Below are 57,029 nucleotides of genomic sequence, written 5' to 3'. Positions count from 1 at the left end.
TGCTCCGAGGTGCCGAGGGTGGTGGCGGGCATGTGCGGTTCCGTGCGCTGCTGTGCCGGCGTTGTGGCAAAGCGGCCGGGGCTTGTCGACGTGCGCGCGGCGGGGGATTTCCCCCATCGCCGCCCGGGGCAGTCGGTTTTCGCCCCTGCCGGATTTGCTGTATTGCGGTGCACCATGCGAAGCCGGGGAGCCTGGATGTGGCGGAACTGAAGCGGGTCTGCGTGTTCTGCGGCTCCATGGTGGGGGCGCGGCCCGAATACGCCGAGGCGGCGGTGGCGCTCGGCCAGGCGGTGGCGCGGCGCGGCATCGGCCTGGTCTATGGCGGCGGCGCCGTCGGGCTGATGGGCATCGCCGCCGATGCGGCGCTGGGCGCGGGGGCGGAGGTGATCGGCGTGATCCCGCACGGCCTGTTGAAGCGCGAGGTCGGCCATGGCGGCGGCGTGGCCATGCACGTGGTCGATACGATGCATGAGCGCAAGGCCAAGATGGCGGCGCTGGCCGATGGCTTCATCGTGCTGCCCGGCGGCTACGGCACGCTGGAGGAAGCGGTGGAGGCGCTGACCTGGGTGCAGCTTGGCATCCAGCCCAAGGGCGTGGTGTTCCTCGACGTCGCCGGCTTCTGGCAACCCTTCCTGAAGACGCTGGATTTCATGCTGGCGGAAGGCTTCGTGCGCGAAACCCAACGCCCGCTCGCGATGTGTGCCGCCACGGTGGAGGAGGCGCTGGACCTGCTGGCCGGCTTCGCGCCCCCGGCCGGCACCCTGCCCTGGCTGCGGCCCGAACAGGCATGACGCCCTTCCGCATCGAGGATCTGGCCGGCGTGCCGGCGGCGCTGCGCGGTGCCACCGTGGCGCTGGGCAATTTCGACGGCGTGCATCTGGGCCATGCCGCGGTGCTGCGCGCCGCTCATGCCGCCCGGCCGGACCTGCCGCTGGCCGCCCTGACCTTCGAGCCGCACCCGCGGGAGCATTTCCGCCCCGAGGACCCGCCCTTCCGCCTGACCCTTTTCCCCGCCAAGGCGGCGGCGCTCGGCGCGCTGGGCGCGAAGACCGTCTTCGCCCTGCCCTTCGACGCAAACCTGGCCGCCATGCCGGCCGAGGCGTTCGTGGAGCGGGTGCTGCACCATACCATCGGCGCCCGGCACCTGGCCTGCGGCGCGGATTTCGCCTTCGGCCATCGCCGCGGCGGCAATGTGGAATTCCTGGCGGCGGCGGCGGAAGCCCGCGGCATCGGGCTGACCGTGGTGCCGGCGGTGGCCGATGCCGGCGGCCCGATTTCCTCCACCCGCATCCGCCGCGCCCTGCAGGACGGCTATCCGGAACGCGCCGCCGCCTGCCTCGGCCAGCCCTGGGAAGTGCGGGGGGAGGTGTTCCACGGCGACAAGCTGGGGCGGGTGTTGGGCTGGCCCACCGCCAACATCCTGCTCGGCCGGCACCTCGAACCGGCGCGCGGTGTCTATGCCGTGCGCGTGGCGCTGGCCGATGGCAGGCTGGTGGACGGCGTGGCGAATGTCGGCCGCCGCCCGACGCTGGGTGGCGACCCGGTGACGCGGCTGGAAGTGCATCTGTTCGACTTCAGCGGCGACCTCTATGGCCAGGAGATCGGCGTGCGCCTGCTGCATTTCCAGCGCCCGGATGCCAGCTTCGCGGGGTTGGAGGCGCTGAAGGCGGCGATCGCGGCGGATGCGGCGGAGGCACGGCGGCGTCTGGCCGCAGGCTGAACCCGCCGCGGCTGGCGGATTGCCGGGCAGCCCCCCAGCGCACGCTGCCTTCGCCTGGACCCAGCGCGTGCTGTAGAAGTCTTTGATTCTAGGGCAAGAAATGCGTTCAGATGATTCCATCCGAACGCATATTGCTCTAGGCTGCGCCGCATGGCCCATCTGCTCCTCATCGTCTCCGGCAGCGTCGCCGCCTACAAGGCGCTGGAACTGGTCCGCCTGGCGCGCCGCGCCGGGCATCAGGTGACGCCCATCCTCACCGCCGGCGGCGCCCGCTTCGTGACAAAGGAGGCGCTGGCCGGCATCGCCGGGGCCCGGGTGCATGACGATCTCTGGGCGGCGGAAGCCGAGATCGGCCATATCCGCCTGGCCCGCGCGCCCGACCTCGTGGTGGTGGCGCCGGCCTCGGCCGATCTGCTGGCGAAGATGGCGGCCGGGCTGGCGGACGACCTCGCCTCCACCGTGCTGCTGGCGACGCGGGCGAAGCTGCTGGTGGCGCCGGCGATGAACCCGGCGATGTGGGGGCATCCGGCCACGCGCGCCAACATGCAGGCCCTGGCCGCGCGCGGCGTCGCGGTGGTGGGGCCGGAGGAAGGGCCGATGGCGGAGCCGGAAAGCGGGCCGGGGCGGCTGGCGGAACCGCCGGCCATCCTCGCCGCCATCCAGGCGCTGCTGTCCACCGGCCCCCTGGCCGGGCGGCATGTGGTGGTGACCAGCGGGCCGACGCAGGAAGCCATCGACCCGGTGCGCTTCATCGCCAACCGCAGCAGCGGCCGCCAGGGCCATGCGATCGCCGCGGCCTTGGCGGCACTCGGCGCGCGCGTCACGCTGGTCTGCGGCCCCGTGGCGGTGCCGGACCCGGCCGGCGTGACGGTGGTCCGGATCGAGAGCGCGCGGGACATGCTGGCGGCGGTGGAAGCCGCCCTGCCGGCGGACGCCGCCGTCTTCGCCGCCGCCGTGGCGGATTTCCGCCCGGCCGATGTCGGCACCCAGAAGATCAAGAAGGTACCCGGCGCGCCGCCCCCCGGCATCACCCTGGTGCTGAACCCGGACATCCTGGCCACCATCGCCCGGCACGCCACGCAGCGCCCGCGCCTGGTGGTGGGCTTCGCGGCGGAGACCGAGACCGTGGTGCCGCATGCGCAGGCCAAGCGGCTGCGCAAGGGCTGCGACTGGATCGTCGCCAACGATGTCTCCGGCGACGTGATGGGCGGGGCGGAGAACGCCGTGCATCTGGTGACGGCGGAGGGCGTGGAGGATTGGCCCCGCCTGCCGAAGGAAGAGGTCGCGCGCCGGCTGGCCGCGCGCATCGCGGAGGTTTTTGCCTGACATGGTCGAGATCCTGGTGAAGCGCCTGCCGCATGCGGCAGGCCTGCCGCTGCCCGCCTATGCCACGGCGGGGGCGGCGGGGATGGACCTGCTGGCAGCGGTGAATCAGCCGCTGGTGATCGCCCCGGGCGCGCGGGTGCTGGTGCCGACCGGCCTCTGCATCGCGCTGCCGGCGGGGCATGAATTGCAGGTGCGGCCGCGGTCCGGTCTCGCGCTCAAGCACGGCATCACCCTGCCCAACAGCCCCGGCACGGTGGACGAGGATTACCGGGGGGAATTGCAGGTGATCGTGATGAATGCCGGTGCCGAGCCCTTCACCGTGGAACGCGGCATGCGCATCGCCCAGGCGGTGGTGGCCCCGGTGGTGCGGGCAACCCTGGCGGAGGTGGCGGTGCTGCCGGACACGGCCCGCGGCGCCGGCGGCTTCGGCTCGACGGGGACACGCTGAGCGTTTGTGGATTGATGCCCGAAGCACCAAGAGCGCAGGAACAAGACAATGATATCAATGGGCGTTAAGTCACAAACGCGATCCTTTCAGGCACCGTGAGCATGGTCCACGACCTGCCCGCCCGCACCGAGCTCCACCCGATCCCCAGCCTGACGCTGACCGACGCGCAATTCCTGCGGGGCGAGGCGGACGGGCCGCCGGTGACGCTGGCGGGCGCGCTGTACCTGGCGCAGGGCGAGGGCCGGCGGCCTGCCGTGCTGCTGGTGCATGGCTCGGGCGGCATCGGGGCGTCCATGCCGCTCTGGGTGCGCGGGCTGCTGGCGATCGGCATCTCCGCCTTCGTGCTGGATGGCTTCTCCGGCCGCGGGCTGGTCTCCACCAGCCAGGACCAGGCGGCGCTGGGGCGGCTGGCCTTCATCCTGGACAGCTACCGGGCGCTGGAGGTGCTGGCCCGGCACCCGGCGGTGGACCCCGACCGGGTGGCGGTGATGGGCTTCTCCCGCGGCGGGCAGGCGGCGCTGTATGCCGCCATGGCGCGCTTCCATCGCCTGTGGAACCGCTCCGGCCTGATCCCCGCCGCGACCATCGCCTTCTACCCGGATGCCGCGACGCGCTACCTGGAGGATACGGCGATGGTGCCGAAGCCCATCCGCATCCACCACGGCACGGCGGACGACATGAACCCGCTGGCGCCGGTGCAGGCGCATGTGGCGCGGCTGCGCGCCGCCGGGGTGGATGTGCAGGTCACGGAATATCCCGGCGCGCATCACGGCTTCGACAACCCGCTGAGCCCGCGCGCCGTGGAAGGCCCGGCGCAATCGGTGCGGGACTGCCGGATCAGCGAGACGGCGCCGGGGGTGCTGACCAACCTGGCCACCGGGGCGCCCTTCACCTACCAGGATGCCTGCGTGGCGCGCCGCGCGCATCTCGGCGGCGATGCGGCCGCGGCACGGCTGGCACGGCAGCAGGTCGCGGACCAGCTGGCGGGGCTGCTGGGGCGCTGACGCGCAAAAGGCGCCGCGGGGGCCCCGCGGCGCCTTCGGGCCAGGCTTCAGGCCCGCGCGGTCGTCGTGCCCCGGCCGAGCAGCCGGTTCACATCCAGCGCATGGGCGCCGGCGCCCAGGCCCGCCTGCACCAGCATCAGCAGCGTCCACATGGCCGGGAATTCCCAGCCGCCGCCCGGCGCGTTGAACAGCCAGCCATTGCCGGCATGCTGCAGCGTCGCGCCGATCATGATCGGCACCACCAGCAGGCTGACCGGCCGCACCCAGAGGCCGAGGATCAGCGCCAGGCCGGCCAGCGCCTCCGCGATCGCCACCACGGCGCCGAGCACCGGCGGGTAGCCGAGGGAGCCAAAGAAGCCCATCGTGCCGGCCAGGCCGAAGGTCATGATCTTCAGCAGCAGCCCATGCGCCAGCAGGGCGACGCCCAGCGTCACGCGCAGCAGCAGGGCGGCATAGGGGGTGGTGGTGCGCTCATCGAGGTTCATCGTCGTGTCTCCGTGCGGGGCGCAGGGTGCGCCGCCTGTGGCCGGCGATATGCGCCGGGTGGGGCTGGTGCTTCCAACACGGGGATGGAACACCCATCATCACGGTGCGAAATGATGCGGCCGCCAGTCGCGGCTGCCGGGTCGCGGATGATGGGAAATTCTCGCCTTGGCCGATCTCCAGACGCTGGACCTGAACCTGCTGCGCGTCTTCGACGCGGTGGCCCGCGAACGCCACGTGACCCATGCGGCGGAGAAGCTGAACCTCTCGCAGCCCGCCGTCTCCAACGCCCTGGCACGGCTGCGCGCGGCGCTGAATGACGAGCTGTTCCTCCGGCGCCCCGGCGGGGTGGAGCCCACCGCCCTGGCGCTTTCCCTCGCCGGGCCCGTGGCGGAGGTGCTGGACCGGCTGCGCACCACCCTGGCCGACCACGCGCCCTTCGAACCGGCGACGACGGACCGCGTCTTCACCGTGGCGCTGTCCGAATATGCCGAGAGCGTGCTGGCCCCGCCGCTGCTGGAATTGATGCACCAGGAAGCGCCGCGCGCCCTGCTGGCGGTGCGCCATGCGGACCGCACCAATGCCCAGGACCTGCTGGCGAAGGGGGAGGCGGAGCTGGCCGTCGCTGTGCTGCCGGACCCGCCGGCGCTCTACACCCGGGTGCGCCTGCTGCCGGAGAATTTCCTGACCCTGGTGCGCAAGGGCCATCCGCTGGCGGAAGGGCCGCTGACGCTGGATCGCTTTACCGCCTTCCCGCACCTGCTGCACTCGCCCAACGGGTCCCGCGACGGCGCGCTGGACGAGCCGCTGCGGGAAGCCGGCTTCCCGCGCCGGCTGGGCGCCGTGGTGGCGCATCTGGGTGCGGTGCCGGAGATCCTGGCCCGCACCGACATGGTGATGACGCTCTCCGCCCGCCTGGCGCAGCGCATGGCGGAGACCTACGACCTGGCGCTGCGCCCCTGCCCCGTGGAATTCCGCCACACCCGCCTCTCCCTGGTGTTCCACCGGCGCTTCGAGGCCGATCCCGGCCATGCCTGGCTGCGGCGTTCCCTGCTGGCCGTGGCGCGGGAGGTCGGGCCGGTGCCCGGCGTCGGCGCGTGAGCGATGCGGCCTTCGACTTCGTCATCATCGGCGCCGGCAGCGCCGGCTGCCTGCTGGCGGACCGGCTTTCCGCCGGCGGCGCCAGCGTGGCGGTGGTGGAAGCCGGCGGTCCGGACCGCCACCCCTGGCTGCACATCCCGGCCGGCTATGCCCGCATCCTGGGCCACAAGGCGCTGACCTGGGGCTTCGCCACCGCGCCGGATCCGGCCACCGGCCGCCGCGCGCTGGACTATCCGCGCGGCCGGGTGCTGGGCGGGTCCTCCTCCATCAACGGGCTCGGCCATGTCTGGGGCGATCCCTCGGATTACGATCTCTGGGCGCAGAAGGGCTGCACGGGCTGGTCCTGGGCCGATCTCGCGCCGCATTTCGCGGCCTATGAGCGGGCGGAGGAGGATGGCCCGCATCGCGGCCGGGACGGCGCGCTGCATGTGCAGCACCTGGCGGAGCTGCCGCCCGTGGTGGCGCGGATGCGGGACGCCGCGGCCGCCATCGGCCTGCCCACGCCGCGCGACATGAACGGCCCGGCGCGGGACGGGTTTTCCACCTTCCAGCAGACCCGCAACGGCCGCCGCCGCCATTCCGCCGCCAGCGCCTTCCTGCGCCCGGCGCTGAAGCGCGGCGTGGCGCTGTTCGACAATGCCCTGGCCCTGTCCATCGAGATGGCGGAAGGCCGCGCCACCGGCGTGCGCCTCCGCCGCGGCGGGGCTGGACAGGTGGTGGCGGCGCGGCGGGAGGTGATCCTGGCCGCCGGCGCCATCGGCAGCCCGCATCTGCTGATGCTGTCCGGCCTCGGCCCGGCGCAGCACCTGCAGGACCATGGCATCGCGGTGCGCCGCGACATCCCCGGCATCGGCGCCAACCTGCAGGACCACTACATCGCCCGCCTGACCTATCGCCTGTCGGAGCATCGCTGGTCCGCCAACCGCCGCATCGCCTGGCCACGCCTGGCGCTGGAGGTGGCGCGCTGGGTCACCCGCGGCGATGGCGTGCTGACCTGGTCGCCCGGCATGGTCGGCGTCTTCGCGAAGACCGAGCCGGGGCTGGAGGCGCCGGACATCCAGCTCAATGGCGGCCCGGTTTCCTGGGCCGAGGGCCGCATCGGCGTGCCGGAGGAGGCGCCGGGCCTGACGCTGGGCGTCTGGCAATGCCGGCCGCAGTCGCGCGGCAGTGTCACCCTGGCCGGGCCGGACCCGGCGCGCCCGCCGGTGATCGCGCCGCGCTTCCTGACGGCGGCGGCGGACCGCGCCGCCATCGCCCGCGGCATCCGCCTGGCGCGACGCTGGATGGCGGCGCCGCCGCTGCAGGGCATCGTGGTGGGGGAGGTGCGGCCCGGCCCGGCGGTGCAGGCGGAGGCCGAGCTGGTGCGCTTCGCCGCGGAGACCGGCGGCACCGTCTACCACCCCTGCGGCACGGTGCGGATGGGCGGGGCGGATGGCGGCGCGCCGCTGGATGCCACGCTGCGGCTGCGCGGCGTGGCCGGGCTGCGGGTGGTGGATGCCTCAGTCTTCCCGGACATCCCGGTCTGCAACATCAACGCGACGGTGCTGGCGGTGGCGCACAAGGCGGCGGGGCTGATCCTGGCCGCTTAACCCGGCCTCAACCGGCAGGCCCTAGGCTGGGCGCCTCGCATCGCCGGGGTCGCCGCATGTCACGCTTCGCCAACCTGTCCATCAAGGTGCTGCTTGGCGGCGTGCTTGGCCTCAGCCTGTTGATGCTGGCGGGCTTCAGCACCGACCTTGTCTGGCGCGCCTGGACCCGCCACGCCGATGCGGCGCGGGTGGTGCAGCTGGCAGAGGCCAGCCGGATGCTGTTCGGCACCGCCGCCACCCTGCGGCTGGAACGCGGCGAGGTGCTGACCGCGCTCGCCGCCGCGGCACCGGACCCGGACAGCGCCCGGGTGATGGGGCCGCGGGCGCAGGCGGAACGCTATTTCGCGCAGGTCCCCGCTTCCCTGCGCGCCCTGGGCCATGCGGGGGAGGCGCAGGCGCTGGAGACGGAACGGGAAGCGATCCAGGCGCTGCGCGGCCAGGTGGATGCGGCGATGCGGCTGCCGCGGGACCGCCGCGACCAGGGCCTGGCGGCCAATTGGGCGCGCGTCACCGCCGGGCATGTGGACGCGCTGCTGCGGGTGACGGAGCTGGTGGAGGATGGCGCGCTGCTGTCCAACCCGCTGGTCGACCAGCTGGTGGCGCTGCGGCGCGCCGGCTGGACGCTGCGCAGCGGCCTGGGCGATGTGATGCTGAATTCGCTGGTGGCGGTGAATGCCGGCCGCCCCTGGAGCCCGGCCGAAGTGGCGGCGACGCTGCGCCAGCAGGGCCGCGCGACCACCGCCTGGGCGACGCTGGAGGCCGGCGCGGCGCGGCCCGGCATCCCCGCCACCTTGCGCGCGGCGCTGGGCGCGGCGCAGCCCGGCGTCACCGGCCCGGCCGGCCAGGCGCGCGACGCCGTGGTGGCGTCCCTGGCCGAGGGCCGCCCGCCGGCGATCGACGCCACCGCCTTCCGCGACCAGCAGGTGCCCTTCGTGCCGCTGCTGAGCGCCATCCCCCTGGCGGCGCTGGATGGCATGGTGGAGGTGGCGCTGGCGGAACAGGCGGCGGCACGCCGCGGCCTGGCGCTCGGTGCCGGGCTGATCGGCCTGGCCCTGCTGCTGAGCCTGGGCGGCTGGGTGGCGGCGCAGCGCCTGGTGGTGCGGCCGATCGGCCAGATGACGGCGGCGATGCGCCGGCTGGCGGCGCGGGAACTTGACATCGCGGTGCCGATGCTGGGCCGCCGCAACGAGATCGGCGCCATGGCCGGCGCCGTGCAGGTGTTCAAGGACGGGCTGATCGAGGCCGACCGCCTGGGCGCCCTGCAGCGCGAGGAACAGGGTGCCCGCATCCGCCGGGCGGAGGCGCTGGACCAGCTGACCCGGGCCTTCGAGACCCGGATCGGCGAGCTGACGACGCAGCTCACCCGCTCCGCCACCACGCTGGAATCCAGCGCCAGCACCATGTCCGGCACCGCGGAGCGCGGCACCGCCCAGGCCGCCGCGATGGCGCGCGCGGCGGAAGGCGCCAATGGCGGCGTGCAATCCGTGGCGGCGGCGGCGGAACAGCTCACCGCGTCGATCCGCGAGATCAGCCGGCAGATCAGCCAGTCCCAATCCGTCGTCCAATCCGCCGTGGTGGATGCCGAGCGCACGGACCGCGTGGTGCGCGACCTGTCGGAGGGCGCCGGGCGGATCAGCGAGGTGGTGGTGCTGATCCGCCGCATCGCCGCCCAGACCAACCTGCTGGCGCTGAACGCGACGATCGAGGCGGCACGCGCCGGCGACGCCGGCAAGGGCTTCGCCGTGGTGGCGGGGGAGGTGAAGGCGCTGGCGGCGCAGACCGCCCAGGCCACCGAGGATATCGGCCGGCAGATCGGCCAGATCCAGGCGGCGACGGAACAGGCGGTGACGGCCATTGCCGGCATCGCCGGCACGGTCGGCCAGGTCAGCGAGATCACCACCGCCATCGCCGCCGCGGTGGAGCAGCAATCCGCCGCGACGCAAGGCATCAGCAGCCATGTGCAGGACGTGGCGCAGGGCACCGGCCAGGTGACGGACAGCCTGGGCGCTGTCAGCACCCTGGCCGAGGAAACCGGCCGCACGGCGCAGGAGGTTCTGGCCGCCTCCGCCACCCTGGCGCGCCAGGCCCAGGCGGCGGATGCGGAGGTGGCGCAGTTCCTGGCCCGGGTGAAGGCCGCCTGACACCAATGGCCGGGTTGCGCCGACCTGCCCCGGCGGCGCGCAGCCGGGCGCCCGGGGCGCGCGCCGGCGATCGGCGCGCGACGCTTCGCTCAGGCGGCCGGCAGCCGCACGATGAAGCGGGCGCCAAGGATGGCGCCATCGGCGTCGCGCCGGTTCTCGGCGGCGATGCGGCCGCGCAGGCCCTCGACGATCTGCTTGGAGATGGACAGGCCCAGGCCGGAATGCTGGCCGAAGCGCTCGCCGGTGGGGCGTTCGCTGTAGAAGCGGTCGAAGATGCTCTCCAGCTTCGCGTCGGGGATGCCGGGGCCGTCATCCTCGATGATGAACTCCACCATCTGCCCGGTCGGCCGCGCCCGCACCACCACATGGCCGTCGCGCGGGCTGAAGGAGATGGCATTGCCGATCAGGTTGCGGAACACCTGCACCAGACGCCCTTCCACCCCGCGCACGCTGAGGCCCTCCGCCGGCGCCTCGATCTCCAGCGTCGGGTCGCCCTCCGCCCGCGTCGCCGCGTGCAGCTCCCCCAGCGCGCCCAGGATGGGGGCGACATCGACCGGCGTCGCGATGGTGCGCGATAGCTCGGCATCGACGCGCGAGCTGTCGGCGATGTCGTTGATCAGGCGGTCCATGCGCACCGCGTCGTCGGCGATGATGGCCAGCAGCCGGCGCTGCTTCACCGGATCCTCGATCCGCCGCAGCGTCTCGATGGCGCTGCGCACGCTGGTCAGCGGGTTGCGCAGTTCATGCGCCACATCGGCGGCGAAGCGTTCATTGGCGTCGATCCGCGCCCACAGCGCGCGCGCCGCGGTCTGCAAATCGCGCGCCAGCACGCCGATCTCATCCTCCCGCGTCAGCAGCGGGCGCGGCACGCTGCCGCCGCGGCCCTCGCCCTCGCGCATCGCCGCGGCGGCGCGCGCCAGTTCCAGGATCGGCGTCGCCAGGGTGCGCGACAGGTACATGGACAGCAGCACCGTCAGCACCAGCGCCAGGGCGAACAGCGCCAGGACGGAAACCCGGATGTCGAGCAGCCGGGCATCGACCTCCCGCGCCTCCCGCGTCAGCAGCACGATGCCGACCGGCGCCGCGCCGCGCCGCGCCGGCTCCGCCACGGACACCAGCAGGCGGCCATCGGCGGTGCGGCGGATATAGGGGCGCACGCCGCCTTCCAGCGCCAGGCGCAGCTCCTCCCGCCGGTCGGTGCCGCTGGTGCCGCCGAATTCCGGCTGCCAATCGAAGGACGGCGCGTTGGGGTTCACATCCACCGTCACCTCGTCCTGCGCCCCGCGCGGCAGCACGGCGAGCACCCGTTCGTAGATGCCCGCCACCGTGCCGGCGAAGGCGCCGCGCGGCTCGGGCGGCGGCAGCGGTTCGGTCACGATGGCGCCGCCGGGGCCTTCCCGCACGCGGCTGTCGGCCACCAGCAGGCCGGTATTGTCGAACAGCCTTGCCTGGGTGTTGGGGGATGGCTCCACCAGCCGGCGCAGCAGCGGGCGCGCGGCCTCCGGCACCAGGATGGTGCGGTCGTCCCGCGGCCTGGTCGCGGCTTCGCCGATGGCGGCGGCGTAGATGCGCGCCTGGGTGCGCAGCGCCTCCACCTCCGCTGCCAGCAGGCCGTTCTGGTACTGGTCCAGATACAGCAGGGCGGCGGCCAGAAGCGCCGGCGGCAGGGCGTTCATCAGCAGGATGCGGCGCAGCAGCGGCGAGAGCCAGCGCGGCCGCCGGCTGCCGCTGCGGGTCTCGGTCCTGGCCGGGGTGGGGGTGCCGCCCGCGTCGGGCATCATGCGTCCTGTGCTGGTTAGGGCGAGGGTAACGCGGCAGCGGGGTGGCTGGCCATGCCGGTTGCGCGATGCCGCGGAAGGGCCAAGACTTCGAGCCAACAAGACTTCGGACAAGCCAGGGGGGATGCCGATGCTCGGGCTGATGCAGGACTGGCCGCTCAGGATCCACCGGCTGATCGACCACGCCGCCCGCCACCATGGCGGCCGGACCGTTGCCAGCCGCAGCGTGGAGGGGCCGATCCACCGCACCGACTATGCCACGCTGCGCCGCCGGTCGCTGGCCCTGGCGCAGCGGCTGGCGCGGGAGGGGGTGCGGCCGGGCGACCGGGTGGCGACGCTGGCCTGGAACACCTGGCGCCACATCGAGGCCTGGTACGGCATCACCGGCGCCGGCGCCGTCTATCACACGCTGAACCCGCGCCTGTTCCCGGACCAGATCGCCTGGATCCTGAACCACGCCGAAAGCCGGCTGATGCTGTTGGACCTTTCCTTCATCGCCCTGGCGGAGGGGATCGCGACCAAGCTGCCGCACATCACGCGCTACGTGGTGCTGACGGATGCGGCGCATATGCCGGAAACCAGCCTGCCCGGCGCGGTGGACTATGAATCCTGGCTGGCGGAGGCGGATGGCGACTTCGCCTGGCTGCCGGGCGAGGAGAACGCCGCCGCCGGGCTCTGCTACACCTCCGGCACCACGGGCGAGCCGAAGGGCGTGCTGTATTCCCACCGCTCCAACGTGCTGCATGCGCTGGCGGTCGCGGCGCCGGACATGATGGGGCTTTCGGCCATGGACCGGGTGATGCCGGTGGTGCCGATGTTCCACGCCAATGGCTGGTGCCTGCCCTTCGTCGCGCCGCTGACCGGCGCCGGGCTGGTGCTGCCGGGCCCGAAGCTGGATGGCGCCTCCCTGCAATCGCTGATGGAGGCGGAGGGCGTCAGCTTCACCGCCGCCGTGCCCACCGTCTGGCTCGGCCTGCTGCAGCATCTCGAAGCGACGGGGGGCGAGCTTTCCACGCTGAAGCGGGTGGTGATCGGCGGTTCCGCCTGCCCGCGCGCGCTGACCGCGGCCTTCGAGCGACGGGGCATCCATGTGGTGCATGCCTGGGGCATGACGGAAACCAGCCCCATCGGCACCATCTGCGGCGTGAAGCCGGAGGTGGCGGGGCGCGACGCGGAAGGCGTGCTGGATTTGCAGGAGACCCAGGGCTTTCCTCCGTTCACGGTCGATATGCGGATCGTCGGCGACGACGGCGTGGAGAAGCCGTGGGACGGCGCGACCTTCGGCAACCTCCAGGTACGCGGCCCCACCGTGACGCGCGGCTACTTCAGGGCGGGGCGGGAGGCGCTGACGCCGGATGGCTGGTTCGAGACCGGGGACGTCGCGACCATCGACGCCGCCGGCTACATGCACGTCACCGACCGCACCAAGGATGTCATCAAGTCCGGCGGCGAGTGGATTTCCTCCATCGAGCTGGAGAATCTGGCCATGGGCCACCCGGATGTGGCGGAAGCCGCCGTGGTGGCGGCACGGCACCCGAAATGGGACGAAAGGCCGCTGCTGGTGCTGGTGCCCAAGGCCGGGCGGGAGATCGCGAAGCAGGCAGTGCTGGACCATATCGCGCCGCATGTCGCGAAATGGTGGCTGCCGGACGATGTCGTCGTGGTGGCGGAAATCCCGCACACCGCCACCGGCAAGATCCTCAAGACCAGGCTGCGGGAGCAGTTCGCCGGATATTTCGGGGTGCCGTGATACCCGGCGCAGGAAGGTTTCACCGTAGTACCCCTCGAACGCCCGGCGGGCCGCGCCCGCGGCCCTGGCTTCGCGGCACGGGCCGCGGTGCGCGCTCGGCGCTTCGCGCCGCGGGTCGGATCCCAGAGCGCCACCTGTGAGGGGCCGGCGCGCCGTGCGCGCCGCGCCCCCGCCCGGGCCTCGGTCATTTCCCTCGCAACGCCTTCTCCTGTAGAACATTTTCAAGCCTTGCGGCTTCGCAAGGCGAGCCGGAAAATGCGTCGAAACAATGAGCTGCTGGCGCCGTTTCACCGTCTTCCCTTGCGGTGAAACGGCGCTAGCCTGGGCGCGGGACAGCGGGGGATCGGAGGCCATGCGGCCTGGAATCGGCGCGGCCGCCAGCGCCAGGGGCTGAGCGGGTGGCGCCACCCCGCATCGGCCTGGCGCTTGGCAGCGGCGCGGCGCGCGGCTGGGCGCATATCGGCGTGGCGGAGGCGCTGGCGGAAGCCGGCATCGTGCCGGAGGTGGTCTGCGGCACCTCGATCGGCGCGGTGGTCGGTGCCGCCCAGGCCGCCGGCCGGCTGGCTGCGCTGCACGACTGGGTGCAGGCCGCCGGGTGGCGGGAGATCGTCGGCCTGCTGGATGTGCGGCTGACCCGGGGCGGCCTGATCGAGGGGCGGGAACTGCTGGCCTTCCTGCGCGGGCTTGGCCTGGATGTGCCGATCGAGGGCCTGGCCACGCGCTACGCCGCCGTGGCCACGGACCTGGCGACCGGGCGGGAAGTGTGGCTGCAGACCGGACCGTTGCATCAGGCGGTGCGCGCCTCCGCCGCCCTGCCCGGCCTGTTCAGCCCGGCGCTGCGCGAGGGACGATGGCTGGTGGATGGCGGGCTGTGCAACCCGGTGCCGGTTTCCGTCTGCCGGGCGCTGGGGGCCGAGATCATCATCGCGGTGAACCTGAATGGCGACCTGCTGGGCCGTCGCTTCGAGGTGCCTTCGGAGCCACCGCCGCCGGCCCCCCGCCCGCCGCCGGAGGGTCTGGCCGAAGCGGTGCGCCAGCTTCCCCTGGCGCTGCGCGATCAGGCGGCGCTGCTCGGCGCGCGGCTGTTCCCGCCCGGCGCGGCAACGCCCGGCTATTTCGACGTGCTGGCCAATTCCATCAACATCATGCAGGACCAGATCACCCGCACCCGCCTGGCGGGCGACCCGCCGCATGTGCTGCTGCTGCCGCGGCTGCGCGAGATCGGGCTGATGGAATTCCACCGCGGCCCGGAAGCCATCGCCGAGGGCCGCGCCTGCGTCGAGCAGGCGCTGCCCCTGCTGCGCCGGTATCTGTGAAACCCCACCCCGTTGCCCGATCCGATTGCCGGGAACCTGGGCCCGCCGCCGGCGGGTGAGCGGCCTGCCGGCCGCCGCGCCGCAGCCGGGCCGGCGGATCCCGGCGCCGGCGATTGCGGCGGCGTTCCGTCGCGATCACCGGGATTCGGCAGGGCCTACGCTTCCTTGTACCGGTACCCCAGCCCGTACAGCGTCTCGATCTGCGCGAAATCGTCATCCACCTGGCGGAACTTCTTGCGCACGCGCTTCACATGGCTGTCGATGGTGCGGTCATCGACATAGATGTTCTCGCCATAGGCGCCGTCGATCAGCTGGTCGCGGTTCTTCACCATGCCGGGGCGCACGGCCAGCGCCTTCACCAGCAGGAATTCCGTCACGGTCAGCTGCACCTGCTTCCCCTTCCACATGCAGGTGTGCTTGGTCTCGTCCAGCATCAGGTCGCCGCGGGCGATGATGCCGCCGGCGGGGGTGCCGCTGCCCTCGGCCCGGCCGGCCTCGTTGCGGCGCAGCAAGGCGCGGATACGCTCCAGCAGCAGGCGCTGGCTGAACGGCTTGGTGATGTAGTCATCCGCCCCCAGGCGCAGGCCCATCAGCTCATCGAGCTCGTCATCCTTGCTGGTCAGGAAGATCACCGGCATGGCGCTGCGCTGGCGCAGCCGCTGCAACAGCTCCATCCCGTCCATGCGCGGCATCTTGATGTCCAGCACCGCGAGGTCCGCCGGCCGGGCCATCAGGCCCTGCAGGGCGCTTTCGCCATCGGTGTAGGTGCGCACGGTGAAGCCCTCCTGCTCCAGGGTCATGGAGACGCTGGTCAGGATGTTGCGGTCGTCATCCACCAGGGCGATGGTGTGCGGCACAGGCAGACTCCTCGGGGTGCGCGGGTCGCGCGGTAGGGGAAGGCGTAGCCGTAGATTGTGGCAAAGCCGGGTCAGGCAAAGGGCGGGCGTGCATGACAGGGGAAGATCACGGGTTCGCCGCCCGCCGGCTGCTGCGCGCCGCCGCTGCCGCCACGCTGGCGACCAGCCAGCAGGGCCAGCCCTTCGCCAGCCTGGTGACGCCGGCGCTGCTGCCGGACCTGACCGTGCTGCTGCTGCTGTCGGACCTCTCGGAACACACCCGCCACCTGAAGGCGGAGCCGCGCTGCGCCATCCTGGTGCAGGGGGCGCCGGAACAGGTGAACCCGCAGACCGCCCCGCGGGTGACGCTCACCGGCCTGGCGGAGCCCGCCGAGCCCGGGCTGAAGCCGCGCTTCCTGGCCCGCCACCCCTATGCTGCGCTCTATGCGGATTTCGGCGATTTCCACCTGTGGCGCATCCGACCGGCGGCGGCGCTGCTGGTGCAGGGCTTCGCCCGCGCCACCAGGCTGCGCCAGGCGGATCTGTTGCCGGACCCGGACGCCGTGGCCGCCCTGGCGGCAGCGGAGGAGGGCATCATCGGGCATGTGAACGCCGACCATGCGGAGGCGCTGAAGGCCATCGCGGAGGGGCTGCTGCGGCAATCACCGGGCGATTGGCGGATGGTGGCGGTGGACCCGGATGGCTGCGACCTGGCGGCCGGCGAGCGGGTGTGCCGCCTGCCCTGGCCCGCCCCGGTGGCCGATGCGCATGGCGTGCGCAAGGCACTGGTCCTGGCTGCCCGCGCCGGGCGGGATCTCCCGCAGGGTGAAAAGTAACCAGCCGGTTCGCGTTGATTGTGACAGCTTACCCGCCCTAATTTCGCCGCGCAGAGCGGACTATGAAGGTCCGGCGACATGCCAGGCGGGGAACAGGGCCGGGCGTGTCCTTTTGGAGGGTTGCAATGACATCCGACGTATCCGCCCTGTCCGGGACCGGCGTGACCGGCTCGGCGACGATCCATGCCAACCTGACGGCGCCGGGGCTCTACGCCCATGCGCTGCGCCGGGGGGAGGGGCGGCTTTCGGCGGATGGCGCCTTCATGGCCGTGACCGGCCAGCACACCGGCCGCTCCGTGCAGGACAAGTTCGTGGTGGACGACCCGGAATCGCGTGACGCGGTGTGGTGGGGCAAGGTGAACCGCCCCCTGCCGGTGGAGAATTTCCGCGCCTTCACCACCAAGGTCCGCAATTGGCTGGGCGAGAAGCCGGAGCTGTTCACCCAGGACCTCTACGCCGGCGCCGACCCGGCGCACCGCATCCGCGTGCGGCTGGTGACCACCAATGCCTGGCACGCCCTGTTCGCGCGCAACATGTTCATCCGCCCGCCGGTCGAGGAACTGGCGGGCTTCAAGCCGGACTACACCATCCTGCACGCGCCGGAATACGAGGCCGACCCGGCCGTCGATGGCTGCCGCACCGGCACGCTGATCGCGCTGTCCTTCGCCGCGCGCACCATCTGCATCGCCGGCACCAGCTATGCGGGCGAGATCAAGAAGTCGATCTTCACCGTGATGAACTGGATCCTGCCGGATCGCGGCGTGCTGCCGATGCACTGCTCCGCCAATCTCGGCCGGGATGGCGACACGGCGCTGTTCTTCGGCCTGTCCGGCACCGGCAAGACCACGCTCTCCTCCGACCCGGAGCGCCAGCTGATCGGCGATGACGAGCATGGCTGGTCCGATGACGGCGTCTTCAACTTCGAGGGCGGCTGCTACGCCAAGGTCATCAAGCTGAGCCGCGAGGCCGAGCCGCAGATCTGGGACGCCTCCCACCGCTTCGGCGCGGTGCTGGAGAATGTGGTCGGCGACGATTACGGCAGCCTCGACCTCGATGACGGCACGCTGACCGAGAACACCCGCGCCTGCTACCCGATCGAGTTCATCCCGAACACGGTGCCGGGCGGCGTCGCGGGGAAACCGCGCACCGTGGTGATGCTCACGGCGGACGCTTTCGGCGTGCTGCCGCCGATCGCCAAGCTGACGGCGGCGCAGGCCATGTACCACTTCCTGTCCGGCTACACCGCGCGCGTCGCCGGCACGGAAAAGGGCCTGGGCAAGGAGCCGCAGGCCACCTTCTCCACCTGCTTCGGCGCCCCCTTCCTGCCGCGCCACCCGGAAGTCTACGGCAGGATGCTGGCCGAGCGGATCGCCAAGGACGGGGCCGAGGTCTGGCTGGTGAACACCGGCTGGACCGGCGGCGCCTATGGCACCGGCAAGCGCATGTCCATCCAGCACACCCGCGCCCTGCTGCGCGCCGCGCTGGACGGCAGCCTGGCCAAGGTGGAGTTCGAGACCGATCCCTTCTTCGGCCTGTCGATCCCGAAGGCTGTCCCGGGCGTGCCCACGGATGTGCTGAACCCGCGCAACAGCTGGGCCGACAAGGCCGCCTACGACAAGCAGGCGAAGCACCTGGTCTCCCTGTTCGAGCAGAACTTCGAGACTTTTGCCGGCGCCGTCAGCGATGACGTGAAGGCGGCGGCGATCCGCGCCGCGGCCTAACCGCTTGATCAAGACCCTCTCGCCGGAAGGCGAGGGGGTCTTCGCGGAACAGGCACCCCGGCATGATTTCGCGTCTCATCTTTTCCGCCATGATGGCCATCAGTCTGGCGGCCGAGGCCCAGCCTTCGGCTGGCCCTGCAATCCCTTCGGCCAATGTCGCGCGTGAGGCGCAGGCGTGTTACGACCTGCATGTCGGATTGGCGCGCTGGGCCGAAGCCCAGTACCGGGCGTGCCGTATCGATCGAGAGCCACCTCAGCTCGGGATCATGCGGCGCCACGCCGATGTCGCTGAACAGCGCTTCCAGGACCTGTTCGGTGCTGCCGCATTGGCCGCGGCACGAGAACAGCTGAGCGCTCGGCTAAGGCGCTCGGTGGCGGTCGATCCGGCCTCCTGCCGCCAACTCGCGCAGGCAGCACCGATGACAGTGGAGCAACAAGGCGCCGTGGAAGCGGAACTGGCGCGGCAGGTCCCGGATTGGCAGCGCTTCGCATTCCGGCCCAGCCCGCGTACCATGACGTGTGAGTGACGCGCGACGGCGCCCGCCGAGATCCGCCGATCTCCGGCCTTGCCAGGCGCGGCCCCATCCGCGCCCCACTGGGACCCGATAGTCCATGCCCCTCGACAGCACGACGCCACACCAGCAGCCGCGGCGGCCCGAAGCCGCCCGCAACGTGCTCGGCGGCGTTTTGCTGCCCTGCTCCGTGGCGCCCGTCACCGGGTTCTTCCGCGACGGATGCTGCAACACCGGCCCCGAGGATCGCGGGCTGCATGTGGTCTGCGCCGAGGTGACGGCGGCCTTCCTCGCCTTCAGCAAGGCCAGCGGCAACGACCTCTCCACCCCCCGCCCCGAATACGGCTTCGCTGGCCTGGTACCCGGCGACCGCTGGTGCCTCTGCGCCGCGCGGTGGGAGGAGGCGCGACTGGCGGGCCACGCGCCGCCGGTGCTGCTGGAGGCGACGCATGTGGCCGCGCTGGCGGTGGTGAGCCTGGCGGATTTGCGCGCCCACGCCCTGGACCCGGACTGACGCCCCGCGGCAGATTGCCCCCTGGAGTCAAAGGGGGAAACAGCATGAACCAGGCGCATCTGCGGAAATTCGACCTGACCGGGCGCGTGGCGCTGGTCACCGGCGCCTCCCGCGGCCTCGGCGCCGCCATGTCCCGCGGCCTGGCGCAGGCGGGGGCGGAGGTGATCCTGAATGGGCGCGACGCCGCGACCCTGGAAGCCCAGGCCGAGAAGCTGCGGGCCGAGGGCCTCGCCTGCCGCGTCAGCGCCTTCGACGTGACGGATGGCAAGGCGGTGGAGGCGGCGGTGGCCGGCCTCGGCCCGATCGACATCCTGCTGCACAATGCCGGCAACCAGCACCGCGCGCCGATCGAGGAGACGACGGAGGCAGGCTGGCACAGCGTGATCGACACCCATCTGACGGCGCTGTGGCGGCTTTCGCGCCTGGTGGTGCCGGGGATGAAGCAGCGGCGGCGCGGCAAGGTGATCGCCACCGGCAGCCTGGCCAGCGACCTCGGCCGCGCCACCATCACGCCCTATGCCTCGGCCAAGGGCGGGCTGAAGATGTTCATCCGGGCGCTGGCCGTGGAACTCGGGCCGTGGAACATCCAGTGCAATGCCATCGGGCCGGGCTGGTTCGACACGGAGATGAACAAGCCGCTGCTGGATAATCCCGAGTGGCTGGCGATGGTGCAGCGGCGGTGCCCCGCCGGCCGCTACGCGCAGCCGGAGGAGATTGCCGGGACGGCGGTGTTCCTGGCGTCGGGGGCCTCGGATTTCGTCTCCGGCCAGATGCTGTTTGTCGATGGGGGCGTGACGGCCAGCATGAGCTGAGACCTGGTCCCGGGGATCGTCACCGGGCGGCCCGGCGGAGGCGGTCGAAACCGCCCGCTGGCGCAGCAGCCCGATGAACCGGGGCCACGCCCCAGGCCATCGGTCAGCGCCGCATCGCCTGCACCAGGGCCATGGTGGCGGTGCCGAGCATGAAGCAGCCGCCCAGCACGAACACGGCCTCCGGCCGGCCGCTATCCACCAGCCAGCCGAACATCGGCGGGGCGATCATGCCGCCGATGTTGAAGCCGGTGGAGACCACGCCGAACACCGCGCCGGATTGCCCGGGCGGGGCCGCGGCGCGCACCATCATGTCGCGGGACGGCATGCAGAGCCCGCTCATGATCCCGGCCAGCCCCAGCACGCAGGCGACCAGCCAGCCCGGCATCGCCAGCAGCCCGACGGCCAGTGTCAGCACGCCCGCAATCCCGAAGCCCGTCATCGCCACCAGCCCATGCCGCGCCACGCGGTCGGCCAGCGCGCCGCCAAGCAGCACCCCGGCGGCGGAGCCGGCCAGCGTCGCCGTCAGCGCCGTGCTGGCCATGGCCAGGCTCATCCCGCCGCCGGCCACCAGGGCGGCGACGGTGAAGGCATTCATGCCGCCGAGCGACAGCGCGATGAGCACGAAGAAGCCGGTCAGCGACAGCACCGCGCGGTTCAGCACCCGGGTCTGCTGCCCCGCCGCGGGCTTTGGCCGGGCGCCGGGCGCATCGGCGGGGCAGGTCAGCCACACCCAGGCGGCAGCGACCCAGGCGATGCCGCCGGCCACCACCAGCGCGCCGGACAGGCCCAGCCCCGCGGCCAGGGCCAGCATCAGGAAGGGCGCCACCGCGCCGCCGGCGAAGCCCGCGAAGGTGTGCAGGGAAAACGCCCGCCCCATCCGCGGCGCCTTCATGGCGCTGTTGAGGATGGCGTAGTCCGCCGGGTGGTAGACGGCATTCGCCAGCCCGGCCATGGCGCCGGCCAGCAGCACCGCCGGGTAGGTGACGTTCAGCCCCAGCAGCGCGAAGGCGGCGCCGCCCAGCACCAGCCCCGCCGCCAGCACCCGCTTCGGCCCGATCCGGTCCACCAGGAAGCCCATCGGCGCCTGGGTCAGGGCGGAGACGATGCTGAACAGCGTGATCGCCAGGCCGAGTTCCACGAAGCCGACGCCGAGCCGCGCCTGCAGCAGCGGGAACAGCGGCGGCAGCACCAGGATGTGCAGGTGGCTGACCGCATGCGCCGCGCCGATGGCGCCCAGCGTGCGGCGTTCCTGGACGCTGAATCCCGCCCCGGCCTGGACCAGGCCGGCCTCCGCCGTCGTGCTCACTGCGATCCACCCGGGATTTTGCTGCCCGATAGCCCCCGGCCCGGCGCCCGGCAAGGCGCCGCCCGCTGCCTCAATGCGCCTCGGCCCAGGAGGCTCCGTGGCCGATCTCGACGGAAAGCGGCACGGAAAGCCGCGCCACGCCTTCCATGATGCGCTTCACCAGGGCGGCGGTGGCCTCCACCTCCGCCTCCGGCACCTCGAACACCAGCTCGTCATGCACCTGCAGCAGCATCCGCGCACCGAGCCCGGCCTCGCGCAGCGCAAGCGGCAGGCGCACCATGGCGCGCTTGATCACCTCCGCCGCGCCGCCCTGGAAGGGGGCATTGATCGCCGCGCGCTCCGCCCCGCCGCGGCGCACAGGGTCCTTGGACGCGATATCGGCGATCCACAGCTTGCGGCCGAAGGGGGTCTGCACGTAGCCGGTGGCGCGGGCATCCTCCTTCAGCTTCTCCATGCTGTCGCGGATGCCCGGATACTGCGCGAAATAGGCGTCGATGATCGCCTTCGCCTCGCCGGGGGAGATGCCCAGCCGGGCCGCCAGGCCGAAGGCGGACATGCCGTAGATGATGCCGAAATTGATCGTCTTGGCGCGCCGCCGCGCTTCCTTGTCCACCGCCTCCGGCGCCAGGTGGAAGATATCCGCGGCGGTGCGCGAATGGATGTCCTGGCCGCTCGCGAAAGCCTCTTTCAGCGCCGGCACATCGGCCAGGTGGGCCAGGATCCGCAGTTCGATCTGGCTGTAGTCGGCCGCCAGCAGCACATGGCCGGCTTCCGCCACGAAGGCGCGGCGGATGCGTGCCCCTTCCTCGGTGCGGACGGGGATGTTCTGCAGGTTCGGATCGGTGGAGGAGAGCCGCCCGGTGGAGGTCACCGCCATGGCGAAATCCGTGTGCACCCGGCCATGGGCATCCGCCGCCTGGGCCAGCGCGTCCACATAGGTGGATTTCAGCTTGGCGATCTGCCGCCAGTCCAGCACCCGGCGTGGCAGCGCATGGCCCTGGCCGGCCAGATCCTCCAGCACGCTGGCATCGGTGCCCCAGGCGCCGGTCAGCTTGCTGCGCCTGCCACCCGGCAGTTTCTGGTCGTCGAACAGGATCTCACCCAGCTGCTTGGGCGAGCCGACATTGAACGGCTTGCCCGCCAGCTCGTGGATCTCCCGCTCGTAGCGCGCCAGCTTCTCCGTGAAGTCGGCGCCAATGCGGGACAGTTCGGCGGCGTCGATCTTGATGCCGGCGAGTTCCATGTCGCGCAGGACGGGCACCATGCGGCGCTCCACCTGCTCATACAGCGCCAGCGCCCGGGCCGGGCGCAATTCGGGCCGCAGCGCGTGCCACAGCCGCAGCGTCACATCCGCATCCTCCGCCGCATAGGCGGTGGCCTTGTCCAGCGCGACGCGGCTGAAGGGGATGCGGTTGCGCCCGGTGCCGGTGCAGCTGTCATAGGTGATGCAGGTGTGGCCCAGATGCTGGGCCGCCAGCTCGTCCATGCCATGGCCATGCTTGCCGGCGCGCAGCGCGTAGGACATCAGCATGGTATCATCCACCGGCGCCACGGCGATGCCGCCATTTGCGGCCCGGCAGAGCACTTCCAGGTCGTACTTCGCGTTGTGCAGCACCTTGAGGATGGCGGGGTTTTCCAGCAGCCCCCTCAGCGCCGCCAGCGCCGCATCCGGGTCGATCTGCGCCGGCGTGCCGCTGCCCATCAGGTCGCCGCTGCCCTCGTGCCGCAGCGGCACGTAGCAGGCCCGGCCCGGCCTGGTGGCCAGCGAGAAGCCGACCAGCTGGGCCTTCATGGCGTCCAGGTTGTCGGTTTCCGTGTCGAAGCCGATGACCCCCGCCGCCTCGGCCTCCGCCACCCAGGCATGGAGGTCTTCCAGCGTGGTGACGGTGGCGTAGCCGGCGAAGGGCGGCGCCTCGGTGGGAGCCGCGGGCGGAGCCTCCGCCTGGGCGGCAGGCCGGAATCCGTTGCCGCGGGTGACCGCGCTGGCATCCCCCAGGCCGAGGCGTGCCAGCAGACTGCGAAAACCGTTCTCCCGCAGGAATTTCTCCAGCGTCGGCGGATGCGGGGCGCGGGCCAGCATGGCCTCGATCGGGCAGGGCAGCGGCGCGTTGTTGTCCAGCAGCACCAGGCGGCGGCTGATGCGCGCCTTCTCGGCGTTCTGTTCCAGCGATTCGCGGCGCTTCGGCTGCTTGATCTTCGCCGTGTTCGCCAGCAGGCCTTCCAGGTCGCCATATTCGTTGATCAGCTGCGCCGCGGTCTTGATGCCGATGCCCGGCACGCCCGGCACATTGTCCGTGCTGTCGCCGGCCAGGGCCTGCACCTCCACCACCTTGTCCGGCGTCACGCCGAACTTCTCCAGCACCTCCGCCTCCCGGATCGGGCGCTGCTTGATCGGGTCCAGCATCTGCACGCCGGGGCCGATGAGCTGCATCAGGTCCTTGTCGGAGGAGACGATGGAGACGCTGCCGCCTTCCGCCACGAACAGGCGGGCATAGGTCGCGATCAGGTCGTCGGCCTCGAAGCCCGGCTGTTCCGCCTGGCAGACGCCGAGTGCCTCCGTCGCTTCCCGGATCAGGGCGAATTGCGGAACCAGCTCGGGCGGCGGCTCCGGGCGATGCGCCTTGTAGGCGGGGTAGATGTCGTTGCGGAAGGTGACGCGCGCGCTGTCGAACACCACGGCGATGTGGCTGGCGGCGTGGCGGGAGAGGAATTGCGACAGCATCTGGGTGAAGCCGAAGACGGCATTCACATGCACCCCGTCCGGCCGCGTCATCGGCGGCAGGGCGTGGAAGGCGCGGAAGATGTAGCCGGAGCCATCGACCAGGATCAGCCGCCTTTCCCCCGGCGCAACGGGGGGCACGGCTTCCGCGACGGCGTCCGGCACGGGCAGCGGCGCGATCGCCGCCGCGCCCTCAGTGCCCGTGGTCGTCACCGGCACCCTCGGCCAGGACGTAGGTGCGGGAGCAATAGGGGCAGGTGACCTGCGCCTTCTCGATCCGCAGATAGACCAGCGGATGGCCCAGCGCGCCGCCGCCGCCATCGCAGCCGACGGTGCGGGTCTGGGCCGGGATGGTGTCCTCCGGCGTCACGCCGGGCAGGGCAACCGGCGTGTAGCCGGTCTGACGCGCATCGCGCATGGAAATCCTCGACAGTGCTGCGGGCCGCATGGGCACTCTGGCCCAGGCTGAGGTCATGCGGCCCAGCATAGAGCATTTCCGCCGCCCGCGGAAACGCCGGCCGGCGGCGATCAGGATCGCGTCAGCGGGCACGCTTCCGGTTGCCTCGCCGGGGCAGCGCGTCGATGGTCCGGCGCCTGATGAGCGTCCTGTCCCTCGGCCCGGCCGCCGCCCCCCCGAAGACGCCCGGGGCGGCCTCCCGCTTCGTCTGCCCGATCGACCGCGCGGCCCTGCACCCGGTGCCGGAGGGGGCGGCCCCGGGCCTGGCCTGCACGCAATGCGGCACCGTCTTTCCCGTGGTGCAGGGCGTGCCAGTGCTGCTGAACGAGGCCAACAGCGTCTTCCGGATCGACAGCTACCGCCAGGCGGCGGGGTATGAGGGCGCCAGCGGCTATGGCGGCTCCGCCGACCGCAGCCGCGGCCTGCGCCGCGCCTACCGCGCCTTCGCCCGCAAGCTGCTGGAGGCGGCGGTGCCCGGCCCGCCCTTCGACCCGCTGCCGACCATCCTGGCGGCGAGGCCGGAGGCGGCGTTGCTGGTCATCGGCGCCGGCGAGCGCGCCTGGCCGGGGCGGGTGACCTACACCGATGTGGCCATGGCGCGGAAGGTCGCCTGCATCTGCGACGCGCACGACCTGCCCTTCCCGGACGGATCCTTCGACGCGGTCTGCGCCGAGGCGGTGCTGGAGCATGTCTGCGATCCGCAGCGCTGCGTGGCGGAGATCCACCGGGTGCTGCGGCCGGGCGGCTTCGTCTGGGCCGTCACGCCCTTCCTGCAGCCGGTGCACATGGGCGCCCACGACTTCACCCGCTTCACCTTCCTCGGCCATCGCCGGCTGTTCCGCTGGTTTGACGAATCGGCCAGCGGCATGGTGGGCGGGCCGGTGCAAGCCGGCATCCACCTGTTCCGCCACACGCTGCTGGCCCTGACGGACCGGCCACGCCTGCAAGCCGGGCTGCGCCTGGCCGGGCTGCTGCTGACCTGGCCGCTGCGCTTCCTGGACCGTTTCCTGGTGCGCACCGAAGCCTCGCTGAACGCCGGCTGCGCCTTCTATTTCCTGGGCCGCAAGCGGGAGAGCCCGATCCCGGACCGGGAGATCATCGGCCTGTTCCGCGGCCGCTGACCTGCCCCGGGGCGGCGTGCCCTTGCGGGAATTCGCCCGGCTGCCCTACGGCTTCCCCCGGCCCCGGCATCCCGCCCGGCGGCCGCGGGACATGGAGGCCGGCGGAGCGGATGGCGCGGCGACTTCTTCTGGCCTGGCTGGCCCTGCTGCTGGCCGGCGGCTGCACCCCGGTGGTGCTGCCGATGGGCCCGGCCATCGCGCCGCCGGCGCTGATGCAGGATGCGGTGGTGGCGGCCGACGGTGCCCGGCTGCCGCTGCATGCCTGGGCGCCGCCAGGCCCGCCGCGGGCGGTGCTGCTGGCGCTGCACGGCTTCAACGACCATGCCGGCAACTTCCTGGCCGACAGCATCGGGGCGCTGACCGAAGGCGGCCTGCTGGTCTATGCCTATGACCAGCGCGGCTTCGGCGGCGCCCCCAACCGCGGCTACTGGTCCGGCGCCGCGACCATGGCGGCCGACGCGTCCGAGGCCGCCGCCCTGCTGCGCGCCCGCCACCCCGGCCTGCCGCTGTTCCTGATGGGGGAGAGCATGGGCGGCGCCGTGGCGATCCTGGCCGGCACCGCGGCGCAGCCGCCGCCCGTGGACGGCTATGTGCTGCTGGCGCCGGCCTTGTGGGGCCGGCAGGCGATGAATGCGCTGATGCGCGGCGGCCTGTGGCTGGCGGCGCGCACCATGCCGATCCTCAGCTTCGGCGGCGGTGTCGGCGGCGTCGTGGCCAGCGACAACGCCGCGGCGCTGCGCCGCCTGGCGCGCGACCCGCTGGTGATCCGCCGCACGAGGGTGGATGCCGCGATCGGGCTGGTGGATCTGATGGACCAGGCGGTCGCCGCCCTGCCTGGCTGCTGCCGCGGGGCCGGCCGCGCGCCGGTGCCGGTGCTGCTGCTGTATGGTGCGCAGGACTCGCTGATCCCTGCCCGGCCGGTGCGCGCGGCGCTGCGCGCCTTGCCGCCAGGCAGCCCGATCCGGATCGGCATCCATGAGGACGGCTTTCACCTGCTGCTGACCGACAGCAACCGCGACCGGGTGGTGGCCGACATCCTGGCCTTCCTTGCCGATCCGCGCCCGCCCCTGCCCTCCGGCGCCGACCGCTTCGCGCCGGGCTGGATCGCCGAATAGCGCAATTCCAGATCGGGCGGGGCCGCCTGGCGTCCCCGAGCCTTGGCCGGACCGCATGGACAGGGGATCCGGATGCCGACCACCGGCGCCCCGGCGGAGGCCCGCCGCCCGGCGCGCCGCCGCCTTCCCCGGTCCCGGCCGAAGCCGCTCAGCCCAGCGTCCTGAACACCTCGTACAGCGCGTTCTTCGCCTCGAAGCCCACGCCCGGCACCGCCGGCATCGCCACGCGGCCTTCCACCACCGGCACGTCGTCGGCGAAGCCGCCGAAGGGGGCGAAGACCTCCGGGTAGCTCTCATTGCCGCCGAGGCCGAGGCCCACCGCGATGTTCAGCGCGAATTGGTGGCCGCCATGCGGCACGCAGCGTCGGCGGGACCAGCCATGGGCGGCCAGCATGTCCAGCGTGCGCAGATACTCGCACAGCCCGTAGGACAGGGCCGGGTCCATCTGCAAAATGTCGCGATCCGGCCGCAGCCCGCCATGGCGGATCAGGTTGCGCGCATCCAGCATGGAGAACAGGTTCTCGCCGGTTGCGATCGGCGGCCCATAGTGTTCGGCCAGCGTCGCATGGGTGGCGTAGTCCAGCGGGTCCAGCGGTTCCTCGTACCAGCGCAGGCCCATGGGCTCCAGCGCCTCGGCATAGGCCAGTGCGGCGGGCAGGTCGAAGCGGCCGTTCACATCCACCGCCAGGCGGCTGCCATCGCCGCCGAGCAGCGCCACCACCGCCTCGATCCGCTCGATATCCTCGGCCAGCGCATCGGCAAGGCCGGTGCCCGGGGCGCCGCCGATCTTCATCTTCACCGTGGCATAGCCCATGCCAAGGTAGCGCTTCATCTCCTCGACCAGCGCCTCCACGCCCTTGCCGGGGTAGTAGTAGCCGCCGGCGGCATAGACCCAGGCTGCCTCATCCGCCTGGCCGCCATTGTAGCGGTCTGCCAGCAGGCGCCACAGCGGCACGCCTTCCAGCTTGGCCGCCGCATCCCACAGCGCCATGTCCAGCACGCCGACGGCGACGCTGCGTTCCCCATGGCCGCCGGGCTTTTCGTTCTTCATCATCGCCGCCCAGGCGCCCTGCGGGTTCAGCCGGCCCTCGGCATCGGTGATCTGCGCCTCCGTCGCCTCGGTCAGGCGCGGGATGAAGCGTTCCGCGAGCAGGCCCGGCTGGGCGTAGCGGCCATTCGAGTTGAAGCCGTAGCCGGTGGCCCGCCGGCCGCCCTCCGCTTCCACCGTCACCGCGACGACGGAGGCGGTCATCTTGGAGAAGTCGATATAGGCGTTGGCGATGGCGCTCGCGATCGGCGCCGTCCCCTGCTTCACGCTCACGATACGCATGGCTGTTCCCCTGCCCCAGGCCGCACGCCTTGTCGCGCCGACCGCCTTGGCGGCACAAGGGGGGGAGGAGGACCCCCAGAATGCCGGACATCCTGCACGAGACCCGCGGCGCCGTGGCCTGGACCACGCTGAACCGCCCGGACCAGCGCAACGCCCTGACCTTTCCCATGTATGAGGGCCTGTTCGAACAGGCGGCCGCGGTGGCGGCGGACCCGGCGATCCGCTGCTGGGTCATCATCGGCGCCGGCGGCAAGGCCTTCGCGGCCGGCACCGACATCAGCCAGTTCCAGCATTTCCGCACCGGCCAGGACGCGCTGGACTACGAGACCCGGATCGACCGGGTGCTATCCGCCATCGAGGATTGCCCGAAGCCGGTGATCGCCGCCGTGGCCGGCGCCTGTGTCGGCGGCGGGCTCGGCATTGCCGGGGTCTGCGACCTGCGCATCGCCAGCGCCAATGCCAAATTCGGCGTGCCGGTGGCGCGCACCCTGGGCAACACGCTCTCCACCATGAACATCGCCCGCTTCGCCGCGCTGATCGGCCCGGCCAAGCTGAAGGACCTGATTTTCACGGCCCGGCTGATGGAGGCGCCGGAGGCGCTTGCCGCCGGCTTCATCGCCGACATGCTGGAAACGCCGGAGGCGCTGGCCGACCGCGCCGAAAAGCTCGCCGGCCAGGTGGCGGAGATGGCGCCGCTGACGCTGACCGCGACCAAGGTGGCGCTGAAGCGCCTGCGCCTGGCCGCCGGCACCATCGAGGGCGACGACCTGGTGACCATGTGCTTCGGCAGCAACGACTTCCGGGAGGGGGTGGAGGCGTTCCTGGCGAAGCGGAAGCCGGTCTGGACGGGAGCCTGACCCCGCGCCATCCTTCGGCGCATAACCAATCATCGGAGGAAACACCCATGGTATCGCGACGCGGCCTGTTGGCCGCGACGGGCGCTGCTGCCCTGCCCTTGCCCGCCCTGGCGCAAGCCGGATACCCGACCCGCACCGTCGCCCTGCTGGTCGGCTTCGCCCCCGGCGGCGGCACGGACATCATCTCCCGCCTGCTGCAGCCCGCGCTGCAGGAGGATTTCGGCCAGGCCATCGCCATCGAGAATCGCGCCGGCGGGTCCGGCACCATCGCCGCGGCAGCCAATGCGCGCGGCCGGCCGGATGGCTACCAGATGCTGATGACCACCGTCAGCGCCTCCGCCGTGGTGCCGCCGACGATGAAGCCGCCGCCCTTCGACATCATCGCCGACCAGACCGCCGTGGTGCTGGCCGGCACCGTGCCGCTGGTGGCGGTGGTGCCGCTGTCCTCCCCGGCGCAGACCTTCGACCAGTTCATCGCCCATGCGAAGGCCAATCCGGGGAAGCTGAACTACTCCTCCTCCGGCGTCGCGACGCAGCAGCACCTGGCGGCCGCCGCCCTGTCCTTCGCGGCCGGGCTGGACATGACGCACATTCCGTTCCGCGGCACCGGCCAGGCGGTGAACGAGGTGCTGGCCGGGCGCATCGACATCGCCATCGACACGCTGCCCACCTACCTGCCGCACATCCGCGCCGGCCGGGTGCGGGCGCTGGCCACCACGCTGAAGCAGCGCGTGCCGACCCTGCCGGACGTGCCGACCGTGGCCGAAAGCGGCTTCCCGGATTTCGATGCCGCGGTCTGGTACATGGTGATGGGCCCGCCCGGCCTGCCGCAGGCGGTGTCGGATCGCTGGGTGCAGGCGGTGAACAAGGCGCTGTCCGACCCCGGGCTGCGCCAGCGCGTGGCCGCTGCCGGCTTCATCCCCGGCGGCGGCACCAGCGCGGAGGCCGCCGCGCTGCTGCGCCGCGATGCGGCGAAATACGCGGAGGTGATCCGCCGCGCCAACATCACCTTCGACTGAAGGCGGCGCGCGGACCAAGGGTTGGGGCACGTCAGCGCGGGCGTGCCCCGTTCACCCGACCGCGCTGACGGCAGGTCGCCATTCCGGCCGGGCTCGCCCTCCCTGCTTGGCGCATGAGATTCGAACCCGCCGCGCGAAGGCGCGCCGCGGCCCGTGCCGCGAGGCCAGGGGCCGCGGTTTGGCGGGCAGGACGGTGAAACCTTCCTGCGCCGGGCGTCAGATCAGGCCCTTGAGGCGCAGCAGGCCGAAGCTGGCCACCGTGGTGGCGTCCAGGATCTCGCCGGCGCGCAGCATCCGCTCGAACTCCGCCAGCGTCACCGCGCGCGTGACCAGGTCCTGTTCCTCCAGCTCCGGCATCGCCGCGCCCTGGGTCAGGCCGCGCGCCAGGTAGATGTCGTAGCCCTGGCGCATGGTGCCCTGGGCCAGGTTCAGGAAGCCGCCATGGATCCATTCGGCGGCGGCCAGCCCGGTTTCCTCCAGCAATTCGTGGCGCGCCGCTTCCGCCGGGTCGGTGCCTGGCGGCCCCCACATGCCCTGGACGAATTCCCAGTGCCGCTGGCCGACCGGGTAGCGGAACTGCTGCACGATCTGGATCGAACCATCCGCATGCACCGGCACCACGGTGACGAAATCCACCTTCTCCACCACGCCATAGATCCCGGTGGAGCCGTCGCGGCGGCGGATCGCATCCTCCCGCACCGTCATCCAGGCGTTGCGGTAGATCTCGCGGCTGCCGAGGGTCTCGATGTCGGGGCGGCTCGTGTCAGGCAATGTCCCTGGCTTCATCATTGGCCTCGCGCAGCGCGGCAGCGGCCTGGTGTTCGCCCCGTGCCTCCAGCGCCGCGGCGACGGCCAGGCGGTCCGCCGGTGGGCGATTCTGGCTCTGCTTGCGCTTGCCCGTCCAGTGCCGCACCGCAATCGTCACACCGACCAGCGCCTTGAACATGCCTTCCATGTACTTCGCCGGCTGGGCGTCCATGTCGAAGCCGGGCGTCGGCTCATAGGCGGCGGCCAGGGCGCGCATCTGGAGCGCGATTTCCGCCGGGTCCTCGATCAGCGTCGCATGGCCTTCCGCCTGCACCGCGTCGTAATTCCAGGTCGGCACGCTGGGATGCTGGCCATACCAGGCGGAGGAGACATAGGCGTGCGACCCGCGGAACACCGCGAGCGCCGGTGCCCCCGCGCCCTGGAAGGCGCGCCAATGCGGGTTGGCGCGGGCGAGATGGCACAGCAGCCGGGCCGGCTCACCGCCCGCCGGGCGCACCAGGTGGAAGGGCAGATGGCTGACCATCAGCGGCTCGGCGCTGACCAGCATGCCGAAATCATGCCGTTCGACATGGCTGAAGATCCAGGCCGGGTCTTCGACCCTGAAGGCGGCGGGGGTGTACATGCGGGCGATCCTGCGGGCGGACGGGCGGGCGCGCCCCTGCGGAGACGGCGGGGGCGCGGGTCGGGGGCGGCTCAGCGGCCGATGCTAGCTCGTCGTCGCGCGGTCATGCAGGAATGTTGCCCTGGCCAGGGTGCCCGCAGCCCCGCGATCTGCGGATATCAGCCCCGCGATCGGGCATGGACCAGCAGCGCCAGGCCGCCCAGCGTCAGCACGCCGCCCATGATGTCGCTGACGAACAGCCGCTCCCCCAGCAGCGCCCAGCCGAACACCGCGGCCAGCGGCGGGGCCAGCAATTGCAGGGCGGAGGCGGTGGAAGCCGGCACCCGGCGCATCATGGCGAAGTTCAGCGCATAGGCGCCGATGCCCACCACCAGCATGGACCAGACCAGCGCCGTCAGTGTCGGCCAGCTCACCGCGCCCGGCGGCGGGCCTTCCAGCGCCACGGCCAGCGCCAGGCACAGCAGGGCGGAGACGGCGGTCTGGCCCAGGCTGGCCATCCAGATATCCACCCGCCCCTTGGCCGGCGCATAGACCAGCAGCCCGACGGCCTGGCTGATCGCCGCGCCGATGGCAAAGACGAAGCCCAGCGCCTCCGCCGCCGCCAAGCCATCCACCGCGCGCAAAAAGCCCAGCAGCGCCACGCCGGACCAGCCGATGGCCAGCCCGACCCAGGCCAGGCGCGGCAGCGGCCGGCGCAGGAACAGGCTTTCGCCGGCGGCGACCATCAGCGGCGTGGTGGCGCAGATCAGCGCCACCAGCCCGGTGGGGATGCGTGCCATGGCCAGCCAGGCGAAGGCCAGATACCCGCCCATGCCGCACAGGCCCAGCACCGCAACGCGGCCGATATCCCCCGGCCGCGGCAGCCGTGCCCGCAGCGCCAGCGCGATGGCCAGCAGGAAGGGCACCGTGAGGGCGAAGCGGATGCCGAGCGACCACAGCGGGGGCCATTCCTTCACCACCACCCCCGCCACCGTGAAGGCGGAGGCCCAGATGGCGACGAAGGTGCCGGCGATCAGCAGCGCGCTGCCCTGCATGGAACGGAATGCCCTTGGTGGTCGGCTTCCCTACCGCGCGCGGCGGCCGGCTTGCACCCTCAGCCGCGGCGGGCCAGGGCCGCGTCCAGCGTGTTCTCCAGCAGGCAGGCGATGGTCATCGGCCCGACGCCACCCGGCACCGGGGTGATGGCCCCGCAATGCGCCGCGACCTCGGCGTAGGCGACGTCGCCCATCAGCCGGCCATCGGCCAGGCGGTTGATGCCGACATCGATGACGGTGGCGCCTTCCGCCACCCAGTCGCCGCGCACCATCTCCGCCCGCCCGACCGCGGCGACCAGGATCTCCGCCCGGCGGCATTCCGCCGGCAGGTCCCGGGTGCGGGAATGCACCACCGTCACGGTGCAGTCGGCCGCCAGCAGCAGCTGCGCCATGGGCCGGCCGACGATGTTGCTGCGCCCCAGCACCACCGCCCGCGCCCCCGGCAGGGCCGCCCCGGCGGCGCGCAGCAGGTGCATCACCCCCTTCGGCGTGCAGGGCACCAGCCCCGGCTGGCCGCTGGCCAGCCGCCCGGCGTTCAGCGGGTGGAAGCCGTCCACATCCTTCTCCGGCGCCACGGCGGCGATCACGCGGTCGGCGCGGATCTGCGGCGGCAGGGGCAGTTGCACCAGGATGCCGTCCACCGCCGGGTCGGCGTTCAGCCGCGCCACCTCGGCCAGCAGCGCATCTTCCGTCGTGCTGGCGGGCAGGGCGATGGTGGCGCTGTCGAAGCCCACCTCCTTCGCCGCGCGGTCCTTGTTGCGGACATAGACGCCGGAGGCCGGGTCCTCGCCCACCCGCACCACGCGCAGGCCCGGGCGGAAGCCGAGCGCCGCGGTGCGGGCGGCGATGTGCTGGCGCAGCGTGGCCGCAACCGCCTTGCCGTCGATGATCTGGGCCGTCATGCGAGGAGCTTTTCCAGTTGCGGCAGCAGGGCCGCCGGGTCGCCATGGATGCGCAGGGTTTTCTGCCGGGCGCCGGCGCCATGCAAGACCGCCACGGCCGATCCGGCCAGCCCCAGCGCCTTGGCCACGGCCTGGCAGACGGCGCGGTTGGCGCGGCCATCCTCCGGCGGGTCGGAGACCGCGACCTTCAGCGCGCCATCCGGCGCCAGGCCACCCACCGCCGGCCGCCGCGCCCGCGGCTGCACCTTCACCGCCAGGTCCAGGCCATCCACCCGCAGCCGCCAGGGCCGTGGCGCCGCCGGACCGGCAGGCTCAGAAATACAGGCCGCCGCGCAGCAGGTAGCCCTGGATCGCGGTCAGCGCGATGTTCGCCGCGGTGATCAGCAGCAGCACGATCAGCGGCGACAGATCGACGCCGCCCAGATTGGGCAGGAAGCCGCGCACCCGGCGCAGCGCCGGCTCCGTCACCCGGTACAGGAAATCGGCGATGGTCCAGACGATGCGGTTGCGGCCGTCCAGCACGTTGAAGGACAGCAGGGTCTGCATGATGGCGGCAAGCAGCACGGCCCACCAGAACAGGTCCAGGCCGGCTCGCAGCAGGAAGAACACGGCATCGAGCAGCATCAGCGACCCCTGGGCGTTGCCGGCGAAACCTAGTGGCGCAGCGCCCGTGGAACAAGGCTTTGCCGGCCCCGCAGAACTTCGCGGAGCCTGCCTTGACACCCGCCCCGCCCGCTTTCATAACCCGCGCCCTGCGGTGGTCCCACGCATGGCCGTGTGGGGGTGTAGCTCAGTTGGTAGAGCGCGTCGTTCGCAATGACGAGGTCAGCGGTTCGATCCCGCTCACCTCCACCACCGTCCCCCGATCTCAACTCGCCGGCTCGAATCCCTGAAGGCCGGAGCGGCTGGCCAGCTCCACGCTCTGCGCGAAGGCATCGCGCCGCGCGATATTGGTGGCCGCCAGGCTGCGCAGCCGCGCCACCCCGTCCGCCTCCGGCTCCGGCAGGGCAGGCTGCAGGGTGAAGGCGGTGCCAGGCGCATAGCCGCGGCGGTCCGGACCGCCATCGGCCTGGACGAAGCCACCGGCCGCCTCACGGAGGCGGACCTGGCTGCCGGCCTCCAGCCGCGCCACGACCGGCGCATCGCCTTCCGGCCGCGCCCGCAGCACGATGCTGGCGGAGGCGACGGCGCGCGGCCGGCCGGGATCCTCGGCCCGCCCGGCGGCGACCGCGGCCCGGGTGCCGGGGGCCGCGGCCTCCACCGCCTGCTCGATCCGCGCCGCCCGCGCGGCGATCCGCTGGCGGCTCTGCTCCGCACGCCGGACATCCTGCCGCAGCCGGCCATCGGCCGCCTGCAGGCGGCGCGGCAGCTCGGCCGGCGGGAGACCACCCGAGGCGGCCTCGGCGCGGATCACCCGCACCTCGGTCCAGCGGCAGTACAGCAGGGCGTCGAAGGCGATCTGCAACCGCTCCAGCGCCGCATTCTCCCGCGCCAACTCGGCGGCCAGCTCGGCGGCGGAGGGTGGACCGCTGCGGCGGGGCGGGCTGCCGAACAGGTCGGCGGCATTGACGAACACCACCACCTGCGGCCCGCAACTGTCCTGCGGGTCGGCCACGGCCTGCGCCGCCGGTGGCGGCGGCGCAACGGGAAGGCTCGCGCAGCCGGGCAGCAGCGCGGCCAGGATTCCGGCACCCAGGACCGCACCCCGCGGCGCCAGGGCGCGCCCATTGACCAAGTGTCGCACCGGCACCTCCCACTGCGCCGCTGACGACGCGGCTGGACCAGACTTGCTGGCACCCGCCGCGGCCGTCAACCAGCCGGTTGCCCGTCGGCAGGCGGGCGGACATGGCGCGTCACGGGCCGGGAAGCGCACCCCGATGCTCGCGTCCTTCGCGAAACAGAGGCAGCACAACACAATTGGTGATTGTCTCGCTTTTCTGCATCACCGCGTCGGCGGGTGCGACAGCACGGCCGCACAATCATGTCAGAAAAAAAATAAACTTCTGCTTCACAAGTCTTTGCGACCCCGCGACGGCGTCCGCCAACCCCCTGCGGGAAAACGATTCGTTGTCGTCACCATCAGGGTTGCTATCAACCCCAGGTTGGTCGACAAGTCGATACAATCGCCGCAAGAGTGAGAAACAATATTTTTATCCGCAAGAATATTACTCAGCATGCTTGTTTCCATAAGGTTAACGAAAGAATCGATTTTGACTCTTCGAAATGGACTCCCTCCAATGCTCGGTGACGTCGCTCGACCGCAGGGTTGAAGTGCGTTCCAAAATTGAGGGCTGTGCCATGACCACGCTTCCCTTTGATGAAAACGACAACTTCGCATCGCTCACAAACGGCGCCGACTCCGTCGAGGCAGGGGGCGGCAGTGACTTCGTCCGCGCCCTCGGCGGCAACGACCATGTGGACGGCGAGGAGGGCAACGACATCCTCCAGGGCGGCACCGGCAACGACACACTGCTCGGCGACGCCGGGGCGGACGTGCTGACCGGCGGCACCGGCCATGACAGCCTCGCGGGTGGCAGCGACATCGACATCGCGACCTACGACCTGGCCAGCCTCGACCCCTCCAACTTCAGCAGCGATGGCACGCGCTGGGTGGTGACGACGAGCAGCGAGGGCATCGACACGCTGGATGGCGTGGAGATCGTGGCCGGCGCCGCGGGCAACCAGTTCCTCCTGGTCGGCGATGGCGGCTTCGCCAGCCTGCAGGCGGCGGTGGACGCGGCCGTGGACGGCGACACCATCCTCGTCGCCGCCGGCACGCTCGCCGGCGACGCCACCATCACCGGCAAGAGCCTGACGCTGCGCGGCTTCGGCGCCGAGGCCACCACCATCGCCGGGCAGATCACCGTCGACGGCGACATGAACGGCAAGTCGCTGACCATCAGCGACCTCGCCATCGATGCCACCGGGGAGACCTACGGCCTCAGCCTGCGCAGCCTCGGCGGCAGCGTCACCCTGGCCGATGCCCGCATCGCCAATGCCGCGACCAACGGCCTGTTCTATGCCCATCCGAGCAATGGCAGCCAGCCGACCACCAAGACCGATCTGCTCGAGGCGCTGACCGTCACCGGCACGACCTTCGAGGACAATGGCCACTACAATGACGTGGTCGGCGGCCCGGGCGGCCGCGGCCACATGAACCTGTTCGGCTTCAACGGCGAACTGACGCTGACCGACAACGCCTTCGTCTCCACCGGGCCGGCCTTCGTCGGCCCGACGCAGCCGGCCGGCGCGATCTACAAGGCAATCTCCGTCACCGGCGCCGGTCGCCCGGTGGGCGGCACCGCCCAGGCGCTGCTCGGCACCGACCCGAGCGAGCAGGTGCAGAGCCAGATCTCGCCGCTCACCGCCACGGTCACCGGCAACAGCTTCAGCGGCGACTACACCCAGGATCTGGTGTCCTTCTACCACTTCACCTCGATCGACCTCGACGCCAGCGGCAACACCACCACGGACCTCACGGCGCCCTGGGGCCTGCTGAACATGGACCCGGTGGGCGGCACCATCGACGCCTCCGGCTTCTTCTCCGCACTCGGCGACACCGACGTGGTGGTCTCCACCCTGCAGGGGCTGGCGACGGATGACAGCATCACCGGCACGGCCTTCAGCGACCTGATCGATGGTCGCGGCGGCGTCGACCTGATCGATGCCGGCGCCGGCGACGACGTGATCCGCATCTCACGCGCCGATGCACATGGCGCCGAGGAGACGATCCTGGGCGGCGCGGGGGAGGACGTGATCGTCTTCAATCCGGCCGAGGCCGAGGAGCTGGTGCTGAGCGCCCATGTCACGGGCGTGGAGGTGGTCGCGATCACCGGCCCGCACCCCACCTATGCCACCAACGGCACCGTCTCCGCCCACATCGACGCCACCGCCGTGGCCGACCTGCGGGAACTGCGCGGCAATGACGGCAACAACCTGCTGGCCGCCGGCGCCGGTGCCCAGGAACTGCACGGCAATGGCGGCGACGACGCGCTGGATGGCGGCGCGGGCGATGACCTGCTGCTGGGCGGCGCCGGCAACGACAACCTGCACGACAGCGACGGTGCGGACACGCTGGATGGCGGCGAGGGCAACGGCGACTCGATCGGCTTCGCCGGCAAGTTCGCCGAATACAGCTTCAGCGTCGTGGACGGCCTGCTGCGCGTCTCCCGCAATGGGGAGACCGACACGATCCGGCGCGTGGAGCTGCTGGAGTTCGAGGATTGCGCCGTGCGCCTGGCGGATGCCGGGGGCGAGTCGAGCGACCTGACGACGATCCAGGCCGCGATCGACGCCGCCCTGCCCGGCGAAGTCGTGCTGGTGATGGACGGCACCTATGCCGAGAATGTCACGATCAACAAGAACGGCCTGACGATCCTCTCGGTCAGCGGGGCCGAGACGACCACCATTGCCGGCAACCCGTCCGGCGCGCAGCTCGGCACGGTGCAGTTCACCGCCGGCGTGTCCGGCGTGCAGCTCGGCGCCACCGGCCAGGGCTTCCGCATCGAAGGCCTGAACGGCAACGGTGCGATCGAGAAGGCTGCCGTCTACATGCAGGGCGCGCAGAGCGGCCACACCATCCAGGGCAACCTGGTGGTGGCGCAGGGCGATGCCGGCCTGATGTCCGAATTCGGCTCCGCCATCACCGAAATCACCATCGACGGCAACGAGTTCGCCGGCCAGACCTATGTGGGTGAGGAGCCGACCCAGGCGGCGGACTACGCCACCCAGTTCAATGTCGGCAACAACCTGCCGCGCCAGCTGGTCGTGCTGGGCAATGGCGGCGGCGCCGGCGCCTCCTCCTCCTACGGGGTCGTGTTCACCAACAACCTGGTCAGTGGCAGCGCCGGGGCGAATGCCTTCGGCAACCAGCTGGTGACGATCGACGTCAGCGACGCCACCGTCAGCGCCAACACCTTCACCGGCACCACGGCGGGCGGTGCCTACGCGCTGCGCATGCGGCGCGACGGCGCGACCGTGACCGACAACGTGCTGGACGGCATCAACGGCGGCAGATCCGCCGGCATGTTCTTCCAGAACCAGACGGACTCGACCTTCAGCGGCAACCGCGTGGAGGGCGGCGACGGCAGCGAGGCCATTGTCGGCATGACGCCGGGCGCCGATTCCCTGACCGGCAGCGGCGGCGACGACGTGCTGGCGGCCTCGGGTGGCGACGACACCCTCGATGGCGGCGCGGGCGGCGACAGCCTTTCGGGCGGCACGGGCAATGACCTGCTGCTGGGTGGCGAGGACAATGACGGCGTCGATACGCTGCTCGGCGGCGAGGGCGACGACACGCTGGACGCCGGCACCGGCCCGGCGGAACTGCATGGCGACGCGGGCGCGGACAGCCTGGCCGGCGGCAGCGACGGCGACACGCTGCTGGGCGGCGCCGACGCCGACGTCCTGCTGGGTGGGGCGGGCGACGACACGCTGGATGGCGGCAGCGAGGCGGACACGCTGACCGGCGGCGCCGGCAACGACCTGATCGAAGGCGGCGACGGCACCGACCTGGCGCGCTACGGGGCCGAATTGGTGGCGGGCGACATCGTCAGCGACGGCACCGCCTGGGTGGTGGCCGACGGCGAGGGCGGATCGGACAGCCTGACCGGCGTGGAGCTGGTGACAGGCACCGGCGAGGCCCGTTTCCTGCTGGTCGGCCATGACGGCTTCGCGACCATCGGCGAGGCCCTGACCGCGGCATCGGCCGGCGACACGATCCTGATCGCGGCGGGCACCTATGCCGAGCAGCTGAACATCACCAAGGCGGTGACGCTGCTGGGCACGAATTCCGGCGTCGCGGGCGACGGCGAGCGCCATGCGGAGGTCATCATCACCGGCACCAGCCAGGTGACCGCCGCAAGCGGCGAGGTGGTGATTTCCGGCGTCGAGTTCCGCTACACCGGTGGCGCCGATACCCTGGCGGCGGCCAACAATGGCGGCGCCATGCTGCGCCTGACCGGCGGCGCCACCGTGCTGGTGGAGGACAGCCGCTTCATCGCCAGCAACCCGCAGGGCAATGCCGATGCCGGCGGCGGTGGCCGCGCCGTGCTGCTGCCGACCAACTTCCAGGGCGCCGTGACCTTCGACGGCAACTTCTTCGGCGGCCCTGCGGAAAGCGGCTTCAGCGGGGCGAACTGGCAGCGCGGCATCTGGTCCGATGGCAGCGCCAGCAGCCTGGTGATCACCAACAACACCTTCGACTATGTGCGCACCGCGCTGAACCTCGACAGCTATGACGACGCGCCGGTCACCAGCGTCTCCGGCAACCTCTTCAGCAACAGCGGCAGCGGCATCTCCGTCGGCTTCAACGGCGATGCGTCGCCGGTCGGCATCAGCGGCAACAGCTTCCTCAACGTCGACACCGACTTCAACCTGCGCAACTTCACCGTGCCGGTGACCTTCGACGTCGCCGACAACGTGGCGCTCGAAGGGACGACGGAGACCCTGATCCAGGTCCTCGGCGGCAGCGCCGGCGACAGCCTGGTGGGCAGCGACGGGGTGGAGCTTCTGGTCGGCAATGCCGGCGCCGACACGCTGGCCGGCGGCGGCGGTGACGACCTGCTGTTCGGCGGTGCCGATGCCGACCTGCTGCAGGGCGGCGCGGACAACGATACCGCCATCTACACCGGTGCGACGACGCTGATCCGCAACTTCGACGGCAGCATCTCCGCGCTCAATGGCGGCAGCCTGGACCTGCTGCAGGATGTCGAATTCGCGGTGGTGGACAGCGGCACGCCGATCGACCTCTCGACCCTGCCGGCGGCCGTGGTCAGCGTCGCCCTCACCACCGACAGCGGCACGCCGGAGGACGGGCGCAGCAAAGTCGCGGTGGTCGGCGGCACCGGTCGCGCCCTGACCAACATCGAGGTCTTCTGGGCCGTCGAGGGCCTGGGCGGCGACAGTGTGGTGGTCGAGACCGATGAGGACGGTCTGTGGTCGGTCGACCTGGCGGAGGTCTTCGACCTGCCGAACGGCACCGTCCAGGTCACGGTGACGCAGACCGACGCGGTGGGCGGGGAGGCGACGGACGAGACCAGCTTCGTCTTCGACACCGCCACCCCGGCCCCGACGCTGGTGCTGGACAGCGACACCGGTGCCGATGATGCCGACGGGCTGACCAATGTGGCGCAGCCCACCTTCTCCGGCACCGCGGAGGCGCTGGCCGCGATCAGCATCCTGGTGGATGACGAGGAGATCGGCACCACCGCCGCCGATGCGGAAGGCAATTGGAGCTACACGGCCGAGGCGCCGCTGGCCGAGGGCAGCCAGAGCGTGACGGCGGTGGCGACCGACCTGGCCGGCAACAAGGCCGGCTCCGCGCCTTTCGCGCTGGAGATCGACCTGACCGCGCCCACCCAGCCGACGCTCGACCTGGCGGCGGGGTCGGACAGCGCGCAGGACGACGACGAGATCACCAGCGATGCGACGCCGCTGTTCACCGGCACCGCGGACACCGGCACCGTCGTGCGGGTCTATGCCGATGACGAGCTGGTCGGCACGGCGGAGGTCACGGACGGCACCTGGTCGGTGACCGCGACCACGCTGGAGGATGGCAGCCACGACATCACCGTGGAATCCGAGGATGCCGCGGGCAACGTCAGCACCTCCGCCCCCCTGGCAGTGATCATCGACACGACGAATCCGGTGACCCCGACCCTCGACCTGGTCGCGGCTTCCGACAGCGGCATCGCCGATGACGACGACCTGACCAATGACGCAACCCCGACCTTCCTGGTGACCGGCGAGGCCGGCACCAAGGTGAGCCTCGAGGCCGGGGAGACGCTGCTGGCCAGCGGCACCATTGGCGAGGATGGCACGGTGGAACTGACGGTCGACGAGCTGGCGGAAGGCACCACCAGCATCATCGCCATCACCACCGACACGGCGGGCAACAAGGCGGTCTCGACCGCCTTCGAGGTCACCGTCGATCTCGGCACGGAGACGCCGACCATCGTGCTGGAGCCGGTCTCCGACACCGGCGCCTCCGAATCGGACGGCATCACCGGCGAGGTGCAGCCGAGCCTGTTCGGCACCGCGGAAGCCCTGGCCAGCGTCGAGATCCTGCGCGACGGCGAGGTGGTGGACACCGTCGATGCGGATGCCAATGGCGACTGGAGCTGGACCAGCACCGCGCTGGCGGACGGCATCTACGACTTCGCCGCCCGCGGCACGGACGCGGCCGGCAACACGGCGACCTCCGAGACCCTGGCCATCGAGATCGACAGCACCCCGCCCGCCGATCCGGTGATCGCGGCGGTGCAGCTGCAGGAGACCGATGGCAGCCAGCTTCTGGTGTCCGGCACCGGCGAAGATGGCAGCACCGTCTCGGTCGAGGCCGGCGGCACGCTGCTCGGCGCTGCGGAGGTGGTGGGCGGCGTCTGGAGCCTGGCGACCGATGCGGCGCTGCCGGAGGGCGCCACGGTGCTCACCGCCTTCGCCACCGACGTCGCGGGCAATGTCAGCGAGGCGGGGCCGAGTTCCTCGGCCTTCGAACTGACCGTTGCGGTGGGCGGCGCCGCGCTGGCGGGCGGCGATGCCGCCGACAGCCTGGTGGGCGCGGCGGGCAACGACCTGATCGAGGGCGGCGCCGGCGACGACACGCTGCTCGGCATGGCGGGCAACGACACGCTGGTCGGCGGCGAGGGCAACGACTCGCTTTCGGGTGGCGAAGGCGCGGACCTGGTCGACTACAGCGATGAGTCGGGCGTGCTCGTCGACCTCGTGGCCGGAACCCAGGCGCTGCTCCTGGCGCCGGGCACGGTGGTGGATGTACTGGATGGGATCGAGAACGTCCTCGGTACCGCTGGAGGCGACCGGATCTACGGCGACGGCGCCGCCAACCTGCTGGTCGGCGGCGACGGCGACGACGTGCTGGATGGCGGCGCGGACAACGACATGCTGGTCGGCGGCGCCGGCAGCGACGAGTTGGCCGGCGGCACCGGCTTCGACGTGGCCAGCTATGCCGGCAGCGCCGCGGTCGCGGTCTCCCTGGCGGCCGGCACGGCTACGGGCGGCGACGCGGAGGGCGACCTGCTGTTCGACTTCGAGGGTCTGGCGGGTGGCAATGGCAGCGACACGCTGACCGGCGACACCGGGGCCAACCTGCTGTCCGGCAATGGCGGCAACGACCTGCTGATCGGCGGCGCAGGGGCGGACACGATGGAGGGCGGCGAGGGCTTCGACACCGTCTCCTATGCCGGCTCGCCGAGCGTCACCGTGAACCTTGCCACCGGCATCGGTGCCGGTGGCCACGCGGCAGGCGACATCCTGACCGATGTCGAAGCCGCGATCGGCGGCAGCGGGTCCGACATCCTGGTCGGCTCCGACCTGGCCAACCGGCTGGATGGTGACGCAGGCAACGACGTCCTGACCGGCGCGGCCGGCAACGACACGCTGATCGGCGGGTTGGGCAATGACGCGCTGAACGGCGGCGCCGACGAGGATCTGCTTCTCGGCGGCCTCGGCCGGGATACCCTGACCGGCGGCGCCGGCGCCGATCGCTTCGGCTGGACCGCCGGGGCCGAGAGCGGAACCACCAGCACGGATCGAGACCTCGTCACTGACTTCGCGGCGGGGGATCTGCTGGATCTCTCCGGGCTCGACGGCAACACGGCACTGGAGGGCATCCAGGGCTTCGCCTTCCTTGGGCAGGTTTCGGCCGCCCAGGCATCGACCCTGGAAGCCGGCCAGGTCAGCTTCCACCAGTTCGGTGGCAGCACCTTCGTCAACATCGGCCTGGACGGCGATACGACGCGCGACATGACCATCGAGTTGAGCGGGCTGCACACGCTCACCTCCGACGACTTCGCGGGCGTCCCGGGTGCCCTGCTGGTCGGCACCTCGGCCGCCGACACCCTCGTCGGCGCAGGCGGCGCCGACACCGTGACCGGCCTCGGTGGGAATGATTCGCTGGCCGGTGGTGACGGGAATGACGCTCTGGCGGGCGGCCAGGGGCGCGACACGCTGGTAGGCGGCGAAGGGGTCGATCGCATCGTCTATACCGAAGCGAGCGACAGCACGACGGCGCTGCGAGACGTCATCACGGATTTCCAGGCCGGCGATTTGATCGACCTGTCCGGACTGGATGGCGATACCGGCACCAATGGGCTGCAGACCTTCGCCCTGCTTGGGCAGGTTTCGCCGGGCGCGGGCTCCAGCGTCGGCGCAGGCCAACTGAGCTACCACTACTATCTCGGCAGCACCTACATCAACATCGGGTTGAATGGCGACAACCTCCGCGACATGTCGATCGAGTTGGTCGGCCTGTTCGATCTCGACGCCGATGACTTTGCCGGGGTTACCGGCAAGCTGCTGACCGGCGGCAACGGGGCAGACATCCTAATGGGCGGTGCCGGCGACGACACGCTGTCGGGCCAGGCCGGGAACGACTCGCTCACTGGTGGCGATGGTGCCGACCGGCTCACAGGTGGCGCGGGCCGCGATACCCTCGCCGGCGGCGAGGACGGCGACAGCTTCGTCTACACGGCCGCGTCCGACAGCACGACGACCCTGCGTGACGTCATTGCCGACTTCGCCAGCGGCGACAGGATCGACCTTTCGGGCCTCGCGCCGCTGGCTGATTTCACCTTTCTCGGCCTGGTCACGGGAGGCCAGGGCAGCACCGTGGGGGCCGGGCAGGTCAGCTACCACCAGTATCAGGGCAGCACCTACATCAACATCGGTCTCGATGCGGACAATGTGCGTGACATGTCGATCGAGCTGACCGGGCTGAAGACGCTGCAGGCCAGCGACTTCATCTTCTGACCACGGCTTCGCGCCGGCCCCCGCGGGGGCCGGCGCGAGCCAGACCGGGTCGGGCCGCCCTCTGGCGGGCCGCCTCATCCCATCGCGGGCGTTGTGCTCGCCGCCGCCTGGGGCGCCAGGCGCTGCGCGGCGCGGGCGGCCTCCCCCAGGCCGCCTTCCACCGCCACGGCGCCCTCGGCGCGCAGCGCCTCCGGCAGGCGGCCCTCCGCGCCCACCACCAAGGTGGCCACCTGGGCCTGCGGGAAGCGCCGGCGCAGGCGGCGCAGCAGGTAGCGCGACGCCGCGACCGAGGCGCCACCCTGCACGGTGCAGAACCAGGCCTGCCGCACCGTCTCCGGCTCGAAGCCCGCCAGGTCGCCGCCGCGCAGCAGGTCGGCCGGCGCCGCCACCGCGCCGAAGCCGCGCTTGCGCAGCACCTGTGCCAGCATCGCCGCCAGCGCCTCGTCGAAGGCACCGCGCCCGGCCAGGCACAGCACGGCACCGGGCGGCACCAGCACGCCCGGCGGCGGCGGCGGGTCGGGCGGCGGCGGGTTGTCCTCCATCTCCGCCAGGCCCGGGCCCGGGGCGCGGTCGTCCTCCGCCTCCTCCTCCAGATCCTCCACCAGCGTGGCCAGCCGGGCGCGCAGCGCCGCCAGGCGCTCGGTCGCGAAGCTGCCGCGCAGCGCGTCCGCCTGGGCCAGCGCCAGGGCCGGCAGCGCCACCGTGTCGTAATAGGCGGACAGCCGCTTCTCCCGCATCACGCCCTCCGCCTGCTCGGCCAGCGCATCGGCGTCGCCGGCCAGGGCGCGCTGGTAGAAGGTGGCGGGCGGGTCCAGCGGTGGCCGGTCGCCCAGCGCCACCTCGAGGAATTCGAAGCGTTCCACATGCCGCCCCAGCACCACCAGGCAGACGGTCAGCGGCATGGAGACGATCAGCCCGATCGGCCCCCACAGCCAGGTCCAGAAGGTGGCGGCGGCGATCACCGCGACCGGCGACAGGCCGGTGGAGCGGCCGAAGACCAGCGGCTCGAACACCTGGCCCATCAGCCCCTCGCTCACCGCGAACAGCACCAGCACCATCAGCGGGATGCCCCAGCCCGGATCCACCGCCAGGGCCAGCAGCAGCGGGAAGCCGGCGGCGATGAAGGTGCCGACGAAGGGCACGAAGCGCATCAGCCCGGCGACGATGCCCCACAGCATCGGCTGCGGCACGCCGATGAAAAACAGCGCCGCGGTGATGAACACGCCATAGGCGGCGTTCATCGCGGTCTGCGCCAGGAAGTAGCGGGACAGGCGATAGGCGGCGTCGTCCATCGCCGCCATGGTGCGGTGCAGGTCCTCGGCGCCGACCAGGCGGATGACCCGGTCGCGCAGATCCTCGCGGTACAGCAGGATGAAGATCACCAGCACGACGACGATGCCGAAGGTGGCCAGCGGATAGAGCAGCGGCTCCAGCACCCCCTGCAGCACCGCGAAGGGCGCCGGGTCCGGCTGCTGCACCTGCACCGGCAGCGGCACGACCCGGTCCGCGGCCAGCACCTGCGCCGGCTCCGGCGCCGCGGCGGCGCGTTCCGCCCGCTCCGCGCCATCGGCCAGGCCGCGCAGCATGTCGCGCACACGGTCCATGATCCCCCCGCTGGCGCGCAGCGTGGCGAGCTTGCGCATCAGTTCCGCCTGGTACAGCGGGATGTCCCCGGCCAGCTCCGCCAGCTGCCGCCCCATCACCAGGCCGAGCGTGCCGATGACGGACACGCCGGCCATCACCGCCGCCAGCACGCCGGCCGCGCGCGGGATGCCGATGCGCCGCAGCGCCCGGGCCACCGGCGCCAGCACGAAGGACAGCAGCACGGCGAGGGCCAGCGGCACCAGCAGGTCGCGGGCGAAGTAGAGCACGGCGACAACCACCAGCACGGCCTGGGCGATCTCGGCACCGTTCTGCGGCACCCCGGCGGCGCGGACGCCGCGATGGGCGGCGGGCGGGAAGTCGGGCATGCGGCCGGTGTGTCCTTGATCTGTGGCGGGCGGGGGTTCGCGGGACGGAACGCCGGCGCACCGGTCCGGTTCGCTGCCGGCCGCCGGTTTCCGCCCGGCATCGCTTTCCGCTACCCTGCCGGCCCGATGCGAAGGCCACCCCCCTGACCGCCATGCCAGCCGAAGCCACCGAAAGCCCTCCGCCCGCCCCCGCCCCGGTGGATGTGCCGGTGCCGGAAGGCTATGCCGCGGGCGCGCCGGTGCCCTGGTGGCTGAAGCTCGGCGTGAAGCTGGTGCTGGGCGCCCTGCCGGTGCCAGCCGAGGCCTGGCGCCGGCTGGGCTTGCGCCGCCACTCCTTCGACGCGCTCGACCCCGGCCGGCTGGTGGACCCGCTGGCCTGGCGCATCCGCCGCTTCACGGAACTGGCGGGCCGCGCCCCGCGGGCGGTGCTGGAGGTGGGGCCGGGCGCCATGGTGCTGCGCGCGCCGATCGCCGCCGCGCTCGGGCTCGGCCCGATCTGGTACCTGGATGTGGAGGATGCGGCGCCGCGCGAGCTCGCGCCCTATCGCGCCGCGGCCGAGGCCGCGCGCCGCGCCGGGCTGCAGCCGCCCGACCTCGCCGCCTGCCACGACCGGGAAGCGGTGCTGGCCGCCTGCGGTGCCCGCCTGCTGGTTGGCGGCCCCGAGCGGCTGGCGGCGGTGCCGGCGGCCTCCGTCGACCTGGTCTTTTCCGAGGTCGCGCTGGAACATGTGCGGCGGGACGCGCTGGCGCCGCTGCTGGCCGGGCTGCGCCGCGTCGCGGCCCCGGGCGGGCTCGGCCTCCATGCGGTGGATTTCCACGACCACCTTGGCGGCAAGCTGCGCCACCTGGCCTTCGGGCCGGGGTTCTGGGAGGGCCCGGCGGTGGCCCGCGCCGGGCTGTACTGCAACCAGCTCGGCCTGTCCGAGATGCTGGCCGCCTTCGCCGCGGCGGGGTTCACCGCCCAGGCCGCGCAGCGGCTGGTCTGGCCGTTGCCGCAGCTGCCGCCGGGCGGCGTGCACCCGGCGCTGGGCCGGGCGCCGGAGGATGACCGGGTCTGCCACGCGGCGATCGAGGCGCGGCCGGCCTGAAGCCGGCACGAACGTTTCCCTGTCGTCGCGCCGCCCCGCCTGCCATGCTTCCCGCCACGAAACGCCCGGAACGGGCATCGTTGAGGGAGGTTCCATGTCGCGTCCCCTGTTCCCCCGCCGCATCGCCTTTGCGCTGGCGGCCGGCAGCCTGCTGCCCCTGCCCGCCCCGGCGCAGGGGCCGGCCTTCCCCGAGCGCAACCCGCGCTACATCGTGCCCTTCCCCCCCGGCGGGCTGACCGACATCATGGCCCGCCTGGTCGCCCAGAAGCTGGGCGAGGGCTGGGGCCGGCCGGTGGTGGTGGACAATCGCGCCGGCGGCAACGCCATGATCGGCGCCGATCTGGCCGCCAAGGCGGAACCCGACGGCCACACGCTGCTGGCCATCACCCTCACCCATGCCGTGAACGCCACGCTGTTCCCCAACGCGCCCTATGATTTCCGCCGGGCCTTCGTGCCGATCTCGGTGCTCGGCTCGCTGCCGCTGGCGGTGGTGGTGAACACGCAGGCGATGCCGACGGGCGATCTGGCGGCGCTGGTGGCCCGGGCGCGGCAGCGGTCGCTGAATGTCGGCTCCTCCGGCACCGGCTCGCCGCCGCATCTTGGGCTGGAGCTGTTCCGCCGGGTCAGCCGGGCCGGCGACAACATCGTCCATGTGCCCTATCGCGGCGGCGCCCCGGCGGTGACGGACCTGGCCGGCGGCAGCCTGGACATGATGGTCTCCAACCTGCCGGAATGCCTGGCGCAGATCCGCGGCGGCCGGCTGCGCGCCCTGGCGGTGACGAGTGCGGAGCGCCACCCGCTGGTGCCCGACGTGCCCACGGTGCGGGAGGCAGGGCTGCCGGAGCTGGAGATCACCAACTGGACGGCGGTGATCACCCAGGCCGCCGTGCCCGCCGCGCTGCGCGCCCGGCTGGAACGCGACGTGCTGGCCGCGATCCACGACGCCACCACCACCCGCCGCGCCAGCGAGGGCGGCTTCCAGGTGCTGGGCTGGGACAGCGCCCGCTCCGCCGCCTTCATCCGGGCGGAGACCGATCGCTGGGCCACCCTTGTCACGGAAGCCGGGATCAAGCCCGATGCGTGATCCCCTGGAGTGATCGCCGCATGCCGCGCCTGAGCCTGGCCGAAGCCCGAACCCTCGCCACCCGTGCGCTGGAAGCCGCCGGCGCCAGCCCGGCCATGGCAGCGCTGACGGCGCAGGCGCTGGTGGAGGGGGAGGCGGAGGGCCAGGGCGGCCATGGCCTGTCGCGCGTGCCGCAATATGCCGGCTTCCTGGCCAATGGCCGGGCCGATGGCACCGCCATCCCGGCCGTGGTCGCGGAACGCGGCGGCGCGGCGCTGGTCGATGCCCGGCACGGCCTGGCCTATCCGGCGCTGCACCTGGCCGTGGCGGAGGCGGCGCGGCGGGCGAAGGACCACGGCGTGGCCTTCCTCGGCATCACCAACAGCCACCATGCGGGCACCATGGGCCTTCCCGTCGCCGCGCTGGCGCGGCAGGGCCTGGTCGCGCTGGCCTTCACCAACTCCCCGGCCGCCATGCCGGTGCCGGGGGGCCGCCGCCCGCTGCTCGGCACCAACCCCGTCGCCGCCGCCTTCCCGCGCCGTGACGCGGCACCGCTGGTGATCGACCTGGCCCTGTCCGAGGTGGCGCGCGGGCGCATCATGCAGGCGGCCAAGGCGGGCCAGCCCATCCCCGAGGGCTGGGCGCTGGATGCCGAGGGCAACCCCACCACGGATGCCGAGGCCGCGCTCGGCGGCGCCATGCTGGCGATGGGCGGCACCAAGGGCGCGCTGCTGGCGCTGGTGGTGGAATTGCTGTGCTGCGCCCTGACCGGCGCCGCCTTCGGCTTCGAGGCGGACAGTTTCTTCACCGCTTCGGGCAATCGCCCGCGCCTCGGCCATGCGCTGCTGACCATCGACCCGGGGGCGCTGGTCGGGCAGGATGGCTTCGCCGACCGGCTGGAAACCCTGCTCTCCGCGATGCAGGAGGACGCCGGCGTGCGCCTGCCGGGCCGCCGACGCGCCGGGCTGGCGGACCGGGCCGCTTCCGAGGGTGTGGAGGTGCCGGCGGCGCTGCTGAACACCCTGCAGGAACTGGCCCGGCGCTGAACCGGGCCGAACGCTTGATCCGCGCCGCAGGCTCCAGGCGCGCCACGACCCGAGGCCCCACATGCCCACCCCCGCCTATACCCCCGGCGAGCCCATCCCCGCTTTCCACGCCCGCTCCGCCGGCAATCCACGCTTCGCCTTCGACACCACGGCCGGCCGCTGGCTGATGCTGCTGATCCCCGGCCCCCTGGGGGCGGAGGGCGTGGCGCCGGGCCTGGCGGCGATGATCGCGCCGCATGCCGGGCTGCTGCACGCCGACCGCGCCTTCCTGGTGGTCATCGGCACGGATCCGGCGGATGAGCGCGCCGGCCGCCTGACCGACGGCCCCGGGCGCCGCGTGCTGTGGGACGACGATGGCAGCGCGCGCCGGGCGCTCCGCGCGGTGGAGCCGGACGGCACGCTGCGCACCGGCTGGGTGCTGCTGGACCCGATGCTGCGCGTCTTCGCCATCTGGCCGCTGGAGGCGGGGGCGGAGGCGATGGCCACCCTGGCCGCCCTGCCGCCGCCCGCCCAGCACGCCGGCGTGCCCCTGACCGCCCCGGTGCTGGTGCTGCCGCGGGTCTTCGAGCCGGCCTTCTGCCAGCGGCTGATCGCGACCTATGAGGCGGTGGGGGGCGGCGAAAGCGGCTTCATGCGCGATGTCGGCGGCCGCACCGTCGGCGTGATGGACCCCAGCCACAAGCGCCGCAAGGACCTGTTCCTGGAGGATGAGGCGCTGCGCGCGCAGATCCGCGCCCGGCTGAACGCCCGCCTGGTCCCGGAGATCGCCCGCGCCTTCAACTACCGCGTCACCCGGCTGGAGCGCTATGTGGTGGCCTGCTACGATGCCGCCGACCAGGGCTTCTTCCGCGCCCACCGGGACAACACCACCAAGGCCACGGCGCATCGGCGCTTCGCCTGCACGCTGAACCTCAACACCGGCGACTACGAGGGCGGCGACCTGTGCTTCCCGGAATTCGGGCCGCAGACCTACCGCGCCCCGGCCGGCGGGGCTGTGGTGTTTTCCTGCTCGCTGCTGCATGAGGCGCGGCCGGTGACGCGCGGGCGGCGATACGCCTTCCTGCCATTCCTGTATGACGACGCCGCGGCTGCGATCCGCGAGGAGGGTGCGAAATTTCTGGGCCAGAACGACGCGATCCCGAAGCCCAGCCCGGTGGAGGCCTGAACCAGGCCCCCGCGCGCGGCTGGCGGGATTCGGAACTCGACCGGCTGTGCGGCCCCGCCGCGGCCGCCGCCGCCTTCGCCACCCGGCCCGATGCCGTGCTGCGCCTGTTCTACACGCCCACCCGGCGGCGGGAGGCCGGGCCACTCTGCGCCATCATGGCCCAGGGCCGCCGCCCCTACCGGGAGGTGACGGCCGAGGACCTGGCCCGCATCGCCGGCACGGAACACCATGGCGGCCTGGTCGCCATCGCCGTGCCGCGGGCCATGGCGGACCTCACCGCCGGCCCCTTCCCGCCGGCCCTGCTGAAGGCGCCGGTGCTGCCGCTGCTGGATGGCATCGGCAACCCGCACAACCTCGGCGCCATCGCGCGCTCCGCCGCCTTCTTCGGCTGCGCCGGGCTGCTGCTGTCGGACGATCCGCGGCAGAGCGGCCTGTCCGATGCCGCCTACCGCATTGCCGAGGGCGGGCTGGAACATCTGGCGGTGCTGCGCCTGGCGCAGCCGCACATCGCCCTGCGGGCGCTGGCGCCGCGCTTCACCACGGTGGCCGCGGTGGCGGCCGGCGGCGTGGCGCCGGCCGCGCTGCCGCGCGACAAGCCCTTCGTGCTGGCGCTGGGCAATGAGGAGACCGGCCTGCCCGGCCTCACCGCCGCCGCCTGCGCCCACCGCGTCACCCTGCCCGGCAGCGGCAGGGTGGAAAGCCTGAACGTCTCGGTGGCCGCGGCGGTGCTGATCCACGCCCTGGCCGGGTAGCAGCGGCCGCCTTGCCGACCCTGGCCGGCCACACGATCTGAGGATGGCATGATGGATCCGATGTCCGAGCCGGACGTCCTGGTGGTGGGCGCCGGGGCGGCCGGCATCGCCGCCGCGCGCGCCGTGGCCGCTGCCGGCCGCAGCGTGCTGGTGCTGGAAGCGCGCGACCGGGTCGGCGGCCGGGTGGTCACCGACCATCGGCTCGGCCTGCCCTTCGAGCGTGGCGCCAACTGGCTGCACAATGCCGAGGACAACCCCCTGGTGAAGCTGGCCGCCGAGGCCGGCATCCGGCTGGTGGATTCCGACCGGCTGCGACGCGAGAGGACCCATGTCGGCGGCCGCCTGGCGGAGGCCGCGGAACGCGCCGCCTATGACGCCGCCTGGGACGCCTTCGAGGCTGCCGTGGCGGCGCCGCGCGAAGGCCCCGATCCCAGCGTCGCCGCGGTGGTGCCCCGGGGCGGCGCCTGGGATGCGACCGTCGCCGCCTGGCAGGGCGACATCATCGCCGCCGCGCCGCTCGATCGCGTCAGCCTGCAGGACTTCACCGCCACCGCCCTGAACGGCGGCAACATGCTGGCGGAACAGGGCTTCGGCACGTTGTTGGCCGGCCTGGCGGCCGGCCTGCCGATCCGCTTGGCCTCGCCGGTGGCGCGGCTGGGCTGGGGCGGCGCGCAGGCGGTTGCCGAAGGCGGCTTCGGCACGGTGCGGGCGCGCGCCGTGGTGGTGACGCTGCCCACGCCCCTGCTGGTCTCGGACACCCTGCGCTTCGACCCGCCATTGCCGGCCGCGGTGCGGCAGGCCGCCGCCGACCTGCCGCTGGGCCAGGTGGTCAAGGTGGGGTTCCGCGGCACGGCGGCGCTGGGGCTTGCGGATTTCACCTCCATCGATCGCCAGGTCGCGCCGGGCGAGGCGCTGGTGGCGATGAATGCCCGGCCTTTCGGGCGCGATCTGCTCGCCTGCCATGTCGGCGGCGACGCCGCGGCGGCGCTGGAGCGGGCCGGCGATGCGGCGCTGGAGGATTTCATGCGGGCGGAGGTCGCCACCCGCTTCGGCGCCCTGGCAGCCGCGGCGCTGCACCCCAACCCGATCGTGACCGATTGGCTGCGGGACCCCTGGGCGCGCGGCGTGTACAGCTATGCACGGCCCGGCCGGGCCGCGGCGCGGGGTGTGCTGGCGGCGCCGCTGGCCGGCGGGCGGCTCTGCCTGGCGGGCGAGGCCTGCCACGCCCGGCTGGCCGGCACGGTGGGCGGCGCCTGGCGCTCCGGCGAGGCCGCGGCGCAGGCCGCGCTTGCTGCGCTGCGATAAAGTGTTCCATACGGCGCTCCATTGCGGGAGCGGAAGGTGGGGGTGACGGCCCTGGCGGATGGCTCGGTGGCGCTAGCGGCGCCTGGGGTGACAGTGCGGGAGGAGGCAGGGGCGCGGATTCTCGCCCTGTCCGGCCGCGTCGACACGCCGGCCGCCGCCGCGCTGTGGCCCCGCCTGATGGAGGAAGCCCGGCGCCCCGGCCCACCGCTGCGGCTGGACCTGGCGTCGGTGGAGGCGGTGGACACCACCGGTGCCACCCTGCTGCTGACGGCCGCCGCCGCCGGTGCGCGGATCGAAGGCGCCAGCCCCGGCGTCACCGCGGTGCTGGACCGGGTGCGGGACGCGCTGGCGGCGCCACGGCCGAAGCTGGTGCCCTATCGCTTCTCGCCGTTGCACGGCGTCGGCCGCCGGGTGGTGAACGGCCTGGCGGCGGGGGTGGAGGCGCTGGCCTTCCTGGGCGAGCTGCTGTTCGTGGCGCTGGCCACGCTGGTCCGCCCCGGGCGGCTGCGCGGGCGCGAATTGCTGCGCCACCTGGACGAGGCCGGCACCCGCGCCTTCGGCCTGGCGACGCTGCTGGGCGCGCTGCTCGGTGTGATCCTGGCCTTCCAATCCGCCATCCCGCTGCGCCAGTTCGGCGCCGAGATCTTCGTGCCCAGCCTGGTCGGCATCTCCCTGCTGCGGGAGCTGGGTCCGCTGATGGCCGGCGTGGTCCTGGCCGGCCGCACCGGTTCCGCCTATGCGGCAGAGCTCGGCACCATGACGGTGAACGAGGAAGTGGCGGCCTTGCGCATCATGGGCATCGACCCGATGGCGCTGCTGGTGCTGCCGCGGGTGCTGGCGGGCATGCTGGTGATGCCGGTGCTGTCCCTGGTGCTGACCCTGGCCGGGCTGGTCGGCATGGCGCTGATCATGCGGCTGCTCGGCTTCCAGATGACCACGGTGGCGCAGCAGCTGGTCAACTTCGTCAGCCTGAAGGACCTGCTGGGCGGGTTGTTCAAGGCCGCGGTCTTCGGCCTGGCCATCGCCTTCATCGGCTGCCGCGCCGGGCTGGGCGCCGGGCGCGGGCCGCGCGCCGTGGGCGATGCGGCCACCGCGGCGGTGGTGGGCGGCATCGTCGCCATCGTGCTGCTGGATGGCGCCTTCGCCGTGCTGTTCGAAAGGCTGGGCCTGTGAACGAGGGAACCCAGCCCGTCCCGCAAGGGACAAGGCCCCTCCCCGACGGGCGGCCGGCCATCTCCGACGCCCCCGGCCCGGACACGCCAGCGGTGATCGAGGCGCGTGACCTGACCGCGCGCTTCGGCAGCAACACCCTGTTCCGGCACGTGTCCTTCGACGTGCGGCGGGGCGAGGTCTTCGTCATCCTGGGCGGCTCCGGCTGCGGCAAGTCCAGCCTGCTGAAGCTGATGATCGGCCTGGTGCCGCCGGCCGAGGGCCGCGTCGGCATCCTCGGCACCGATGTCTGGTCCACCGAAGGGGCCGCGCGGCTCGCCCTGCTGAAGCGCCTCGGGGTGATGTGGCAGCAGGGCGCGCTGTTCGGCTCCCAGACCCTGCTGGAGAATGTCGAGATGCCGCTGGCCGAGCACACCCGCCTGCCGGCGGCAGCCCGCGCCGAGGTGGCGCGCGCCAAGCTCGGCCTGGTCGGGCTTTCGGAAGCCGCCGACCGGCTGCCGTCCGAGATCTCGGGCGGCATGCTGAAGCGGGCGGGTATCGCTCGCGCGCTGGCGCTCGATCCGCCCATCCTGTTCCTGGACGAACCCTCCGCCGGGCTCGACCCGATCACCTCCGCGGGGCTGGATGCGCTGATCCGCGACCTGTCGCGTTCGCTGGGGACGACCTTCGTGGTGGTGACGCATGAACTGGCCTCGATCCTGGCCATCGGCGACCGCTGCATCATGCTGGACAAGGAGGCCAAGGGGATGATTGCGGAGGGCGACCCGCGCGAGCTGCGCGACCACAGCACCCACCCCACCGTCCGGTCCTTCTTCCGGCGGGAGGCCGCGTGATGGGTGGCGCACGGATGCTGTATGCGCGGGTCGGCGCGCTGGTGCTGGTGGGCATCGTGCTCGGCGTTGCCTTCGTGCTGTTCCTGGCCGGCGGCCGCGGGCTGCAGGCGAACCAGGTGTTCGAGAGCTATTTCTCGGAATCGGTGCAGGGCCTCGATGTCGGCGCGCCGGTGCGCTACCGCGGCGTGGCGATCGGGCGGGTGACGCAGATCGGGCTGGTGGCGGCGGAATACCCGCGCCCGGCCGGCGCCGAGTATTCGGCCAATTTCGCCCGCGTCTTCATCCGCTTCGCCGTGGACCTGCAACAGGTGGGGGAGACGCCGGACCTGGACCGGGCGATTGAGCTCGGCCTGCGGTCGCGCATCACGGCGCAGGGCATCACCGGGGTGAACTACCTGGAGCTGGACTTCGTCCAGGCGGACCGCTTCCCGGTCCAGCCGCCGCCCTGGGAGCCACGCAACGACGTGATCCCCGGCGTGCCCTCCACCGTCGCGCAGGTGACCAGCGCGGCGGAGCTGCTGATCCAGCGGCTGGCGGATATCCCGGTTGACCGGATCACCCAGGACATCGCCGGCATCCTCGACAACGTGAACCGGCAGACCGGGGATGGCGACCTGGCGCAGGTGCTGCGGGAAGCCGCCACCACCATGGCGCTGCTGCGCGCCGCGGTGCAGGACAGCGACCTGGCCGGCGCGCTGGGCGAATTCCGCGCCGCCGCCACGGAAGCCCGCAGCCTGGTGAGCGGGCCGGAGATCCGCGGCGCGATCACCAATGCCGCCGGCGCGGCGGCGGAGCTGCGCCGGGTGGCGCAGACCCTGCCCGGCGCGGTGGAGGGCATGGAACGCACCATGCGCTCGGCGCGGGAAACCACGGTGGACGTGCAGGCGGAGCTGCTGCCCATCCTGATCGACCTGCGCGCCACCACGGCCAATCTGCGCGCCACCGCGGAGCAGCTTCGCTCCTCCCCCACCCGTTATCTGTTCGGCGCCCCGCCGACCCCGGATCGCCGCCGATGAACCGACGCGCCCTGCTGCTACCCGCCCTGGCCGCCGGACTGGCGGGCTGTTCCCTGTTCCCCAGCGTGCCCAACGTGCCGGTGCGGCGCTACGCGCTGGCGCCACGCCGGCCCTTCGCGGTGGAAGGGCGCGGGCCGGTGCTGCTGGTGCGGCGCATGCGGGCGCTGCCCGGGCTGATGGACCTCGGCCTGCGGCGGCTGAAGGCGGATGGGTCCTACGACCTGCTGGTCTATGAGGAATGGCTGGCGCCGCCGGCGGACCTGGCGGATGCGGCGCTCCGCGCCTGGCTGCAGGCCAGCGGCCTGTTCTCCGCCGTGGTGCCGCAGGGCAGCCGGGCAGAGGCCGGGTTTGTGCTGGAATTGCAGCTGACGGCGCTGGAAGCGGTGCCCGCACTTGGCGAGGCGCGGGCCGGGCTTGCCGGCGTGCTGCTGCGGGAGGAACGGCTGGCCTCCCGCGTCGTGGATTCGCTGCAGGTGCAGGCCAGCGCGCCGATGGCCCCCCAGGCGGAGGCCCCGGCCATGGCGGCGGCGATGACCACCGCGCTGGGCCTGGCCTTCGGCCGGCTGGAGGCCGCGCTGGCGCCGCTGGTGCGCTGAGGAGTCTTCACGTCAGGCGGTTCCGGCGCCGCCGCCGCGCCGGACCGGGCGCGTGGCCGGCAGGCGCCGGCACCGCGGGCGCCGTGCCACGGCAGGCGCTTCACGGCCTCACCAAGTGTTGAAACGCCTCGAACGAGCGGGCGGCGCCTAGCCGTTTTCGAGACCCGGTCGCGTTTTGATGCGTCATCCCAGAAAAAAGACGGACGCCTATCTCCCGTTAATCATTCTCCCACCATTCGCGCCTCATTCTCCGGAACGGGAGAGCGGGCCTGTTGCGTCTCTGCCGAGGAGAAACGGCGGCCCGGCCAGCGCGGGTCGGCGGCGAAGCCTCGGCGCGGCGTCTCAGGTTTCGACTCGCAACTTATGGTTGTCTTTTCCCTTGGATGGCGCGGCGACGCAACCTTAACTGGCGAGGCGATTGTGGGCACACGGAGCTCGGGGGCAGCGGTGAGCTGGGACGATGTCTGGGCGGAATATGATGCGCGCCGGCCGACGCCGTCCGCGGCCCTGCCGGCACGGCCGCCCCTGACCGGCGAGGCGACGGCGCAGGCCCGCGAAGGCCGCGCCCGCAGCCCCTGGCCAGCGCTGGCCCTGCTGCCGCTTCTCGCCATGGGCTGGATCGGCGCGCCCTATGCCACGGCCTGGGACCTCGTGCAGGCGCTGGAAGGCCGTGACGGGGAGGCGCTGTCCCGCCACCTGGACCTGCCGGCCCTGCAATCGGCCCTGCGCGACAGCCTGCGGCCGCATGCCGCCGCCGGGGAGCGGACGCCGGAGGCACGCGCCTTCCTGGCCGGCATGGCGGAGGAGATCTCCACCGCCTGGGCCAGCCCCACCGCGCTGGCCGATGTGGCCCGGGCACGCGGCGTGCGCCCCGGCGCCGCCGCCGCAGCGCTGCGCCACAGCGCCCCGACCGGCCTGACCCGCTTCGAGATGCCGCTGGCCGGCAGCGTCGCGCCGATGACCCTGCAGCTGGAGTTGAACCCGACGGGCCTGGCACCGCGCTGGCAGGTGACCGCCGTGCGCCTGGACCTGGCGGACCAGCGGGCCGCGATGCCGCCGCCCGCCGCCACGGCCCCGCGGGCGCGGCCGGCGGAGCAGCAGCCGCTGCGGCTCAGCGCGCT

The 57,029-nt window shown here is 72.5% G+C and carries 48 protein-coding genes and 1 tRNA gene (3 of these 49 running past the window's edge); 32 read left to right on the top strand and 17 right to left on the bottom strand.

Annotation, left to right across the window (positions count from 1 at the left end; all coding sequences use genetic code 11):
- A protein-coding gene (locus tag HEQ75_RS09250; RefSeq protein WP_168029537.1) for a M20 family metallopeptidase crosses the window boundary here: on the bottom strand, nt 1-32 show its 5' portion. It extends 1,108 nt beyond the left edge of the window; the window shows 32 of its 1,140 coding nt (coding positions 1-32); it begins with the start codon at nt 30-32; its stop codon lies off the left edge, out of view.
- Nucleotides 33-197: 165 nt separating this feature from the next.
- On the opposite strand from HEQ75_RS09250, the gene HEQ75_RS09245 reads away from it, so the two are divergent.
- From HEQ75_RS09245 to HEQ75_RS09225, 5 genes are all read left to right on the top strand, one after another.
- Nucleotides 198-791: an LOG family protein gene (locus HEQ75_RS09245; RefSeq protein WP_328733494.1), complete on the top strand. Its 594-nt coding sequence runs from the start codon at nt 198-200 to the stop codon at nt 789-791.
- Nucleotides 788-1,720 (top strand): bifunctional riboflavin kinase/FAD synthetase, encoded by a 933-nt coding sequence (locus HEQ75_RS09240; protein WP_168029535.1) that lies wholly within the window; start codon nt 788-790, stop codon nt 1,718-1,720. The genes HEQ75_RS09245 and HEQ75_RS09240 overlap by 4 nt, the downstream gene beginning before the upstream one ends.
- Before the next feature lie 150 nt (nt 1,721-1,870).
- Nucleotides 1,871-3,046: a bifunctional phosphopantothenoylcysteine decarboxylase/phosphopantothenate--cysteine ligase CoaBC gene (gene coaBC, locus HEQ75_RS09235; protein ID WP_168029533.1), complete on the top strand. Its 1,176-nt coding sequence runs from the start codon at nt 1,871-1,873 to the stop codon at nt 3,044-3,046.
- A gap of 1 nt (nt 3,047) precedes the next feature.
- Nucleotides 3,048-3,494, top strand: a complete 447-nt coding sequence (dut, locus tag HEQ75_RS09230; protein ID WP_168029531.1) for a dUTP diphosphatase — start codon at nt 3,048-3,050, stop codon at nt 3,492-3,494.
- 101 nt (nt 3,495-3,595) lie between these two features.
- A complete protein-coding gene (locus HEQ75_RS09225) occupies nt 3,596-4,498 on the top strand; it encodes a dienelactone hydrolase family protein (protein ID WP_168029598.1) in 903 nt (300 codons plus the stop codon).
- Nucleotides 4,499-4,545: 47 nt separating this feature from the next.
- Here HEQ75_RS09225 and HEQ75_RS09220 read toward each other — a convergent pair whose 3' ends face one another.
- On the bottom strand, nt 4,546-4,983 hold the full coding sequence (locus tag HEQ75_RS09220) for a DoxX family protein (RefSeq protein WP_168029529.1): 438 nt from the start codon (nt 4,981-4,983) through the stop codon (nt 4,546-4,548).
- A gap of 166 nt (nt 4,984-5,149) precedes the next feature.
- Here HEQ75_RS09220 and HEQ75_RS09215 point away from each other — a divergent pair, with 166 nt between their 5' ends.
- From HEQ75_RS09215 to HEQ75_RS09205, 3 genes are read left to right on the top strand one after another with little or no spacing between them, the layout of a single operon-like run.
- Nucleotides 5,150-6,082, top strand: coding sequence for a LysR family transcriptional regulator (locus HEQ75_RS09215; protein ID WP_168029527.1), 933 nt, complete (start codon nt 5,150-5,152; stop codon nt 6,080-6,082).
- Complete coding sequence (locus HEQ75_RS09210; RefSeq protein ID WP_168029525.1) at nt 6,079-7,671, top strand: GMC family oxidoreductase; 1,593 nt, start codon at nt 6,079-6,081, stop codon at nt 7,669-7,671. Before HEQ75_RS09215 ends, HEQ75_RS09210 begins: the two co-directional genes overlap by 4 nt.
- Before the next feature lie 56 nt (nt 7,672-7,727).
- A complete protein-coding gene (locus tag HEQ75_RS09205; protein ID WP_168029523.1) occupies nt 7,728-9,812 on the top strand; it encodes a methyl-accepting chemotaxis protein in 2,085 nt (694 codons plus the stop codon).
- 89 nt (nt 9,813-9,901) lie between these two features.
- On the opposite strand, the gene HEQ75_RS09200 is transcribed toward HEQ75_RS09205, so the two are convergent.
- Nucleotides 9,902-11,590 carry a stimulus-sensing domain-containing protein gene (locus HEQ75_RS09200; protein ID WP_168029596.1) on the bottom strand — a complete coding sequence of 563 codons (1,689 nt, stop codon included), beginning with the start codon at nt 11,588-11,590 and terminating at the stop codon, nt 9,902-9,904.
- A gap of 130 nt (nt 11,591-11,720) precedes the next feature.
- On the opposite strand from HEQ75_RS09200, the gene HEQ75_RS09195 reads away from it, so the two are divergent.
- Together HEQ75_RS09195 and HEQ75_RS09190 are read left to right on the top strand one after the other, a co-directional pair.
- The gene (locus tag HEQ75_RS09195; RefSeq protein WP_168029521.1) at nt 11,721-13,340 is read left to right on the top strand and encodes a long-chain-fatty-acid--CoA ligase; all 1,620 of its coding nucleotides are present in this window, start codon (nt 11,721-11,723) and stop codon (nt 13,338-13,340) included.
- Between the two features lie 398 nt (nt 13,341-13,738).
- On the top strand, nt 13,739-14,656 hold the full coding sequence (locus tag HEQ75_RS09190; protein WP_209318446.1) for a patatin-like phospholipase family protein: 918 nt from the start codon (nt 13,739-13,741) through the stop codon (nt 14,654-14,656).
- Between the two features lie 155 nt (nt 14,657-14,811).
- On the opposite strand, the gene HEQ75_RS09185 is transcribed toward HEQ75_RS09190, so the two are convergent.
- A complete protein-coding gene (locus tag HEQ75_RS09185; RefSeq protein WP_168029519.1) occupies nt 14,812-15,513 on the bottom strand; it encodes a response regulator transcription factor in 702 nt (233 codons plus the stop codon).
- A gap of 92 nt (nt 15,514-15,605) precedes the next feature.
- Between HEQ75_RS09185 and HEQ75_RS09180 the strand changes: the two genes are divergently transcribed.
- From HEQ75_RS09180 to HEQ75_RS09160, 5 genes are all read left to right on the top strand, one after another.
- Nucleotides 15,606-16,328 (top strand): HugZ family pyridoxamine 5'-phosphate oxidase, encoded by a 723-nt coding sequence (locus HEQ75_RS09180; RefSeq protein ID WP_168029517.1) that lies wholly within the window; start codon nt 15,606-15,608, stop codon nt 16,326-16,328.
- A 125-nt stretch (nt 16,329-16,453) separates the two neighbouring features.
- The gene (locus tag HEQ75_RS09175; protein WP_168029515.1) at nt 16,454-18,049 is read left to right on the top strand and encodes a phosphoenolpyruvate carboxykinase; all 1,596 of its coding nucleotides are present in this window, start codon (nt 16,454-16,456) and stop codon (nt 18,047-18,049) included.
- A gap of 62 nt (nt 18,050-18,111) precedes the next feature.
- On the top strand, nt 18,112-18,576 hold the full coding sequence (locus tag HEQ75_RS09170; RefSeq protein WP_168029513.1) for a hypothetical protein: 465 nt from the start codon (nt 18,112-18,114) through the stop codon (nt 18,574-18,576).
- A gap of 85 nt (nt 18,577-18,661) precedes the next feature.
- Complete coding sequence (locus HEQ75_RS09165) at nt 18,662-19,075, top strand: DUF2237 family protein (protein WP_168029511.1); 414 nt, start codon at nt 18,662-18,664, stop codon at nt 19,073-19,075.
- 44 nt (nt 19,076-19,119) lie between these two features.
- A complete protein-coding gene (locus HEQ75_RS09160) occupies nt 19,120-19,887 on the top strand; it encodes an SDR family oxidoreductase (RefSeq protein WP_168029509.1) in 768 nt (255 codons plus the stop codon).
- A 103-nt stretch (nt 19,888-19,990) separates the two neighbouring features.
- On the opposite strand, the gene HEQ75_RS09155 is transcribed toward HEQ75_RS09160, so the two are convergent.
- From HEQ75_RS09155 to HEQ75_RS09145, 3 genes are all read right to left on the bottom strand, one after another.
- Nucleotides 19,991-21,193, bottom strand: a complete 1,203-nt coding sequence (locus tag HEQ75_RS09155; protein WP_168029507.1) for an MFS transporter — start codon at nt 21,191-21,193, stop codon at nt 19,991-19,993.
- A 70-nt stretch (nt 21,194-21,263) separates the two neighbouring features.
- A complete protein-coding gene (gene polA / locus HEQ75_RS09150; RefSeq protein ID WP_235961439.1) occupies nt 21,264-24,083 on the bottom strand; it encodes a DNA polymerase I in 2,820 nt (939 codons plus the stop codon).
- Between the two features lie 22 nt (nt 24,084-24,105).
- The gene (locus HEQ75_RS09145) at nt 24,106-24,330 is read right to left on the bottom strand and encodes a zinc-finger domain-containing protein (protein WP_168029505.1); all 225 of its coding nucleotides are present in this window, start codon (nt 24,328-24,330) and stop codon (nt 24,106-24,108) included.
- A 179-nt stretch (nt 24,331-24,509) separates the two neighbouring features.
- On the opposite strand from HEQ75_RS09145, the gene HEQ75_RS09140 reads away from it, so the two are divergent.
- Nucleotides 24,510-25,490, top strand: a complete 981-nt coding sequence (locus HEQ75_RS09140; RefSeq protein WP_168029503.1) for a methyltransferase domain-containing protein — start codon at nt 24,510-24,512, stop codon at nt 25,488-25,490.
- 110 nt (nt 25,491-25,600) lie between these two features.
- On the top strand, nt 25,601-26,605 hold the full coding sequence (locus tag HEQ75_RS09135) for an alpha/beta fold hydrolase (protein ID WP_168029501.1): 1,005 nt from the start codon (nt 25,601-25,603) through the stop codon (nt 26,603-26,605).
- 148 nt (nt 26,606-26,753) lie between these two features.
- On the opposite strand, the gene HEQ75_RS09130 is transcribed toward HEQ75_RS09135, so the two are convergent.
- Nucleotides 26,754-27,935 carry an enolase C-terminal domain-like protein gene (locus HEQ75_RS09130; RefSeq protein WP_168029499.1) on the bottom strand — a complete coding sequence of 394 codons (1,182 nt, stop codon included), beginning with the start codon at nt 27,933-27,935 and terminating at the stop codon, nt 26,754-26,756.
- Between the two features lie 80 nt (nt 27,936-28,015).
- Here HEQ75_RS09130 and HEQ75_RS09125 point away from each other — a divergent pair, with 80 nt between their 5' ends.
- Both HEQ75_RS09125 and HEQ75_RS09120 read left to right on the top strand, forming a co-directional pair.
- On the top strand, nt 28,016-28,792 hold the full coding sequence (locus HEQ75_RS09125) for an enoyl-CoA hydratase (protein ID WP_168029497.1): 777 nt from the start codon (nt 28,016-28,018) through the stop codon (nt 28,790-28,792).
- A gap of 47 nt (nt 28,793-28,839) precedes the next feature.
- Nucleotides 28,840-29,811 carry a Bug family tripartite tricarboxylate transporter substrate binding protein gene (locus HEQ75_RS09120; protein WP_168029495.1) on the top strand — a complete coding sequence of 324 codons (972 nt, stop codon included), beginning with the start codon at nt 28,840-28,842 and terminating at the stop codon, nt 29,809-29,811.
- A gap of 216 nt (nt 29,812-30,027) precedes the next feature.
- Here HEQ75_RS09120 and HEQ75_RS09115 read toward each other — a convergent pair whose 3' ends face one another.
- The 6 genes from HEQ75_RS09115 to HEQ75_RS09090 all read right to left on the bottom strand — a co-directional run bounded on the left by HEQ75_RS09115 (nt 30,028) and on the right by HEQ75_RS09090 (nt 33,761).
- Nucleotides 30,028-30,582: an NUDIX domain-containing protein gene (locus HEQ75_RS09115; RefSeq protein WP_235961421.1), complete on the bottom strand. Its 555-nt coding sequence runs from the start codon at nt 30,580-30,582 to the stop codon at nt 30,028-30,030.
- Nucleotides 30,575-31,201: an FMN-binding negative transcriptional regulator gene (locus tag HEQ75_RS09110; protein WP_168029491.1), complete on the bottom strand. Its 627-nt coding sequence runs from the start codon at nt 31,199-31,201 to the stop codon at nt 30,575-30,577. Before HEQ75_RS09110 ends, HEQ75_RS09115 begins: the two co-directional genes overlap by 8 nt.
- A gap of 158 nt (nt 31,202-31,359) precedes the next feature.
- Entirely contained in the window at nt 31,360-32,235 is an 876-nt protein-coding gene (locus HEQ75_RS09105) for a DMT family transporter (protein ID WP_168029489.1), read from the bottom strand.
- A gap of 59 nt (nt 32,236-32,294) precedes the next feature.
- The gene (folD, locus tag HEQ75_RS09100) at nt 32,295-33,137 is read right to left on the bottom strand and encodes a bifunctional methylenetetrahydrofolate dehydrogenase/methenyltetrahydrofolate cyclohydrolase FolD (protein WP_168029488.1); all 843 of its coding nucleotides are present in this window, start codon (nt 33,135-33,137) and stop codon (nt 32,295-32,297) included.
- Nucleotides 33,134-33,409 (bottom strand): DUF167 domain-containing protein, encoded by a 276-nt coding sequence (locus tag HEQ75_RS09095; RefSeq protein ID WP_328733493.1) that lies wholly within the window; start codon nt 33,407-33,409, stop codon nt 33,134-33,136. The genes folD and HEQ75_RS09095 overlap by 4 nt, the downstream gene beginning before the upstream one ends.
- Before the next feature lie 40 nt (nt 33,410-33,449).
- The gene (locus tag HEQ75_RS09090) at nt 33,450-33,761 is read right to left on the bottom strand and encodes a YggT family protein (RefSeq protein WP_168029487.1); all 312 of its coding nucleotides are present in this window, start codon (nt 33,759-33,761) and stop codon (nt 33,450-33,452) included.
- A gap of 155 nt (nt 33,762-33,916) precedes the next feature.
- Here HEQ75_RS09090 and HEQ75_RS09085 point away from each other — a divergent pair.
- Nucleotides 33,917-33,992: transfer RNA gene (locus HEQ75_RS09085), tRNA-Ala, on the top strand.
- Between the two features lie 13 nt (nt 33,993-34,005).
- Here HEQ75_RS09085 and HEQ75_RS09080 read toward each other — a convergent pair.
- The gene (locus tag HEQ75_RS09080) at nt 34,006-34,881 is read right to left on the bottom strand and encodes an SH3 domain-containing protein (protein WP_168029485.1); all 876 of its coding nucleotides are present in this window, start codon (nt 34,879-34,881) and stop codon (nt 34,006-34,008) included.
- 554 nt (nt 34,882-35,435) lie between these two features.
- Here HEQ75_RS09080 and HEQ75_RS09075 point away from each other — a divergent pair.
- Complete coding sequence (locus HEQ75_RS09075; RefSeq protein ID WP_168029483.1) at nt 35,436-43,904, top strand: Ig-like domain-containing protein; 8,469 nt, start codon at nt 35,436-35,438, stop codon at nt 43,902-43,904.
- Between the two features lie 74 nt (nt 43,905-43,978).
- On the opposite strand, the gene HEQ75_RS09070 is transcribed toward HEQ75_RS09075, so the two are convergent.
- Complete coding sequence (locus HEQ75_RS09070; protein WP_168029482.1) at nt 43,979-45,874, bottom strand: AI-2E family transporter; 1,896 nt, start codon at nt 45,872-45,874, stop codon at nt 43,979-43,981.
- A gap of 152 nt (nt 45,875-46,026) precedes the next feature.
- On the opposite strand from HEQ75_RS09070, the gene HEQ75_RS09065 reads away from it, so the two are divergent.
- From HEQ75_RS09065 to HEQ75_RS09015, 11 genes are all read left to right on the top strand, one after another.
- The gene (locus HEQ75_RS09065; protein WP_168029480.1) at nt 46,027-46,962 is read left to right on the top strand and encodes a methyltransferase domain-containing protein; all 936 of its coding nucleotides are present in this window, start codon (nt 46,027-46,029) and stop codon (nt 46,960-46,962) included.
- A 94-nt stretch (nt 46,963-47,056) separates the two neighbouring features.
- On the top strand, nt 47,057-48,046 hold the full coding sequence (locus HEQ75_RS09060; protein ID WP_168029478.1) for a Bug family tripartite tricarboxylate transporter substrate binding protein: 990 nt from the start codon (nt 47,057-47,059) through the stop codon (nt 48,044-48,046).
- A 20-nt stretch (nt 48,047-48,066) separates the two neighbouring features.
- Nucleotides 48,067-49,071, top strand: coding sequence for an Ldh family oxidoreductase (locus HEQ75_RS09055; RefSeq protein ID WP_168029476.1), 1,005 nt, complete (start codon nt 48,067-48,069; stop codon nt 49,069-49,071).
- A 61-nt stretch (nt 49,072-49,132) separates the two neighbouring features.
- Nucleotides 49,133-50,236: a 2OG-Fe(II) oxygenase gene (locus tag HEQ75_RS09050; protein WP_168029474.1), complete on the top strand. Its 1,104-nt coding sequence runs from the start codon at nt 49,133-49,135 to the stop codon at nt 50,234-50,236.
- The gene (locus HEQ75_RS09045) at nt 50,185-50,988 is read left to right on the top strand and encodes a TrmH family RNA methyltransferase (protein ID WP_407925890.1); all 804 of its coding nucleotides are present in this window, start codon (nt 50,185-50,187) and stop codon (nt 50,986-50,988) included. Before HEQ75_RS09050 ends, HEQ75_RS09045 begins: the two co-directional genes overlap by 52 nt.
- Before the next feature lie 60 nt (nt 50,989-51,048).
- Complete coding sequence (locus HEQ75_RS09040) at nt 51,049-52,293, top strand: flavin monoamine oxidase family protein (protein WP_168029472.1); 1,245 nt, start codon at nt 51,049-51,051, stop codon at nt 52,291-52,293.
- A gap of 36 nt (nt 52,294-52,329) precedes the next feature.
- Nucleotides 52,330-53,466: an ABC transporter permease gene (locus tag HEQ75_RS09035; protein ID WP_328733492.1), complete on the top strand. Its 1,137-nt coding sequence runs from the start codon at nt 52,330-52,332 to the stop codon at nt 53,464-53,466.
- A 92-nt stretch (nt 53,467-53,558) separates the two neighbouring features.
- On the top strand, nt 53,559-54,296 hold the full coding sequence (locus HEQ75_RS09030) for an ABC transporter ATP-binding protein (RefSeq protein ID WP_328733491.1): 738 nt from the start codon (nt 53,559-53,561) through the stop codon (nt 54,294-54,296).
- Nucleotides 54,296-55,312, top strand: coding sequence for an MlaD family protein (locus tag HEQ75_RS09025; RefSeq protein WP_168029470.1), 1,017 nt, complete (start codon nt 54,296-54,298; stop codon nt 55,310-55,312). Before HEQ75_RS09030 ends, HEQ75_RS09025 begins: the two co-directional genes overlap by 1 nt.
- Nucleotides 55,309-55,908: an ABC-type transport auxiliary lipoprotein family protein gene (locus tag HEQ75_RS09020; RefSeq protein ID WP_168029468.1), complete on the top strand. Its 600-nt coding sequence runs from the start codon at nt 55,309-55,311 to the stop codon at nt 55,906-55,908. The genes HEQ75_RS09025 and HEQ75_RS09020 overlap by 4 nt, the downstream gene beginning before the upstream one ends.
- Before the next feature lie 447 nt (nt 55,909-56,355).
- Nucleotides 56,356-57,029: the 5' portion of a DUF2939 domain-containing protein gene (locus tag HEQ75_RS09015; RefSeq protein WP_168029466.1), read on the top strand. 7 nt of this gene lie beyond the right edge of the window; the window shows 674 of its 681 coding nt (coding positions 1-674); its start codon is at nt 56,356-56,358; its stop codon lies beyond the right edge, outside the window.
- Nucleotides 57,020-57,029 carry the end of a DUF2783 domain-containing protein gene (locus tag HEQ75_RS09010; RefSeq protein ID WP_168029464.1) on the bottom strand. 218 nt of this gene lie beyond the right edge of the window, so the window shows 10 of its 228 coding nt (coding positions 219-228); the start codon falls outside the window, past its right edge — the gene reads right to left on this strand; the stop codon is at nt 57,020-57,022. The two genes, HEQ75_RS09015 and HEQ75_RS09010, sit on opposite strands and share 17 nt — an antisense overlap.

The organism is Falsiroseomonas selenitidurans (assembly GCF_012103215.1).
Taxonomy (GTDB): Bacteria; Pseudomonadota; Alphaproteobacteria; order Acetobacterales; family Acetobacteraceae; genus Falsiroseomonas; species Falsiroseomonas selenitidurans.
Note: the sequence above shows the minus strand (reverse complement) of the source record. Positions and strands in the feature narration are given on the sequence as shown.

What these genes read in the sequence shown, in the direction of transcription:
- HEQ75_RS09240 (WP_168029535.1), top strand. Translation starts at nt 788, where the DNA reads ATGACGCCCTTCCGCATCGAGGATCTGGCCGGCGTGCCGGCGGCGCTG.
- coaBC (WP_168029533.1), top strand. Translation starts at nt 1,871, where the DNA reads ATGGCCCATCTGCTCCTCATCGTCTCCGGCAGCGTCGCCGCCTACAAG.
- dut (WP_168029531.1), top strand. Translation starts at nt 3,048, where the DNA reads ATGGTCGAGATCCTGGTGAAGCGCCTGCCGCATGCGGCAGGCCTGCCG.
- HEQ75_RS09225 (WP_168029598.1), top strand. Translation starts at nt 3,596, where the DNA reads ATGGTCCACGACCTGCCCGCCCGCACCGAGCTCCACCCGATCCCCAGC.
- HEQ75_RS09220 (WP_168029529.1), bottom strand. Translation starts at nt 4,983, where the DNA reads ATGAACCTCGATGAGCGCACCACCACCCCCTATGCCGCCCTGCTGCTG.
- HEQ75_RS09205 (WP_168029523.1), top strand. Translation starts at nt 7,728, where the DNA reads ATGTCACGCTTCGCCAACCTGTCCATCAAGGTGCTGCTTGGCGGCGTG.
- HEQ75_RS09200 (WP_168029596.1), bottom strand. Translation starts at nt 11,590, where the DNA reads ATGCCCGACGCGGGCGGCACCCCCACCCCGGCCAGGACCGAGACCCGC.
- HEQ75_RS09195 (WP_168029521.1), top strand. Translation starts at nt 11,721, where the DNA reads ATGCTCGGGCTGATGCAGGACTGGCCGCTCAGGATCCACCGGCTGATC.
- HEQ75_RS09180 (WP_168029517.1), top strand. Translation starts at nt 15,606, where the DNA reads ATGACAGGGGAAGATCACGGGTTCGCCGCCCGCCGGCTGCTGCGCGCC.
- HEQ75_RS09175 (WP_168029515.1), top strand. Translation starts at nt 16,454, where the DNA reads ATGACATCCGACGTATCCGCCCTGTCCGGGACCGGCGTGACCGGCTCG.
- HEQ75_RS09170 (WP_168029513.1), top strand. Translation starts at nt 18,112, where the DNA reads ATGATTTCGCGTCTCATCTTTTCCGCCATGATGGCCATCAGTCTGGCG.
- HEQ75_RS09165 (WP_168029511.1), top strand. Translation starts at nt 18,662, where the DNA reads ATGCCCCTCGACAGCACGACGCCACACCAGCAGCCGCGGCGGCCCGAA.
- HEQ75_RS09160 (WP_168029509.1), top strand. Translation starts at nt 19,120, where the DNA reads ATGAACCAGGCGCATCTGCGGAAATTCGACCTGACCGGGCGCGTGGCG.
- HEQ75_RS09145 (WP_168029505.1), bottom strand. Translation starts at nt 24,330, where the DNA reads ATGCGCGATGCGCGTCAGACCGGCTACACGCCGGTTGCCCTGCCCGGC.
- HEQ75_RS09140 (WP_168029503.1), top strand. Translation starts at nt 24,510, where the DNA reads ATGAGCGTCCTGTCCCTCGGCCCGGCCGCCGCCCCCCCGAAGACGCCC.
- HEQ75_RS09135 (WP_168029501.1), top strand. Translation starts at nt 25,601, where the DNA reads ATGGCGCGGCGACTTCTTCTGGCCTGGCTGGCCCTGCTGCTGGCCGGC.
- HEQ75_RS09130 (WP_168029499.1), bottom strand. Translation starts at nt 27,935, where the DNA reads ATGCGTATCGTGAGCGTGAAGCAGGGGACGGCGCCGATCGCGAGCGCC.
- HEQ75_RS09125 (WP_168029497.1), top strand. Translation starts at nt 28,016, where the DNA reads ATGCCGGACATCCTGCACGAGACCCGCGGCGCCGTGGCCTGGACCACG.
- HEQ75_RS09120 (WP_168029495.1), top strand. Translation starts at nt 28,840, where the DNA reads ATGGTATCGCGACGCGGCCTGTTGGCCGCGACGGGCGCTGCTGCCCTG.
- HEQ75_RS09110 (WP_168029491.1), bottom strand. Translation starts at nt 31,201, where the DNA reads ATGTACACCCCCGCCGCCTTCAGGGTCGAAGACCCGGCCTGGATCTTC.
- HEQ75_RS09105 (WP_168029489.1), bottom strand. Translation starts at nt 32,235, where the DNA reads ATGCAGGGCAGCGCGCTGCTGATCGCCGGCACCTTCGTCGCCATCTGG.
- folD (WP_168029488.1), bottom strand. Translation starts at nt 33,137, where the DNA reads ATGACGGCCCAGATCATCGACGGCAAGGCGGTTGCGGCCACGCTGCGC.
- HEQ75_RS09090 (WP_168029487.1), bottom strand. Translation starts at nt 33,761, where the DNA reads ATGCTGCTCGATGCCGTGTTCTTCCTGCTGCGAGCCGGCCTGGACCTG.
- HEQ75_RS09075 (WP_168029483.1), top strand. Translation starts at nt 35,436, where the DNA reads ATGACCACGCTTCCCTTTGATGAAAACGACAACTTCGCATCGCTCACA.
- HEQ75_RS09070 (WP_168029482.1), bottom strand. Translation starts at nt 45,874, where the DNA reads ATGCCCGACTTCCCGCCCGCCGCCCATCGCGGCGTCCGCGCCGCCGGG.
- HEQ75_RS09065 (WP_168029480.1), top strand. Translation starts at nt 46,027, where the DNA reads ATGCCAGCCGAAGCCACCGAAAGCCCTCCGCCCGCCCCCGCCCCGGTG.
- HEQ75_RS09060 (WP_168029478.1), top strand. Translation starts at nt 47,057, where the DNA reads ATGTCGCGTCCCCTGTTCCCCCGCCGCATCGCCTTTGCGCTGGCGGCC.
- HEQ75_RS09055 (WP_168029476.1), top strand. Translation starts at nt 48,067, where the DNA reads ATGCCGCGCCTGAGCCTGGCCGAAGCCCGAACCCTCGCCACCCGTGCG.
- HEQ75_RS09050 (WP_168029474.1), top strand. Translation starts at nt 49,133, where the DNA reads ATGCCCACCCCCGCCTATACCCCCGGCGAGCCCATCCCCGCTTTCCAC.
- HEQ75_RS09040 (WP_168029472.1), top strand. Translation starts at nt 51,049, where the DNA reads ATGTCCGAGCCGGACGTCCTGGTGGTGGGCGCCGGGGCGGCCGGCATC.
- HEQ75_RS09025 (WP_168029470.1), top strand. Translation starts at nt 54,296, where the DNA reads ATGGGTGGCGCACGGATGCTGTATGCGCGGGTCGGCGCGCTGGTGCTG.
- HEQ75_RS09020 (WP_168029468.1), top strand. Translation starts at nt 55,309, where the DNA reads ATGAACCGACGCGCCCTGCTGCTACCCGCCCTGGCCGCCGGACTGGCG.